Here is a 57,671-nt window from a genome sequence, read left to right as displayed (position 1 = left end):
TCAGTCAACTGGATGTCGCCTTGCGGCATGCAGAGGCCATGGTTCTTGCTGGTGCTACGCTGATCGATATCGGTGGCGAGTCGACGCGGCCGGGTGCTCGTGCGGTATCGCCCCTGGAAGAGTTGGAACGTGTGGCCCCGGTCGTGGAGCGAATTAATCGCGAGCTGGATGTGGTTATTTCTGTTGATACCTCGACGCCGGCCGTCATGCGTGAAACCGCTCGCCTGGGAGCGGGGTTGATCAATGATGTGCGCGCACTGCGTCGTGATGGTGCCCTGGATGCGGCGGCTGCTACTGGTTTGCCTGTATGCCTGATGCATATGCTCGGTGAGCCTGGCGATATGCAAGACAACCCGCATTACCAGGATGTCACTCGGGAAGTGAGTGAGTTTTTGGTTGAGCGGATGGCGGCGTGTGCGTCGGTGGGGATCGAGGCTGAGCGGATTGTTCTTGACCCGGGCTTTGGTTTTGCCAAGACCCTGCAGCACAACTTGAGTCTGTTCAAGCATATGGAGGCCTTGCATGCCCTTGGGCGTCCCCTGCTGGTCGGGGTGTCGCGCAAAAGCATGATTGGCCAGTCCCTGAATCGGCCTGTGGCCGAGCGATTGCACGGTAGCCTGGCACTGGCGGCACTGGCGGTGACCAAGGGCGCGAAGATTATCCGCGTCCATGATGTCGCCGAAACGGTGGATGTGGTGCGAATGATTGCGGCAGTGGAATCCGCTGAATAAGAACGATGGAGTACTTATGACTAAGAAATATTTTGGCACCGACGGCATTCGTGGTCGTGTGGGCGAATACCCTATTACTCCAGACTTCATGCTCAAGCTCGGCTGGGCGGCGGGTATGGCTTTCCGCAGCATGGGGGCTTGCCGTGTGCTGGTAGGTAAGGACACGCGTATCTCTGGGTACATGTTCGAATCGGCTCTCGAGGCAGGGCTATCTGCTGCCGGTGCAGATGTCATGCTGTTGGGGCCGATGCCAACTCCGGCTATCGCCTATCTGACGCGCACCTTCCATGCGGAGGCCGGGATTGTCATCAGTGCTTCGCACAATCCCCATGATGACAACGGCATCAAGTTCTTCTCGGGTGAGGGCACCAAGTTGCCTGACGAGGTGGAGTTGATGATCGAGGAGTTACTGGATGCGCCCATGACCGTGGTGGAGTCGAGCAAGCTCGGCAAGGTGTCGCGGATCAACGATGCATCGGGGCGCTATATCGAATTCTGCAAGAGCAGCGTGCCATCGAGCACCAGTTTTGCAGGCTTGAAGATCGTCCTGGACTGCGCTCATGGCGCCACCTACAAGGTCGCGCCGAGTGTATTCCGCGAGTTGGGTGCGCAAGTCACGGTTCTATCTGCGCAGCCTAATGGCTTGAACATCAACGAGAACTGCGGTTCGACTCATATGTCGCAATTGCAGGCAGCGGTCTTGGCTGAGCACGCGGATCTGGGTATTGCCTTTGATGGCGACGGTGACCGGGTGCTGATGGTCGACCAGACCGGTGCAATTGTTGACGGTGATGAGCTGCTGTTCATCATCGCCCGGGACCTGCATGAGCGTGACAAGTTGCAAGGCGGTGTGGTCGGGACGCTTATGAGCAATCTGGGGCTGGAGCTGGCTCTGGCGGATCTGGGTATTCCTTTTGTCCGGGCCAACGTAGGTGATCGTTATGTGATTGCTGAGCTGCTTGAGCGCAACTGGTTGGTGGGTGGAGAGAATTCCGGCCATATCGTGTGCTTCCGCCACGCGACCACTGGTGATGCGATCATCGCCGCGCTTCAGGTGCTGATGGCGCTCAAGGCGCGCGGTGAAAGTCTGGCGCAATCACGCCAAGGGCTGCGCAAATGCCCTCAAGTGCTGGTCAATGTCCGTTTTGGTGGGGGCGAGAGCCCGGTTGAGCATCCTGCTGTGAAAGAGGCTTGCGAGCGCGTTACGACTGCTATGGCGGGGCGTGGTCGGGTTCTGCTGCGCAAGTCCGGTACTGAGCCGCTGGTGCGTGTCATGGTCGAAGGTGACGATGAAGCTCAGGTTCGAGCCTACGCCGATGAGCTGGCAAAACTGGTTGCTGAAGTTTCTGCCTGATTTCGGCTTGCCAGTGTTGTTTTGGTTGGGTAACATCTGCGCCCACTTTGACCGACGAGGTACAGCATGCGTCGCCCTATGGTAGCTGGTAACTGGAAGATGCACGGTACCCGCGCCAGCGTCGCTGAGCTGATCAACGGCCTTCGTCATCTGGCCTTGCCAAGCGGTGTTGATGTCGCGGTATTCCCGCCTTGCTTGTATATCAATCAAGTGATTGATGGCTTGAAAGGCAAGTCGATTCAGGTCGGCGCGCAGAACTCTGCGGTGGAATCCATGCAAGGTGCGTTGACGGGCGAAATCGCCCCGAGTCAATTGGTGGACGCAGGTTGTTCCCTGGTGCTGGTTGGGCACTCTGAGCGCCGCATGATCATGGGCGAGCGGGACGCGACGCTTAACCGCAAGTTCGCTGCGGCACAGGCTTGTGGCCTTAAGCCGATTCTGTGTGTGGGGGAGACCCTCGAGCAGCGCGAAGCGGGGAAGACTCTGGAAGTTGTCGGGCGTCAGCTGGGCAGCATCATTGAAGAGTTGGGTGTTGGCGCATTCGCCAGTGCTGTTATCGCTTACGAGCCGGTCTGGGCCATTGGTACCGGACTGACTGCAACACCGCAACAGGCGCAGGATGTGCACGCAGCCATTCGCGCGCAGTTGGCGGCAGAGAATTCTGAAGTGGCACGAGGAGTGCGGCTTCTATACGGCGGCAGCGTGAAGGCGGCCAATGCGGTCGAACTGTTCGGCATGCCGGATATCGATGGGGGGCTCATTGGTGGAGCTTCCCTGAATGCAGATGAGTTCGGTGCGATCTGTCGCGCCGCGGGAAACTGAAAAAATGCTGGAAACAGTCGTAGTCGTTTTTCATCTGCTGGGTGCCCTGGGCGTAGTTGCTCTGGTTTTGCTGCAGCAGGGTAAAGGTGCGGATGCTGGCGCGTCTTTCGGTGCAGGTGCTTCAAATACTGTGTTCGGAAGCCAAGGTTCCTCTACCTTTCTTAGTAAGTTTACTGCTATACTTGCCGCCGGTTTCTTCATAACCAGCTTGGGGTTAGGTTACTTTGCTAAAGAGAAAGCTCATCAGCTGACTCAAGTAGGTTTGCCAGATCCAGCAGTGCTTGAAGTACCAAAGCAAAAACCGGCTTCTGATGATGTCCCGGTGCTCCAAGAGCAAAAGTCGGCCAATAGTGCGACTGACGTACCTCCAGCTCCAGAGCAGAAGTAAGAAGAGTTTCACGCAGTAACGTAGTCTATGCCGAGGTGGTGGAATTGGTAGACACGCAACCTTGAGGTGGTTGTGCCCATAGGGTGTAGGGGTTCGAGTCCCCTTCTCGGTACCAATTGTCAGGAGAGCCCGCGGTTGCGGGCTTTCTTGTAGGTGGAAGGTTACATTGACCCAAAAAGGGATCAGTCGTATACTTCCGCCCCAGCTTTGTCGCGGGGTGGAGCAGTCTGGTAGCTCGTCGGGCTCATAACCCGAAGGTCGTCGGTTCAAATCCGGCCCCCGCAACCAGTTTTAGCGGAGCCCCTTTTCAGGGGCTTTTTGTTAGCTGGACACTTTACAGCGCCGCTATTCAACGGCGTTTCCGGGATGGGCGCTTCGCCCATTTTTTATTTGCACAAGCATGCACGAGGGGGTTCAGGTGTCGAGCAAGCTAGAACAGTTGCAGGCCTTGTTGGCCCCGGTGGTCGTGGCCCTTGGCTATGAATGCTGGGGTATTGAGTTTTCGGCTCAGGGTCGCCACTCATTGTTGCGCGTTTATATCGATAAAGAAGGCGGTGTGTTGGTGGACGATTGCGCCATCGTCAGCCGTCAGATCAGTGGTGTTCTCGACGTGGAAGACCCGATCTCCGTTGAATACACCCTTGAAGTTTCCTCTCCTGGCATGGAACGCCCACTGTTCACCCTTGAACAGTTCGCCAAGTATGTCGGTGAGCAAGTGAAGATCAAGCTGCGCTCGCCTTTCGAAGGTCGGCGTAATTTTCAGGGCCTTCTCCGCGGGGTGGAGGAGCAGGACGTCGTGGTGCAGGTGGATGATCACGAGTTTCTGTTGCCGATCGATATGATCGACAAGGCCAACATTATTCCCAGTTTTGACTGAGACGCGGATCCCGCGGATCCAATGGCTTGCGAAAGGCGAGGCGTACGATGAGCAAAGAAGTACTGCTGGTTGTTGAGTCGGTATCCAATGAAAAGGGTGTACCGGCAAGCGTGATTTTTGAAGCGCTGGAGCTGGCCCTGGCCACTGCTACCAAAAAGCGTTTTGAAGACGAAGTGGACCTGCGTGTGGAAATCAATCGCCACACCGGTTCCTATGAAACTTTCCGTCGCTGGACGGTGGTTGAAGAAGCCGATCTGGATGATCCAGCGGTCGAGACCTGGTTGAGCAAGGCGCGTGAAACCCATCCCGACGCTAAAGTCGGTGATGTGATCGAAGAGAAAATCGAATCCATCGAGTTCGGCCGCATCGCTGCCCAGACCGCCAAGCAGGTCATTGTGCAGAAAGTTCGCGAAGCCGAGCGCGCACAGGTGGTTGATGCCTATCGCGAGCGCCTGGGAGAAATCATCTCCGGCACCGTGAAAAAAGTGACACGTGACAACGTGATCGTTGACCTGGGTAACAACGCTGAAGCGTTGCTGGCCCGTGAAGACATCATCTCCCGTGAGACTTTCCGGGTTGGCGTGCGCCTGCGTGCGCTGCTCAAGGAAATCCGCACCGAGAACCGCGGCCCGCAACTGATCCTGTCGCGTACCGCGCCGGAAATGCTGATCGAGCTGTTCCGTATCGAAGTGCCGGAAATTGCCGAAGGCCTGATCGAAGTTATGGCCGCCTCCCGTGATCCGGGTTCGCGCGCCAAGATCGCAGTCCGCTCCAAAGACAAACGCATCGACCCGCAGGGCGCGTGCATTGGTATGCGCGGTTCGCGCGTCCAGGCCGTTTCCGGCGAGTTGGGCGGTGAGCGTGTGGACATCGTCCTGTGGGACGAGAACCCGGCGCAGTTCGTGATCAATGCCATGTCGCCGGCTGAGGTCGCGGCAATTATCGTTGACGAAGATGCCCATGCCATGGACATCGCCGTTGGCGCAGACAATCTGGCTCAGGCCATCGGTCGCGGTGGTCAGAACGTGCGTCTGGCCAGCCAATTGACTGGCTGGACCCTGAACGTGATGACCGAATCGGACATCCAGGCCAAGCAGCAAGCAGAAACCGGCGACATCCTGCGCAATTTCATCGATGAGCTGGAAGTCGATGAAGAACTGGCACAGGTTCTGGTTGATGAAGGCTTCACCAGCCTGGAAGAGATTGCCTACGTACCGCTGGAAGAAATGCTCAACATCGACGGCTTTGACGAAGACATCGTCAACGAGCTTCGCGCTCGGGCCAAGGATCGCTTGTTGACTAAAGCCATCGCTACTGAGGAAAAGCTGGCAGACGCCCATCCGGCCGAAGACCTGCTCTCGCTTGAGGGTATGGACAAGGATTTGGCGATGGAACTGGCGGTGCGCGGCGTAATTACCCGCGAAGACCTGGCCGAGCAGTCTATTGACGACCTGCTCGACATCGACGGCATTGACGATGATCGTGCCGGCAAGTTGATCATGGCCGCCCGAGCCCACTGGTTCGAGTAATTAGGCGCGGCCTGAGGAGAGAAGTGCATGACGCAAGTCACGGTGAAACAACTGGCCGATGAGGTCAAAACACCGGTAGAGCGCCTGCTGCAGCAGATGCGTGAGGCAGGTCTGCCGCACACCGCCGCCGAGGAACATGTGAGCGACAGTGAGAAGCAGTCGTTGCTGACTCATCTGAAAAGCAGCCACAAGGCGAAAGTGGAAGAACCACGCAAGATCACTTTGCAGCGCAAGACCACCAGCACCCTGCGTGTTGCTGGCAGCAAGAGCATCAGCGTTGAAGTGCGCAAGAAGAAAGTCTTCGTGCAGCGCAGCCCGGAAGAAATTGAAGCCGAGCGTCAACGCGAACTGGAAGAACGCCGCGCAGTAGAAAATGCTGCTCGTCAAAAGGCTGAAGAAGAAGCCAAGCGTCGCGCCGAAGAAGAAGCGCGTCGCCAGCCTGCTCCGGTTGCCGAGCCTGTTGCCGCGCAAGCTGCTGCAGCCCCTGCACCTGCGCCTGTGGTCGAAGCTGTGCAAGAAGCACCAGTGGCCGCTCCGGCGCCGGTTGCCGAGCGCAAGAAAGACGAGCAGCGCCGTCCGGACAAGTCCCGCAACGACGACAACCGTCGCAGCGGCGATGGCGAGCGCAAAAACGCTCCGCATCGTGCTTCGGTCAAGGAAAAGGCGCCAGCGCCGCGCGTTGCTCCACGTACCACCGACGAAGAAAGCGATGGCTTCCGTCGTGGCGGTCGCGGCAAGGCTAAGCTGAAGAAGCGCAATGCTCACGGTTTCCAGAGCCCAACCGGGCCAGTGGTACGTGACGTGCAGATCGGCGAGACCATCACTGTGGGCGAACTGGCCCAGCAGATGTCGGTCAAGGCTGCCGAAGTCATCAAGTTCATGTTCAAGCTGGGTACTCCAGCCACCATCAACCAGGTTCTGGATCAGGAAACTGCCCAGCTGGTTGCTGAAGAACTGGGCCACAAAGTGACCCTGGTCAGCGACACCGCCCTGGAAGATTCCCTGGCCGAGTCCCTGAAGTTCGAAGGTGAAGCGGTTGCCCGTGCGCCGGTCGTGACCGTAATGGGCCACGTTGACCACGGTAAGACCTCGTTGCTGGACTACATCCGTCGCGCCAAAGTGGCCGCGGGCGAAGCCGGTGGCATTACCCAGCACATCGGTGCCTACCACGTAGAAACCGAGCGCGGCATGGTCACCTTCCTCGACACCCCTGGTCACGCCGCGTTTACCGCCATGCGTGCCCGTGGTGCCAAGGCCACCGACATCGTGATCCTGGTGGTTGCAGCGGACGACGGCGTGATGCCACAGACCGTTGAAGCTGTTCAGCACGCTCAAGCTGCCGGCGTTCCGCTGGTGGTTGCGGTGAACAAGATCGACAAGCCGGGCGCCGACCTGGACCGTATCCGCAGTGAACTCTCGGTTCACGGCGTGACGTCGGAAGATTGGGGTGGCGATACGCCGTTCGTACCGGTCTCCGCGAAAATGGGTACCGGTGTCGACGACCTGCTCGAAGCAGTTCTGCTGCAAGCCGAAGTACTGGAACTCAAGGCGACTCCTTCGGCTCCTGGCCGTGGTGTCGTGGTTGAATCCCGTCTCGACAAGGGCCGCGGCCCGGTAGCCACCGTACTGGTTCAGGACGGTACGCTGCGTCAAGGCGACATGGTGCTGGTCGGCTCGAACTACGGCCGCGTGCGCGCCATGCTCGACGAGAACGGTAAGCCAATCAAGGAAGCCGGTCCTTCTATCCCGGTCGAGATCCTCGGCCTGGACGGTACCCCGGACGCTGGCGACGAGATGAGCGTAGTGGCCGACGAGAAGAAAGCCCGTGAAGTGGCTCTGTTCCGTCAAGGCAAGTTCCGCGAAGTCAAACTGGCTCGTGCTCACGCCGGCAAGCTGGAAAACATCTTCGAAAGCATGGGCCAGGAAGAGAAGAAGACGCTCAACATCGTCCTCAAATCCGACGTCCGTGGTTCGTTGGAAGCTCTGCAAGGCGCTCTGAACGGCCTGGGCAACGACGAAGTGCAAGTGCGTGTAGTGGGCGGCGGCGTCGGTGGTATCACCGAAAGCGACGCCAACCTGGCACTGGCCTCCAACGCTGTACTGTTCGGCTTCAACGTGCGTGCCGATGCCGGCGCCCGGAAGATCGTCGAGCAGGAAGGTCTGGATATGCGTTACTACAACGTGATCTACGACATCATCGAAGACGTCAAGAAAGCCCTGACCGGTATGTTGGGCAGCGACGTTCGGGAGAACATCCTGGGTGTTGCCGAAGTTCGCGACGTGTTCCGCTCGCCGAAGTTTGGCGCGATCGCCGGTTGCATGGTCATCGAAGGTGTCGTGCACCGTAACCGTCCAATCCGTGTACTGCGTGAAGACATCGTTATCTTCGAAGGCGAGCTGGAATCCCTGCGCCGCTTCAAGGATGACGCCTCCGAAGTGCGTGCCGGCATGGAATGCGGTATCGGCGTGAAGAGCTACAACGACGTCAAAGTCGGTGACAAGATCGAAGTCTTCGAGAAGGTCCAGGTTGCTCGCAGCCTCTAACTCGCGCACTTCAAGAGCCCTGGTGGCCCGCCGCATGCAAGTGCCCGGCGCCTCCAGCGGCCTCTAAACGCAACGCCCGGTCTGGCTCCTGCCAGGCCGGGCGTTTGCCGCTTTCAGACCACACGGGTTTCACCGTGAGGCAGTAACAGGTAACAAGACATGGCAAAAGAATACAGCCGTACCCAACGCATCGGTGATCAGATGCAGCGCGAACTGGCGCAGCTGATCCGTCGCGAAGTCAAGGATCCACGCGTCGGCCTGGTGACTATCACCGCCGTGGAAGTCAGCCGTGATGTCGGTCACGCGAAGATTTTCATCACCGTGATGGGCCAGGAAAACGCCGAAGAGATCGCCCAGAGCATCAAGGTGCTGAACTCGGCGGCAGGTTTCCTGCGCATGCAACTGGCCAAGGAAATGAAGCTGCGCAGCGTGCCGCAACTGCACTTCCATTACGACGAAAGCGTGGCCCGCGGGGCACACCTGTCGGCCCTGATCGAGCGTGCCGTGGCTGAAGACAGCCAGCATGGCGACGCGCCTGCCCCTGAAGACGCCAAGGAGTAAGCGGTGGCTCAGGTCAAGCGTATCCGTCGTAACGTCAGCGGCATCATCCTCCTGGACAAGCCGCTGGGCTTCACCTCCAATGCGGCGCTGCAGAAAGTCCGCTGGTTGCTCAATGCCGAGAAGGCCGGTCACACCGGCAGTCTCGATCCCCTGGCCACCGGTGTGCTGCCGCTGTGCTTCGGTGAGGCCACCAAGTTCTCGCAATACCTGCTCGATTCCGACAAGGGTTACGAAACCCTGGCGCAGTTGGGCAAGACCACCACCACCGCGGATGCTGAAGGCGAAGTTTTGCAGACCCGCGAAGTGACCGTTGGTCGTGCCGATATCGAAGCGGTATTGCCGGAATTTCGCGGCGAAATCAAACAGATACCGCCGATGTACTCCGCCCTCAAGCGTGATGGCCAGCCACTCTACAAACTGGCTCGTGCAGGGGAAGTGGTGGAGCGCGAACCGCGTTCTGTTACTATTGCGCGCTTGGAATTACTCGCCTTTGAAGGCGACACTGCGCGCCTGGCGGTGGACTGCAGCAAAGGCACCTATATCCGCACCCTGGTGGAAGATATTGGTGAAAAGCTCGGCTGCGGTGCTTACGTTGCAGAACTGCGACGGACCCAGGCCGGACCTTTCAGCTTGGCCCAGACGGTCACCCTGGAAGAGCTTGAAGCCGTGCACGCCGAAGGCGGCAATGAAGCGGTAGATCGCTTCCTGATGCCATCGGACAGCGGCCTGCTGGATTGGCCACTGCTGCAGTTCTCGGAGCACAGCGCGTTCTACTGGCTCAATGGCCAGCCGGTACGTGCCCCGGATGCACCGAAGTTCGGCATGGTGCGGGTACAGGATCACAACGGCCGCTTCATCGGTATCGGTGAAGTGAGCGAAGACGGGCGCATCGCGCCGCGTCGACTGATTCGGTCAGAATGACCGGACGAGGGTGGCTGTTAACAGGCACGGTCACTACTCATTTATAGATACAGGGATTTGTCCCTGGCCTGTTGAAACTGTTCTTGAACAGTTTCCTGATATAAGGATTGCCCACATGGCACTCAGCGTTGAAGAAAAAGCTCAGATCGTAACCGACTACCAGCAAGCTGTTGGTGACACTGGTTCGCCAGAAGTGCAAGTTGCACTGCTGACCGCCAACATCAACAAACTGCAAGGTCACTTCAAAGCCAACGGTAAAGACCACCACTCCCGTCGTGGCCTGATCCGCATGGTAAACCAGCGTCGTAAGCTGCTGGACTACCTGAAAGGCAAAGACCTGAGCCGTTACAGCACCCTGATCGGTCGTCTGGGTCTGCGTCGCTAATCAGCGATTGCGCTATGAGGTTGGTTGTTTGCCATGCGTCAGCGGTTTTTCCGCCGGCGTATGGCAGGCTCCCAGCCTCAAGTTTTATCTGCTGCACCGTTTTACCTGGACAATAAAGGCTGGGCCGATTCCCCGCATTGCCCAAGAATTTCGCAAGAATCAAGTTTCCCCAAGAGCCACAAAGAAGGTAGGACACCGTGAACCCGGTAATCAAAAAATTCCAGTTCGGTCAGTCGACCGTAACCCTCGAGACTGGCCGTATCGCCCGTCAAGCTTCCGGCGCAGTATTGGTCACCGTTGACGACGACGTCAGCGTATTGGTGACCGTGGTTGGCGCCAAGCAAGCCGATCCAGGCAAGGGCTTCTTCCCTCTGTCTGTTCACTACCAGGAAAAGACTTACGCTGCCGGTAAGATCCCTGGCGGTTTCTTCAAGCGTGAAGGCCGTCCTTCCGAGAAAGAAACCCTGACCTCGCGTCTGATCGACCGTCCGATCCGCCCTCTGTTCCCAGAAGGCTTCATGAACGAAGTGCAGGTTGTCTGCACCGTGGTTTCCACCAGCAAGAAGACCGATCCGGACATCGCTGCGATGATCGGTACCTCGGCTGCCCTGGCGATTTCCGGCATTCCTTTCGACGGCCCGATCGGCGCCGCTCGCGTGGCTTTCCATGAAAGCACTGGCTACCTGCTGAACCCAACCTACGAACAACTGGCTGCTTCGAGCCTGGACATGGTTGTGGCCGGTACCGAAGAAGCCGTGCTGATGGTTGAGTCGGAAGCCAAAGAGCTGACCGAAGACCAGATGCTGGGCGCTGTACTGTTCGCCCACGACGAATTCCAGTCGGTGATCAAGGCTGTCAAAGAGCTGGCCGCCGAAGCTGCCAAGCCTACCTGGGACTGGGCTGCTGCCCCAGAAGCCACCGAACTGCTGGGCGCTATCCGTGCCGAGTTCGGCGAAGCCATCTCCCAGGCTTACACCATCACCGTCAAGGCCGATCGTTACGCTCGCCTGGGCGAGCTGAAAGACCAGGTGGTCGCCAAGCTCTCCGGTGAAGAAGGCCAGCCTTCGGCTGCCGACGTCAAAGCCGCTTTCGGCGAGATCGAATACCGCACCGTTCGCGAAAACATCGTTAACGGCAAGCCACGTATCGACGGCCGCGACACTCGCACTGTACGTCCGCTGAACATCGAAGTCGGCGTCCTGCCGAAGACTCACGGTTCGGCCCTGTTCACCCGTGGCGAAACCCAGGCCCTGGTGGTTGCGACCCTGGGTACTGCCCGTGACGCACAGCTGCTGGACACCCTGGAAGGCGAGAAGAAAGACCCCTTTATGCTGCACTACAACTTCCCTCCGTTCTCGGTGGGCGAGTGTGGTCGCATGGGCGGCGCTGGTCGTCGTGAAATCGGTCACGGCCGTCTGGCCCGTCGTTCGGTCCAGGCCATGCTGCCAGCCGCTGACGTGTTCCCTTACACCATCCGCGTAGTATCGGAAATCACCGAATCCAACGGTTCCAGCTCCATGGCTTCCGTGTGCGGTGCTTCCCTGGCGCTGATGGACGCTGGTGTACCAATGAAGGCGCCGGTTGCCGGTATCGCCATGGGCCTGGTTAAAGAAGGCGAGAAGTTCGCCGTCCTGACCGACATCCTGGGTGACGAAGACCACCTGGGCGACATGGACTTCAAGGTAGCCGGTACCGCCAAAGGCGTCACCGCGCTGCAGATGGACATCAAGATCAAGGGCATCACCGAAGAAATCATGGAGATCGCCCTGGGCCAGGCCCTGGAAGCTCGCCTGAACATCCTCGGCCAGATGAACCAGATCATCGGTCAGTCCCGTACCGAGCTGTCGGCCAACGCACCGACCATGATCGCGATGAAGATCGACACCGACAAGATCCGTGACGTCATCGGTAAAGGTGGCGCCACCATCCGTGCGATCTGCGAAGAAACCAAGGCGTCGATCGATATCGAAGACGACGGTTCGATCAAGATCTTCGGCGAAACCAAGGAAGCTGCAGAGGCCGCGCGTCAGCGCGTTCTGGGCATCACCGCGGAAGCCGAGATCGGCAAGATCTACGTCGGCAAGGTTGAGCGCATCGTCGACTTCGGCGCTTTCGTCAACATCCTGCCGGGCAAGGATGGTCTGGTGCACATCTCCATGCTGAGCGACGCTCGCGTTGAGAAAGTCACCGACATCCTGAAGGAAGGCCAGGAAGTGGAAGTGCTGGTACTGGACGTGGACAACCGCGGCCGTATCAAGCTGTCCATCAAAGACGTGGCAGCAGCCAAAGCTTCGGGCGTTTAATCGCCTTTTAGCCTTACGCTGAACAAGCAAACGCCCCGACTGGTTCGGGGCGTTTTGCTATGTGCGGCAAGGCTTCTTGGTTGCTGGTCCAGGGTGCGGGTGCTAGGTTTTAGTCCACGCCGGTGTAGCTCAGTCGGTAGAGCAGCGCACTCGTAACGCGAAGGTCGCAGGTTCGATTCCTGTCACCGGCACCAGATATCGAGTTTGGAGCGGTTTGCAAGTGTATGGCCCCTCCAGCAAAGTCCATCATTGTGCTGAATGAGCGCCCTCGAAAGATACGTTTTTAAGAGTGCCGTCGGGTAGGTTTAATCTATGTTGAGTTCACGGGTAGTATCCATAACTCATTATTGATAGTCGTCATGGCTTATTCTGCGGGTTACTGGATGTGCTTTTCTATTTAATTGGCTACCCCCTGTAGTTGATTGTTGAACGGCGTTTTTTAAAGACTCTTACAGCAGGTAGGTAGTAAGCCGAACCGAAACTTCGTTTCTTTGTATTCGCTAGTGCCTATCGTGCTTCTGGCAGTTTTGCCGTTGGCATCTGAGGTCAATGCTTTCGTGGTGGGATGGAAGTCGTACTTAGTTGCTTATGCGGCTACTTGATGCCGCTCATGAATCAGGTGGTGCCAGCGAACGGCATTGCCCATAATGGCGCCCCGGAATCATGGAGTGTTCAGTGTGAAGAAGTGGAAGTTGGCGTTGATCGGCGCGGTGTCGCTGGCCCTTGCAGCCTGCGAGAAGGCGCCTACGTATAAGTTTGAGGGGCAGTATTTTGCAATGGAGGGTGAAGAGTGCACGACTCCGGCGAATGTGAAAGATACTGAACAATATTATCTGGAAATAACCAAAGAGGTACGAGGCACAAATGTGTTGTTCTCGGCTAATTTTCCAACTGCTTCGAAGGCTGGACTGCCTGTTGTCAGTGCGCAAAGCGTCTCACCCGATGGCGATAACCAGCTGACTTTCAATTTTTATGAACCTAAGTCAGCCGGGACCCCTCCTGAGGCTACAAAGTTCAATATCGTGCTCTCCGTTATTCCTAATCAAAGCAAGGAAGGGCACTTGTGGGTGACCAAGGCTGAAATGAATATTGCCCGCGATGGGACAGTTCAGCAGTACGACATCCTGGAAAATCTCAGAAGATTTTTCGAACTGGGCAAGGCAGGCGTTTGCTTGAGAAAAGGAACAGCGACCGGCTGATCAACCTTGTTTCCTGAGGTTTCTGGCGAGTCTGTGTCTGGTGACGGCCCGGAAATCCGCCGATTTCTCGCTCATCGGTGCATCAGGTCATATAAATCGTTGCCCAAAGGTCCTATATTCGGTTGCTGTCTGAGTACCAGCATGCTGTTTTCAGATGATCCCGAATGGTTCTGAAGGCCAGATAAATCGACGGTTGTAACGGTTTTTTGCGGCAGAGAGATCCCAACGATCCAGATCCATCTTCCATTCCCATGATCAGAGAGAACGAGATGATTCCTAAAGAGGCAAGAATCGACGTAGCGCTTGAACGGTACCTGGCTGCCACGCCTTCCTTGCAAGAGGAAATCAGCGCCCTGAGCCCCGAAGAACAGAAGCAGCAAGCGCAATGGGCGTTTGAGGACGAGGCAGAGTCTCGCGGCATCGAGCCGTGGGAACTGGTGCTCGATCTGGTGGCCGAGACACCGGAGGAACTGAAGGCTATGCGCCTGGAGGTGCATCAGGAGGTTGCTGAAGCGCTGGGCATGGACCTTGAGGATTATCTGCAGCTCAACGAGATCGACAGTTGAGCCCGACGCCAGCCTTAATCAGGCTGGCGTTTTTCATGGATCAGATGCTCAGCCGCATGGACAGGTCCAGGGCTTTCACATCCTTGGTCATGGCACCGATGGAAATGTAGTCCACCCCGGTTTCGGCAATCGGGCGCAAGGTGCTTTCGTTGATTCCCCCGCTGGCTTCCAGCTTGGCCTTGCCGGCATTCAGGCGCACGGCTTCGCGCATGTCGTCCAGGCTCAGTTCATCGAGCATGATGATGTCGGCTCCGGCTGCCAGGGCCTCCTTCAACTCCCCAAGACTTTCCACTTCCACTTCCACCGGCTTGCCCGGGGCGATCTTGTGGGCGGCGCTGATGGCCTGGGCGATGCCGCCACAGGCGGCGATGTGGTTCTCCTTGATCAGGAAGGCGTCATACAGACCGATACGGTGGTTGTGGCAGCCACCGCAGGTAACCGCGTATTTCTGTGCCAGGCGCAGGCCGGGAAGGGTCTTGCGGGTATCCAGCAGCTTGACCTGGGTATCGGTGACAAAGTCGGCCAGATAACGGGCGCGGGTGGCCACGCCGGACAGCAGTTGCAGGAAGTTCAGAGCGCTGCGTTCGCCGGTGAGCAATGAGCGGGCCGGGCCTTCCAGGTGGAACAGCGCCTGGTTGGGTACCACCCGCTCGCCGTCAGCCACTTGCCAGTGCACGGCAACCCGCGGGTCCAGTTGGCGGAACACCGCATCCACCCAGGCTGTACCAGCGACGACCGCCGCTTCGCGAGTGATGATGGTGGCTTTGGCCAGGCGTTCGGCCGGGATCAGTTGCGCGGTGATGTCGCCGCTGCCGATGTCCTCCAGCAACGCGCGGCGCACGTTGGCTTCGATTTCGGCGGTCAGGTCGGCGAGGCGTAGATTCGGCATAACGGGCTCCACAAACTAAGTGCGCCGATTATAGGGGCATGGGATCGGCGAACCCAAGGTGGCAAATCTCGGCGAGTCTTTGACGAACCTGTCTTTCGTCGATTTGTCTGATGAGCTGGAGTGATTTTTCTTGTTTGCCTGAGGGTTATTTCCGGATAGGCGGCAGAGTCTGCTGGCGCAAGAGGGGGCTTTTACAAGATAATATGACTTGTAATTGACGTCATAGCTTTGACGTGTCTTTGGCTCCCCCTTAAATAAAGTGCAGTGGAATGCATTTGCCTCCGCTGAGAGCCGACTGTGAGCGCCGTCGGCTTGACTGAACCTTGATTTCGAACCGAAGAAACACCTTTCCAGGAGGCTTGGATGCACAACGACGGGAATGTAGTGCCTTTGCACAAGGCGGCTACAGATCAGGCGACCGCTTCGCCGCTTGCCCGCCTGCCGGTGATCCTGCTTCAGGTTCGAGACAAGGCCGCCCAGCAGCTGCGTCATGGTTTACAGGAACTGTTCGATAACGCCGACGACACGCTGTTCGAAATGGCCGATCGGGCGCAGAACAATGTCGAGCAGAACACTCTGTTTGAGGCCATGCGCGATCTGCGCTTGAAGCGCAAAAGCATCGAACGCGGTTTTCTGGAAAAGTTTTTCGAAGCCTTCGCCGGCCTGGTGCAGTACGACCCGGCCCTGGTCATTCCCCATACGGTGGCTTACGACCCTTCTCTTGACCCTTCCCGGGATGATCTGGAAAAGACCGTGGCCGTGGATGCCATGGTGGCCAAGGTTCTCAACCGGGACGGCTTCGCCCTCGGGCAACTGACGGCGCGCCTGGGCGTACTGCTGGGCCGGCGCTTGGCGGATGCGGAAAACCCTCTGGCTCCGGCGCTGCTCTGTGAGTACTTCCTCCAGTCCGGACGCAGCCTGGGGGTGGAGATCAAGGTCAAGTTGATCATCCTCAAGCTGTTCGAGCGGTACGTGCTCAGCGATGCCGAACTGCTCTATGGCGAAGCCAACCAACTGTTGATCGCCACTGGAATCCTGCCGGAGCTGATGCCGGCCCCGGCGCGCCGGGCCTCGGATCGAGCCCAGGCTGAAGCCCAGACCGCCATTGCCGATGGCGGTGCGCACAAACCGGGTCAGAGCCCGCTCGACGAGAGCGTGCAGGAAGTCTTCGCGGCCTTGCAGACACTGCTTTTGCATGTGCGCGGCAGCGTTGCCCCGACCCTTGAGCCCAGCGCTGAAACCCAACCGATTTCGACCCGTGATCTCATGCGTCTGCTGTCCCATCTGCAGCAATACGTGCCGGCCCCCAGTGCCCAGGAAGATTTCGACCTGCGCAATCAGCTGGAACAACTGCTCACCCGGGTCAGCGTCAAGAGCGGCAAGTCCCGGGTCGTGGATGTTGCCGACGAAGATGTGATCAACCTGATCGCCATGCTCTTCGAGTGCATCCTTGACGACCGTAACCTGCCGGAGTCCCTCAAGGCGCTGATCGGCCGCCTGCAGATTCCCATGCTCAAGGTGGCGGTGCTGGACAAGAGCTTCTTCAGTCGCGGCAACCACCCGGCGCGGCGCCTGCTCAATGAAATCGCTGCCGCAGCGATGGGCTGGGGCGGCTGCGATGACCATCAGCGCGACAGCCTGTATCTGCGAATCGAACAAGTGGTGCAACGCCTGCTGAGCGAATTCACCGACGACCCGGCGATCTTTTCCGAGCTGCTGGCCGATTTTCTCGCCTTTACCGCCGACGAACGACGTCGTGCCGAATTGCTGGAGCAGCGCACCCGAGACGCGGAGGAGGGGCGGGCCAAGGCGGAGCTGGCGAGACGGCGGGTGGAACAGGCGCTCAATGAAGCGCTGCTGGGCAAGGTGCTGCCGCACACAGTGGTGGATTTTGTTCGCGATGCCTGGAGCCAGGTGCTGTTGCTCAGTTGCCTGAAGCACGGTGATGACTCTGCCGAATGGCGCACTGCTGAGGGCGTCATGCGCGAGCTGATCTGGAGTGTGCAACGCCACGAGCAGCCGGACACTGCAATGCGCCTGCTGGCCGTGGTGCCGGGACTGCTCAAGGGCCTGCGAGACGGTTTGAGCAGCGCAGCTTTCGATCCTTTTGCCACTAGCGAATTCTTCAGTCAGCTGGAGCTTCTGCACCTGCAGGCATTCGAGCGTGAAGCCCAGGCACCGCAACAGCGAGTGGTGTCCCTGGGGGCCGAGCGTAGCGATCTGATCGTGGTGGCCCAGGAGATCGTTCTGCCCAGCGCCGAAGAAGGCCCCCTGGAGGCCGCTCCGCTGGCTCTGCCGGCCAATGACCCCGGTGTGTTGCAAGTGGAGCAACTGCGCTTGGGGGCCTGGGTCGAGTTTCAGGAGGACGAGGACAATACCTTGCGCTGCAAACTGGCGGCGATTGTTCCCCATCCCGTGGCCAAGTACGTATTCGTCAACCGCACCGGACTGAAAGTCCTGGAGCGCACGCGCATGGGCCTGGCCCTGGAGTTTCATCGCGGCGCGGTGCGGGCGCTGGACGATACCTTGCTGTTCGATCGGGCCCTGGAATCGGTGATCGGCAATCTGCAGCGACTCAATCACGGCAAGTGATCGCAACCCGAGGGGGTAACGCGGCATACTGGGCCACTCAAGGCTTTAGTTGAAGGAATCGGTATGCGGCTGGACCCTGCCACGGGTTGGTGTCACGGCGTACGGCACTGCCCGTCAGTCAATTTCAATGAACGCCCGGCAGGCGAGATATCCCTGTTGGTGATTCATAACATCAGTCTGCCGCCGGGGCAGTTCGGCACCGGCAAGGTGCAGGAATTCTTCCAGAATCGCCTTGATGTCACAGAGCATCCCTATTTTGCCGGGATCGCCGACTTGCGCGTGTCTGCGCATTTTCTGATCGAACGTGACGGCGCGGTCACTCAGTTTGTCTCTTGTCTGGATCGGGCCTGGCATGCCGGAGTGTCGAGCTTCGAGGGGCGGGACACCTGCAACGATTTTTCCCTGGGCATCGAACTGGAGGGCACTGACGAATTGCCCTTCACCGACGCCCAGTACCGTTCCCTGAGTGCCCTGACCAAACAATTACAGGCGGCTTTCTGCGCCATCACGCCACAACGGATTTGTGGTCATAGCGACATCGCTCCCGGGCGCAAGACCGACCCGGGCCAGGCTTTTGACTGGGCACGTTATCGTGCCGCCTTGGAGAAGGGAGAAGGACAATGAGTTTTCTGGTGTTGCTGCTGGCGGTGTGGATCGAGAAATTCTCGGCCTTGCGCCAGCGGGTGCAGCGCGACGGTTGGTGGCTCAAGGAGTTGGCGCGGCTGGAGGCCCGCCCGCGTCTGGCGGGGCATCCATGGTGCCTGTTGCTGGTGCTGGTATTGCTGCCGGTAGCCTTGCTCGGTCTCTTGCTGCTGGTGCTGGAGCCGGTCACCTATGGACTGTTGGCCCTGCCGGTGCATCTGCTGGTGGTGATCTATGCTCTGGGCCGGGGCGATCTGCTCGGTGGCCTCGGGCCGTTTCGCGATGCCTGGCGCCGTGAAGACTTGCAAGCAGCAGTGCATGTGGCCAAGCGTGACCTGAACATTGACGCCGACAATGGCGAGCAACTGCTCGAACGGGTCCAGGGCTATCTGCTGTGGCAGGCCTTCCAGAGCTTCTTCGTGGTGATCTTCTGGTACTTCCTGCTGGGCCCGGTGGCGGCCTTGAGCTATCGCCTGCTGGCGCTGGCTGCCGAGCACGGCAAGAATCCCGCTCTGGTGGAGCGTGCGGCGCAGTTGCGCCATGCCTTCGACTGGTTGCCGGTGCGCCTGCTGGCGGCAAGCTTCGCCCTGGTGGGCAACTTCGTGGCCGTGAGCCGGGTGATGCTCCACGAGTTGCTCAACTGGCACATCAGCGCCGCGCAACTGGTAGAGAAGGTCGGCCTGGTGGCCGCCGAGATTCCTCCGCCTTTGGCCGGGCCCGAAGGCATCAATAGCCTGGACCGCATCTGGGAGCTGCAGCTGCGGGCGGCCGTGCTCTGGTACGCCGGTTTTGCCCTGTGGACCGTTCTCGCCTGAATCTGTGCCCCTGGCGCAGCGAGCCAGTCTGGCTCGCTGCGCCAGCCGGGGCCAGGGGCTCGATCCACCGCCCCGATCCACCGCCCATGCGCGGTTAACTTTAAGTTACAAAACCTCCCCCGAAATTGAGCTATACAGACGGAGCGCCGAATAGTGGCTTTCTGCTGCCTTCGCCTGCCGGCCCATAACAATAAAAGAAAAGGGAGACTTCCTTGTGAAGAGCTTGCTCTATCCCGCTGTCGCGCTGATGAACCGCCTGAGCTTCGGCATGAAGTTCAGCCTGATCAGCGTGCTGTTCTTTGTGCCCATGCTGGTGACCAACTTCTATCTGGTACGCGACTCCTACCGGGAGTTCCAGGGCACCCGGGTCGAACTGCAAAGTCTCGACCTGTTGGGCAGCAGCCTGGCTCTGCGCCGGGACCTGGAGACCCTCAACAACCTGGTGCAGATCAACGCCAGCCTTGGTCAGTCCGGCAAGGCGGGGGATCTGGAGGGCAAGATAGTCGCCCTGGAAAAGTCCGTGCTCGAGCGCATGCAGGCTCTTGAGGCCGTCACCGTCGATCCCCAGCAGGTCGAGGTGTTCAACGCCAAGCGCGACGAGCTGGTGGCGGCCTTCAAGGCCCAGCAGGTGGAAAGCTCGCTGCTGAACAAAAGCGGGCTGATCGGCAAGCTGCTGGGCAGCGCGCAACTGTTCAGCCAGATCATCGCCAGCCAGTCGGGCCTGAGCCGCGATGCTCAGAGCGATATCCGCCAGCTCAGCGAGCTGATCACCAGCGTCACCCCGCAAGTCACCCAGACCCTGGGAGAAGGTCGGGCCATGGGCGCCTATTCCCTGGGCCAGGGTTTTCTCAACTCTTCATCCAGCACCCGCTTCGACGAGCTGCTGGTGCAAATCGAAAAGCTTCAGGCCGAGTACGGACTCAAGCTGCAGGATGCCCTGGGCTCCAGCCGCGCCGCCCACGACGCCCTGGACAGCCTGGCCAGTGCCAGCAAAGGCAGCCTCAAGCAGGCCAGCGAACTGTTCGAAGAGCAGGTGGTGATGGCCGATACCCTGGACGCGCCCTGGCAGGGGTTCTACGACCAGATCAGCAGCCTGATGGCGCAGACCTATCAACTCAACGAAGGCACCTTGAAGTTCCTTGATGTCGAGCTGCAAAAACGCCTGCAGCAGAACCGCAGCCACATGGTGCTGCTGGTAGCGGCCCTGGCCCTGGTGTTTCTCTCCATCGTTTATCTGTACGGCGGCTTCTATGCCTCCACCCGCACCACCCTGCGCCAACTGGGGGCGATGATGGACAAGGTGGCGGCGGGGGACATGACCGTCACCTTCACCGCCCACAGCCGTGATGAGCTGGGCGAACTGGGCAGTGTGTTCAACGGCACGGTGCGCAAGATCCACGACCTGATCGAACGGGTCGGCCATACCGTCAGCGAAGTGGAGCGCCAGGCTGGGCAGGTGGAAAGCGTCTCGGCTCAGAGCAATCAGGCCGTGGCTGGCCAGCGCAGCCAGATCGAACAAGTGGCCACGGCCATGAACCAGATGTCCGCCACCTCCCAGGAAGTGGCCCGCAGCGCGGCAGCGGCGGTCAGCAGTGCCCACAGCGTCAACGACGAAACCATCAGCGGCCGTGGGCTGGTGGAGTCCCAGCAAGACAGCATTGCTCGCCTGGCCAGCGAGATCGATCAGTCAGTGCGGGTGATCAACCAGTTGGCCAGCGACAGCCAGTCCATCAGTCGGGTGCTGGAAGTGATCAAGAGCATTGCCGAACAGACCAACTTGCTGGCCCTGAATGCCGCCATCGAGGCCGCCCGCGCCGGCGAGCAAGGCAGGGGTTTTGCCGTGGTGGCCGATGAAGTGCGGACCCTGGCCAAGCGCACTCAACAATCCACCGAAGAAATCGAGGAAATGATCGGCAAGCTCCACGGCGGCGTCGGCGCGGCGGTCAAGGCCATGGGCAGCAGTCACGCCATGGCCAATGGCACGGTCGACCAGTCGGAAAAGGTTCAGCAGGCCTTGGAAAACATCCTGGGTGCGGTAGGCATGATCGTCGACCAGAACCAGCAGATCGCCGCCGCCGTAGAGCAGCAGACGGCAGTGGCCCACGACATTGACCAGAACATTGTCGAGATCAATCGCGCCGGTGAACGCACTGCCGAAGGCGCGCACCAGACCGAGGATGCCAGCCGCCAGCTGTCGGCCCAGGTGGTGCAGTTGAAACAGCTGATTGGGGCTTTCCGCGTCTGACCTGGGAGGAGGCGATCGTTACGGCGTGCCTGAGGGCCAGCCGAACAGCTCGCAGGCATTACCGGTGCTGGCCCTGGCCAGTTGCTCGGGAGCGATACCGATGATGTCTGCCAGGGCGCTGCAGATCGCCGGTAAATGCTGCGGACTGTTGCGCTGCCCGGGAAACATGGCGGGCGCCATGTCCGGCGAGTCGGTCTCCAGCACCACAGAGTCCAGGGGCAGGTCGGCAAGGACCTTGCGCAGGCGCAATGCCTGAGGCCAGGTAGCGGCGCCGCCCAGGCCCAGCTTGAACCCCAGCTTGATGTATTCCCGAGCTTCCTCGCGGCTGCCGGCAAAGGCGTGGATGATGCCGCCGCGCTTGAGCTTGAAGCGCTTCAAGGTGGCGATCACCGCGGCGTGACTGCGCCGCACGTGCAGCAGGGCGGGCAAGTGAAAGTCCGCCGTCAGCTGCAACTGGGCCTCGAACAGCGATTGCTGGCGCTCGCGGTCCAATTGCGCAAGAAAGTAATCCAGGCCGATCTCGCCCACCGCGCACAGCTGGGGATGCCCTGCCAATCGCGTCAGCCAGTCCTCCAGTTGCTGGAGGTCGGCGGGTTGATGAGCGTCCAGATAGACCGGGTGCAGGCCAAAGGCCGCGTACAACCTGGCATCGCTCTGCACCAGGTCCCAGACCCGCTGCCAATTGGTCTGATAGACCCCCAGCACCACCATTCGCGAGACGCCCCGGGCGCGGCTGTCGGCCAGCAGCGCCTCACGGTCATCGTCGAAATCCGGAAAATCCAGATGGGTGTGGGTGTCGATCAGTTCCACGGATCAGGCCTGCCGGATGCGCTGTTTGAAGGTCCGGGCGATGGCCTGGACGCCGGGCTGGTATTGCCCTTCTTCGATGGCGGCCAGGGCCAGTTGCAGGGCTTTTTCGGCGATCAGTTGGTGCTGCTGGGCCATGGCGTTGACCGGCAGCGGCAAGAAGTCCAGCAACTGGGTATCACCGAAGGTGCCCAGGCGCAGCGGCCGGGATTTGAGCGGGAAGTCGTGCAAAGCGTCGAACACCCCCTGCAGCAGCACATAGGAGGTGGTCACCAGGGCATCCGGCAGGTGCCCCAGGCGCTGTAGCAACTCTTCCATCAACTGCCGGCCGCAATCACGACTGAAGGCTTCGCCGTGCTCGATCAGCACCTCACCGCCGAAGCCTTGCAGGGCCTGGCGGAAACCGGCGGCGCGTTCCTGGCTGATGCTCAGTTCCGGGCGCGCGCCGATCAGCACGATCTGCTTGGGCTCGGGCTCAAGCAGGCTCTGGGTCAGCTGCAGGCTGGCGTGCAGGTCGTCGCTGATCACCGAGCAGAACAGCTCGGACGGCATCACCCGGTCGATGGCGATGATCGGCAGGCCCTGGGCCTGCAATTGCTCATAGCTGTCGTCTTCCGGCGGCAGGCAGCTGGCGACGAACAGCGCATCGCAACGCCGCGCGCGAAACAGCTGGAGCAATTGCCGCTCGCTGTCCGGTGCGTCGTCGGAGCTGGCGATCAGCAATTGATAGCCCCGGGCCCGGGCGCCTTGCTCCAGCAGCTTGGCGATGCGCGCGTAGCTGGGGTTTTCCAGGTCCGGAAGAATGAACCCCAGGGTCCGGGTGTGCCGGCTGCGCAAGCCGGCGGCCTGGGGGTTGGGGGTGAAGCCGTGTTCCTCCACCACCGCGCGCACCCGTTCCACGGTGGCGTTGCTGATGCGTTGTTGTTCGGCCTTGCCGTTGATGACGTAACTGGCGGTGGTAACGGACACACCGGCCAGGCGAGCGATATCACTGAGTTTCAACCCGGGATTTCCTTGTTTTTGGTGCTTGCCCCGACATTTTCGCCAATCCTACCTGATCTGGGCAGGCGACCAACGTCGGAACCGGCCATCGAGCGGAAGGACTTCAAGGCGCCGAGATTATCGAGTAACTTAGCAAACTTGCTAGATTAAACGTTTCAGCAGGCGTATTTTCTAGGCTAGATCATAAGCGGAAAAACACCTCTGCCCGGTAACAAGTCCCGTTTGTGGCCATAAACACGCCTACGCTGCTTACTTAAAACAATACCTAGCGCCGCCACCTGCCGCGCTAAATAGGAGAAGCCATGCTCGAGCTCACTGTAGAGCAGATATCCATGGGCCAAACGGCTGTGGATAAGTCCGCGGCGCTGCATTTGCTGGCCGACAAACTGGTGGCTGACGGCCTGGTGGCCGAAGGTTATCTGGCCGGCCTCAAGGCCCGCGAAGCCCAGGGCTCGACCTTTCTCGGCCAAGGCATCGCCATCCCCCACGGCACCCCGGAAACCCGCGATCAGGTGTTTGCCACCGGCGTGCGCCTGCTGCAGTTTCCCGACGGTGTGGACTGGGGCGACGGGCAGATCGTCTACCTGGCCATCGGCATCGCGGCCAAATCCGACGAGCATTTGCGCCTGCTGCAACTGCTGACCCGGGCCCTGGGAGAAACCGATCTGGGCCAGGCCCTGCGTCGTGCCAGTTCCCCGGAGGCCCTGCTCAAGCTGTTGCAGGGCGCGCCCCAGGAGCTGGCGCTGGACGCGCAGATGATCGGCCTCGGGGTGGCGGCGGAAGATTTCGAAGAGCTGGTCTGGCGCGGCGCCCGCCTGCTACGCCAGGCCGAGTGCGTGAGCAACGGCTTTGCCGCGGTGCTGCAACAGGTGGATGCGCTGCCCCTGGGCGACGGCCTGTGGTGGCTGCACAGCGAGCAGACCGTGCTGCGCCCGGGGCTGGCGTTCGTCACCCCGGACAAACCCATCCGCTACCTGGGCCAGCCCCTGAGCGGTCTGTTCTGCCTGGCCAGCCTGGGGGAAGCCCATCAAGCCCTGCTGGAGCGCCTGTGTGCGTTGCTGATCGAAGGCCGGGGCCAGGAGCTGGGCCGCGCCACCAGCCGTCGCGCGGTGCTGGAAGTGCTCGGCGGTGAGTTGCCCGCAGACTGGCCCAGCGCCCGCATTGCCCTGGCCAACGCCCACGGTCTGCATGCGCGCCCGGCCAAGGAGCTGGCGCAGTTGGCGAAGAATTTCGAGGGTGAGATCCGCATCCGTATCGCCGATAGCGCGGCTTCGGCTGTCTCGGTGAAAAGCCTGAGCAAGCTGCTGAGCCTGGGTGCCCGACGCGGCCAGGTGCTGGAGCTGATCGCGGAACCGAGCATTGCCGCCGATGCCTTGCCGGCCCTGCTGGCGGCCATCGAAGCCGGCCTGGGCGAAGCCGTCGAGCCCCTGCCGGCGGCCAGCGCCCCCCGGGAAGAGCCACAGGAAGTCGTGGTCCCGCTCAGCGCCCCGGCTTCCGGCAGCCTGATCCAGGCCATCGCCGCCGCTCCCGGCATCGCCATCGGCCCGGCCCACATCCAGGTCCAGCAAGCCATCGACTACCCGCTGCGGGGCGAGTCCACCGCCATCGAGCGCCAGCGCCTGCAGCAGGCCCTGGCCGACGTGCGCCAGGACATCGACGGGCTGGTCCAGCGCAGCAAGGCCAAGGCCATTCGCGAGATCTTCATCACCCACCAGGAAATGCTCGACGACCCCGAGCTGACCGACGAAGTGGACACCCGCCTCAAGCAGGGTGAAAGCGCGGAAGCGGCGTGGATGACCGTGATCGAAACCGCCGCCAAGCAGCAGGAAGCCCTGCAGGATGCCTTGCTCGCCGAACGCGCCGCCGACCTGCGGGACATCGGCCGCCGGGTGCTGGCGCAACTGTGCGGCATCGAAACCCCGGCCGAACCGGACCAGCCCTACATCCTGGTGATGGACGAAGTCGGTCCCTCGGACGTCGCGCGCCTGGATCCGGCTCGCGTCGCCGGCATTCTCACCGCCCGCGGTGGCGCCACCGCCCACAGCGCCATCGTCGCCCGGGCCCTGGGCATTCCGGCCCTGGTGGGCGCGGGCGCCAGCGTGTTGCTGATCAAGCCCGGCACGCCCCTGCTGCTGGACGGCCAGCGCGGCCGCCTGCATGTCGACGCCGACAGCCACACCCTGCAGCGGGCCGCCGAAGAGCGTGACACCCGCGAGCAACGCCTCAAGGCCGCCGCCGAGCAACGCCATCAACAGGCCCGCACCACGGATGGTCATGCGGTGGAGGTGTTCGCCAACATCGGCGAAAGCGCCGGTGTCGCCGCCGCTGTGGAAAACGGCGCCGAAGGCATCGGCCTGCTGCGCACCGAACTGATCTTCATGGCCCATCCCCAGGCCCCGGACGAAGCCACCCAGGAAGCCGAATACCGCCGTGTGCTCGACGGCCTTGCCGGGCGTCCGCTGGTGGTGCGCACCCTGGACGTGGGCGGCGACAAACCGCTGCCTTACTGGCCGATCGCCAAGGAAGAAAACCCCTTCCTCGGCGTGCGCGGCATCCGCCTGACCCTGCAGCGGCCGCTCATCATGGAAGCGCAATTGCGTGCGCTGCTGCGCTCGGCGGACAACCGCCCGCTGCGGATCATGTTCCCCATGGTCGGCAGCGTCGAAGAATGGCGTCAGGCCCGCGACATGACCGAGCGCCTGCGCCGGGAAATCCCGGTGGCCGACCTGCAACTGGGGATCATGATCGAAGTGCCGTCCGCCGCCCTGCTGGCGCCGGTGCTGGCCAAGGAAGTGGACTTCTTCAGCGTCGGCACCAACGACCTGACCCAATACACCCTGGCCATCGACCGTGGCCACCCGACGCTGTCAGCCCAGGCCGACGGCCTGCACCCGGCGGTGCTGCAACTGATCGACATCACCGTGCGCGCTGCCCATGCCCACGGCAAGTGGGTCGGGGTCTGCGGCGAGCTGGCGGCCGACCCGCTGGCGGTGCCGGTGCTGGTGGGCCTGGGGGTGGATGAACTGAGCGTCTCTGGACGCAGCATCGCCGAGGTCAAGGCGCGGATTCGCGAGCTCAGCCTGACCCAGACGCAAACCCTTGCTCAACAGGCTTTGGCCGTCGGCAGCGCCCATGAGGTGCGTGCCCTAGTGGAGGCCATGTAATGGCAAAGATTCTCACCCTGACCCTCAACCCGGCGCTGGACCTGACGGTGCAGCTGGCCCGCCTGGAGGTCGGGGAAGTCAACCGCAGCAACGCCCTGCACAGCCACGCGGCAGGCAAGGGCCTGAACGTGGCCCAAGTGCTGGCCGACCTCGGCCACCAACTGACCGTCAGCGGCTTTCTCGGGGAAAACAATCCACAGGCGTTTGACGCGTTGTTCGCCCAGCGCGGCTTTGTCGATGCCTTTATCCGCGTGCCTGGCGATACCCGCAGCAACATCAAGCTGGCCGAAGACGACGGGCGCATCACCGATATCAATGGCCTCGGGCCCGAGGTCAGCGAGGCGGCGCAACAGGCCTTGCTGGAGCGCCTGGACCAGATCGCCCCCGGGCATGACGCGGTGGTGGTGGCCGGCAGCCTGCCGCGAGGGATCAGCCCCGAATGGTTCCAGGCGCTGTTGCTGCGCCTGAAAAGCCTGGGCCTGAAGGTCGCCCTCGACACCAGCGGCGCCGCCTTGCGCGCCGGTCTGGCGGCGGGGCCCTGGCTGATCAAGCCCAACACTGAGGAACTGGCGGACGTCCTCGGCAGCCCGGTGCTTGGCGTGGCGGTGCAGGCCGAGGCGGCGCGCCTTCTGCTGGCCCAAGGCGTCGAGCACGTGGTGATCTCCCACGGTGCCGAGGGCGTCAACTGGTTCAGCGCCGCGCCGTCCCTGCAGGCCCTGCCACCCAAGGTCAGCGTGGTCAGCACCGTGGGCGCCGGCGACTCGCTGCTGGCGGGCATGCTCCACGGCCTGCTCGGCGCCCAGCCGTTCGAACAGACCCTGCGCACCGCCACGGCGATTGCCGCCATGGCCGTGACCCAGATCGGTTTCGGCATCAGCGACAGGGCCCAACTGGCCCGGCTGGAGCAGGGGGTGCGCGTGCACCCCCTCCTAGAACAATAAGAGGGTTGCGTATGAAGTTAGCCATTATTACCGCCTGCCCCAACGGCATGGTCACCAGCGTACTCTGCGCCCGCCTGCTGGACGCCGCGGCCCAGCGCCAGGGCTGGAGCACCAGCGTGGAAGTGCACGATGACGCACACCCCGAACGCCAACTGTCAGCGGCCACCATTGAGGCTGCCGAGTGGGTGCTGGTGGTCAGCACCGGGCCTGTGGACCTGTCGCGTTTTGTCGGCAAGCGGGTCTACCGCAGCACCCCGTCCCAGGCCCTGCAGGACGTCGATGCGGTGCTGCGTCGCGGCGCCGAAGAGGCTCAGATCCATGTCGCCAGCCAAGCCAGTGCCGAGCCGCTGGTCGAGGCCGGCCAGCGCGCGCCGCGCCTGGTGGCGATCACCGCCTGCCCGACCGGCGTGGCCCACACCTTCATGGCCGCCGAGGCCTTGCAGCAGACTGCCAAACGCCTGGGCTACGACCTGCAAGTGGAAACCCAGGGCTCGGTGGGCGCCCGTAACCCGCTGAGCGCCGAAGCCATCGCTGCCGCCGACGTGGTGCTGCTGGCGGCGGACATCGAAGTGGCCACCGAGCGTTTTGCCGGCAAGCGCATCTACCGCTGCGGCACCGGCGTGGCCCTCAAACAGTCTGAGGCCACCCTGAACAAGGCCCTGGCCGAGGGCCAGCTGGAGTCCACGGCTGCCGGCGCCCAGGCACCGGCCAAGCAGGAAAAGACCGGGGTCTACAAACACCTGCTGACCGGCGTGTCGTTCATGCTGCCGATGGTGGTGGCGGGCGGCCTGATGATTGCCCTGTCCTTCGTCTTCGGCATTACCGCCTTCAAAGAAGAGGACACCCTGGCCGCGGCCCTGATGCAGATCGGCGGCGAGACCGCCTTCAAGTTGATGGTGCCGCTGCTGGCCGGTTACATCGCCTACTCCATCGCCGACCGCCCGGGTCTGGCGCCGGGAATGATTGGCGGCCTGCTCGCCAGCACCCTGGGCGCGGGTTTTATCGGCGGCATCGTCGCCGGCTTTCTGGCCGGTTATGCGGCCAAGGCGATCAGCCAATATGTGCGACTGCCGCAAAGCCTGGAGGCGTTGAAGCCGATCCTGATCATCCCGCTGCTGGCCAGCCTGTTCACCGGGCTGGTGATGATCTACGTGGTGGGCAAACCGGTGGCGGGCATGCTCGCGGCGCTGACCCACTTCCTCGACAGCATGGGCACCACCAACGCCATTCTGCTGGGGGTACTGCTGGGCGGGATGATGTGCGTCGACCTGGGCGGGCCGATCAACAAGGCGGCCTATGCGTTCTCGGTGGGGCTGCTGGCGTCCCAGAGTTATGCACCGATGGCTGCGACCATGGCCGCGGGCATGGTGCCGCCGATTGGCTTAGGGATTGCCACCCTCATTGCCCGCCGCAAATTTGCCCAGACCGAACGCGAAGCTGGCAAGGCCGCCCTGGTATTGGGCCTGTGCTTTATCTCCGAAGGCGCAATCCCGTTTGCCGCCAAGGACCCGCTGCGAGTGATCCCGGCGAGCATTGCGGGCGGCGCCCTGACCGGGGCCTTGTCGATGTACTTCGGCTGCAAACTGATGGCGCCCCATGGCGGCCTGTTCGTCATGTTGATCCCGAATGCCATCAACCATGCGCTGCTGTACCTGCTGGCGATTGTTGCAGGGAGTCTGCTGACGGCGGTTGTCTATGCCCTAGTGAAACGACCAGAGACCGTCGAACTGGCCCTGGAACCGGCCAAGGCGGCCTGACCTCCACGGCACTTCCGTTGCGGCGCAATCCCGCAACGGCACCCGCTGTAGCCGCTGCCGCAGGCTGCGAACGCTCTGGGCGGCACTCCGTCGTAGGAGACGCAGTGATCTTGAAGACGCCCGAGGTTTGTCGTGAGATCGCCAAGCAAGGCCCTGCGGTCCTTTTCGCAGCTTCGCAGGCTCAGCAGCGGCTACAGGCGGCTTGGTGTAGCCGCTGCCGTAGGCTGCGAACGCTCTGGGCGGCACTCCGTCGTAGGAGACGCTGCGATCTTGAAGACGCCCGAGGTTCGTCGGGACATCGCCAAGCAAGGCCCTGCGGTCCTTTTCGCAGCTTCGCCGGCTCAGCAGCGGCTACAGGCGGCTTTGTGTAGCCGCTGCCGCAGGCTGCGAACGCTCTGGGCGGCACTCCGTCGTAGGAGACGCAGTGATCTTGAAGACGCCCGAGGCTCGTCGGGACATCGCCAAGCAAGGCCCTGCGGTCCTTTTCGCAGCTTCGCGGGCTCAGCAGCGGCTACAGGCGGCTTTGTGTAGCCGCTGCCGCAGGCTGCGAACGCTCTGGGTGGCACCCCGTCGCAGGAGACGCGGCGATCTGAAGGAGGCTAGACATTTTGTGTCCATTTCGAGAGCAAACTCAGTCACAGGCATAGGCTGCTGTCGGCCAAGTCTCTTTCTTTTGTAAGGCGTTTCCGAGACACTCCCTGGCGCTTGCGGCTGGGTACTCGGCTCTCTAGGCTCGGTTCGTCACTGAATGTTCAGTGATCGGGTTTAGCAGCCTGATTCCAAGACACGCAAGTATGGCCCCTGTCCCGGTTGGCTTTTGGCCTGCCGAGTTCTGTTATGGCGGCTGTGCGTGGGGCGCCCTCGGGTGCGCCGGATTCCTTGGACCGGTCTGCTAACCCGCGTACAGCTGCCACCTTACGTTTAGCAGCGTCAGGTGGTGGCTCCACCCCAAGGAGCTACACCATGAAAAAGATCGTCCCCGATCCGCCTGTTTTCCATTCTGTTTCCCGTCGTAATCCCGACCACGATCTGGCCAACGAAGTCATTCGCCATGCGCTGGCCAACACCCGCGTAAACGGCTCGTTGATTGCGGCTCTGCACCCCACCGCCGCGGGTCCGGCGGGCACCGACTCGCCCTTCAGCGTTCGTCCCGGTATCAGCGCCGAGGAAGCCTTGCTCCACGTGTCCATGTTGCTCAAGGCGGCCGAGGAGGTGTCCGACGAGATCACCGAGCGGGCCAGCGGCATCGAGCGCGGCCTGATCTGGTCCCTGGTGCATTCGGTGGAAATGGCCCGTGGCGTGGTCGATGCCTTGCTTGATGGCAATCGCCACGCTTCCTCTTGAGCGCTTAGCTAGCCGCTTTTTTGTGGCGAGGGAGCAAGCAGCCTCGCCACCGTCCTGTCACACCCCCTTCATCCCCACTGACTAAGGTTGCCTTTTGACCATTGTCAGGGAGTCACCATGAGCGAGTTCAACCTCGGCCGTCGTCGGATCATGCAAATCGCCGGGGCGGGGCTGTTGCTGCCGAGTCTGGCGCCGGCGGTGATTGCGTCGGTCAAGGATCGGCCGCAGCTCACCGATGGGGTGCAGTCCGGGGATCTGCTGGGGGATAAGGCGATGATCTGGAGCCGCAGCGATCGACCGGCGCGGATGGTGGTGGAGTGGGACACGCGAAGCATGTTCAGCAACCCTCGGCGTTTCATCTCGCCCCTGGCCGATGCGCGGACCGACTTCACGGCGCGGGTGGAGTTGACCGGGTTGCCGGCCGATCAGGCGATCTTCTATCGGGTGACCTTCGAGGATGCGCAATCCGGTGTGGCCAGTGAGCCGTGGTTCGGCCATTTGCGCAGTGCGCCGACGCAACGCCGGGACATCCGTTTTGTCTGGAGCGGCGACACGGTGGGCCAGGGTTTCGGCATCAACCCGGACATCGGCGGCATGCGTATCTATGAAGCCATGCGCCTGCGTTTGCCGGACTTCTTTATCCACAGCGGCGACACCATTTACGCCGACGGCCCGGTGCCGGCGCAGTTGACCGTGGAGGACGGGCGCGTCTGGCGCAATATCACCACCGAGGCCAAGAGCAAGGTGGCCGAGACCCTCGACGAATACCGGGGCAATTACCGCTACAACCTGATGGACGAGAACCTGCGTCGCTTCAACGCCGAGGTGCCGCAGATCTGGCAGTGGGACGACCACGAGGTGGTTAACAACTGGTCGCCCGGCAAGCAGTTGGACGAGCGCTACGCGGTCAAGGACATCCAGACCCTGGTGGGCCGCGCGCGGCAGGCGTGGCTGGAATATGCGCCGATGCGCCGGCAGAGCGCCGATGGCGGCGGGCGGATTTACCGCAAGCTCAGCTATGGGCCGCTGCTGGATGTGTTCGTGCTGGATATGCGCAGTTATCGCGGCGCCAACGATGACAACCTCGGTGGGGCGAAACCCTTCCTGGGCCGTGAGCAGCTGGATTGGTTGAAGCGTGAACTCAAGGACTCTTCGGCCCAGTGGAAAGTGGTGGCGGCGGACATGCCGATTGGCCTCGGCGTGCCCGATGGTGAAGTCAGCCCCGGGGTGGCGCGTTGGGAGGCCGTTGCCAACGGCGACCCGGGACCGGCCCAGGGCCGGGAGTTGGAGATTGCCGAATTGCTGGCGCATCTGCGCAAGCATCAGGTTCGCAACCATGTGTGGCTGACGGCGGACGTGCATTACTGCGCGGCTCACCATTACCATCCGGATCGCGCGGCGTTCCAGGATTTCGAGCCGTTCTGGGAGTTTGTCGCCGGCCCGCTGAATGCCGGGAGTTTCGGGCCCAATGTGCTGGACAAGACCTTCGGCCCGGAAGTGGTGTTTCAGAAGGCGCCGCCGGCGCAGAACACTTCGCCCTTTGCCGGTTTCCAGTTCTTTGGCGAAGTGCAGATCGACGGGCAGACGGCAGAGCTGAAGGTGATCCTGCGGGACCTGGATGGCGTGGCGGTGTACGAACACAACCTGCAACCGGTGTAACTCTCCTCGCCAGCACCCTGTTCCGTAGGAGCCGGCTTGCCGGCGAAGAGGGCCTTAAGCCTTGCGCTGTTCTGACGGGCGCCTTCGCTGGCAAGCCAGCTCCTACGGAGGGGGCAGCAGGATCGATGTAGGAGCCGGCTTGCCGGCGAAGTGTCTGACGCCTCAGTAAACGTCGCGGCGGTAGCGCCCCTGTTCGATCAGGCGTTCGACCTGGTCTGCGCCCAGTACCTCGTTGAGCACCTGATCCACCCCTGAAGCCATGCCCTGCAAGCTGCCGCAGATGTAGATCGCGGCGCCGTCGGCCAGCCATTTTTTCAGTTCGTCGGCCGCTTGGCGCAGGCGGTCCTGGACGTAGACCTTCTCGGCCTGGTCCCGGGAGAACGCCAGGTCCAGGCGGCTCAGGTCGCCCCGGGTGCGCCATTCCTGCAGTTCATCCTTGCAGTAGAAATCATGTTCGGCGTTGCGCTCGCCAAAGATCAGCCAGTTGCGTTGCTGGCCCTCGGCGATCCGTGCCTTGAGCAAACTGCGCAGGCCCGCCAACCCGGTGCCGTTGCCCAGCAGAATCAGCGGGCAAGGTTCGGCCGGCAGGTGGAAGCCGCTGTTGCGGCGCACCCGCAGGCTGATGCTGGAACCTACCGCGGCATGCTCGGTGAGCCAGCCGGAACCAATCCCCAGGCTTCCATCGGGGTGGCATTCCTGACGCACCAGAAGTTCCAGGCAGCCGTCGGCGGCAATCGAGGCGATGGAGTATTCGCGCATGCTCAGGGGCACCAGTGCGTCCACCAGGGCCTGGGCATGCAGCCCCACCAGATGGCTGCGGTTGTCTGGTAGCTGGCGGCTGCCCAGGGCCTGTTCCAGGCTCTCTTGCAGGCCATCCAGTTGCACCGGGGTGTTGCCGGAGAGGCCCAGGCCGGCGAGGAAGTCCGCCACCGCGCCGCGGCTGTTGCGCGGCATGACTTCCACCAGATCCCCGGCCAGCCAGCTACTGGTACTGGGGGCCAGCAACTGCAGCAGGTAGACCCCGGAACCGCTGCTTTCAGGGTTGAGCAGGGTACGGGTGTTCAAGGTCCAGTTGTCGAAGGCCGGGGCTTGCCACAGGTCCACGGGAGCCTGTCCGGTCAGTTGGCCCAGTTGCTGTTGCCAGTGGCGCAGGGCGTAGCTGTCGCCGCTGTCCACTTCGATGGGAGCGAACAGAGTGCTGGCGCCCTGGTTCGCCAGCCAGTCGTGCAGGCGCCGGGCAAAGCCGCAGAAGTGCTGATATTGGCGGTCGCCGAGGCCGAGCACGGCGTATTGCAAGCCCGCAAGCGGTAGCTCGCGGCCCAGCAGTTTGCGTTCGAAGCCGCGGGCGCTGTCTGGGGCTTCGCCGTCGCCGAAGGTGCTGACTATGAACAGCGCGCGTTGGGCGCTGCGCAGGTCCTGTTCGCTGAGGCTGGCCAGCGACTGGACCTTGGCGCTGACCCCAGCGGCTTGCAATTGCCCGGCAGTCTGCCAGGCCAATTGTTCGGCAAAGCCGCTCTGGCTGGCGAAACCGATCAGCCACGCGGAGCCATCGTCGGCGCTGCTTTCCAGGCCTTGGCGTGCGTTCTTGATCTGGCGCTTCTTGCGCCGGCGATCCAGGTACAGCAGCCAGCCGGTGACGAAGAACAGCGGCATGCTCAATGAAGCCAGGGTCAGCACGATGCGTCCGATCAGGCCGAAGTAGCTGCCCACGTGCAGGGCGTAGACGCTGGTGAGCAACTGCGCCTTGAGGCTCTTGTCGGCGTAGCGCTCATGACGGCTGATGACCCCGGTGGTGGGGTCCAGGGTCAGCTGGTTCAGCGCTCGATCGTGGGGCGAGTCCTTGAGCAGGTAGAACACTGTCGCCGGCTGGCCGGCCACCGCGGGCATGCGGATGTTGTAGGCGCTGAGGTCCTTGCCGGCAGCGCTGTAGAGGCTGCTCCACAGGGCGTTGTAGTCCGCCACGGGAGCGGGGCCCTTGGGCGGTGGGCCACCGCGACCGCCGCGCTGGCGTTCACTGTGTGGCGCGTCAGAGAGCAGTTTGGTCAGGCCCTCCCGGTACCAGTCGTAGGACCAGTACAGGCCGGTGAGGGCGAACAGCAGGTAGAACAGCAGGCACCAGGTGCCGAACACCGCGTGCAGGTCCCAGTTGAAGCCGCGGCCTTTCTTGGCCCAGTCCAGGGTCAGCCATACGCGCCAGTTGCCGACCTGGCGCGGCCAGCGCAGGTACAGGCCGGACAGGCAGAAGAAGATCAGGATCAGGGTGCAGGCGCCGGTGATCTGCCGGCCGGTGTCGCCGATGGCCAGGAAACGGTGCAGCTGCAGCATCAAGCCGAAGAAGTCCTGGCCGACCGCGTCGCCCAGGAACTCGCCGGTGTAGGGATCGAAGTAGCGCATCTGGCCACGGCGTTCCCCCGGCGGCGGGGTGAAGAACACCCGCGCGGCGTTGCCGCTGTCGGTTTCCACCCAGAGCATGGACACGGTCTGGCCTTCGGCGGCCTGGATTTTGTCCACCAGTTCGGCGGGTGGCAGCACCCCGGCGGGGAGCTTGTCGACTTGCAGCACCGATGGGTTGAGGGCGCGCAGGATCTCGTCCTGGAACGACACCGTCGCCCCGGTGATGCCCATCAGGGCCAGGATCAGCCCCGCGCTGATGCCGAAGAACCAGTGCAGCTGGAACAGGGTTTTCTTCAACACGTCACTCGCCTTGTTCGTCCAGAGAGAGAAAACACGGCGCGCAGTATGCCGTGGGTTGTCGAGAAGCATTCTTTTTTACACGCAAAAGCCCCAGGCATTGCAATGCGTGGGGCTTGGCGGCCTGTGGCGGGGGCCACAGGCGGTCGGGTGCTGGGTCAGAAGTGGAAGTTGGCGCTCATCAGGGCGGTACGGCCGGCGGCCTGGTTGGCGAAGTGCGCCGCGAAGGCCTTGTCGTAGTAGGTCTTGTCGGTGAGGTTCTGCACGTTCAACTGCAGGTCGACGTTCTTGGTCAGCTTATAGCTGGCCATGGCGTCGTAGCGGGTGTAGGACGGTACGTACACGGTGTTGCCGGTGTCGCCGTACACCTCGTCGACGTAGAACGCACCGCCACCGACGGTGAGTTTCGGGGTGATGGCGTAGGTGCTCCAGAGGCTGAAGCTGTTTTTCGGCGTGTTGGGCATTTCATTGCCTTTGGCCGATGCTGCACCGGCGGTGATCACGCCGTTACGACCGGTCAAGCCGGGGTCGACCAGCTCGCTCTTGAGGTAGCTGTAGCCAGCGAAGACTTGCCATTTGTCGGTGATCTTGCCGCTGGCGCCCAACTCCAGGCCATCGACACGGGACTCACCAGCGTTCTGGTAGGTCAGTGCGTCCACCAGGACCCGGGTGTTTTTCTTCTCGGTGCGAAATACCGCAGCGGTGAGGGACAGGCGGTCGTTGAGCACGTTCCACTTGGTACCCAGTTCGTAGTTGACCGTTTCTTCAGGTTGCAGGTCGCTGGTGCTGGCGCCGGCAGCCAGGGGGTTGCCCTCTGCGCCTTCACCCACCAGGGCACCGGCCGGGGTGGCCGAGGTCGCGTAGGAGGCGTAGATGCTGCCGTTGTCGGTCGGCTTCCAGACCAGGCCAGCCTGCCAGTTCCAGAACTGGCTGTCGTCCTTGAGCTTGCTTCTGGCCTTGACCGTGGCAGTGGGTACCGCGTTGGTGTTGGCCACGGTGTCGAAGGTGTCGTAGCGCAGGCCGACGTTCAACAGCCATTGCGGGTCCAGTTCGATGGTGTCGAAGACGTAGGCGGCACGGCTGGTGGCCTTGGTGTTGGTGCCGTTGTAGTTACGGGTGATGCTGCCGGTCCAAGGGTCGTTGGGGTTCGGGTTGCCCAACGAGGTGCAGCTGGGCGTGTTGCCCGGATTACATACCTGGGCAGTATTGCCTGCGATGTTGTAGCTGCTGACCCGGGTTTCTTCGCCCGTGAACTCAAGCCCGGTGGAGTAATTGTGCTTGAAGCCCAATGCGTGGAATTCACCAAACAGATCGGTCTGGTTGGTGGTGGTTTCCGTGGTCGAGACGCGGCTGTTGGCGCGACGCCATACGGTGCCGTAGCGGTTGACGTTGAACTTGCTGTCGTCCGGCTGGGTGAGGATGTAGTCCTGCCCGGTGTTGCCGTGACGCAGAGTGTTTTTCAGCGTCATGCTGTCGCTCAGGTCATGTTCGATGGAGATGGTGCTGATGTCCGCGCGGGTCTTGCGGAAATCACGGCCCTTCAAGCCGTAGAAGTTGCTGCTGTCGCCACCGTCGTTGGGTTTGTCGTGAACGTGGGCCGTGGCGCTTGCGGAGCCGTAGCCATACGGAATGCCCGAATCTGGCAGGTCGTCGCTTTCCATGTGGTAGTAGCTGACATTGACTCGGGTCGGGGTGCCCAGGCCGAAGGTCAGCGATGGCGCCACGCCCCAGCGGTCGTAATTGACGGCGTCGCGGCCAGCCACATTCTGTTCGTGGCTCATCAGGTTCAGACGGAACGCGGCACCCTCGAGGAACTGACGGTTGACGTCCAGGGTGTAGCGACGGGTCTGGTCGGAACCGTAGGTGAAGCCGCCATTGAGGAAGTCTTGTTGCTTGGGCATCTTGCTCGTCAGGTTCAGGCTGCCGCCTGCCGAGCCACGCCCACCAAAGGCGGAGTTCGGGCCTTTGCTCACTTCAATGGTTTCGATGTCGAAGATCTCGCGGCTCTGGCCGCCGGTGTCACGCACACCGTCGAGATAGGTGTCGCCCTGGGCGTCGAAACCACGAATGAACGGGCGGTCACCTTGAGGGTTGCCACCTTCACCGGCACCGAAGGTGATGCCCGGTACGGTGCGCAAGGCGTCTTGCAGGGAGGTGGCAGCGGTGTCCTTGAGGACTTGCTGTGGAACCACAGTGACCGAGCGCGGCGTATCCACCAGCGGGGCGGTGTACTTCTGCGACGAAGCCTTTTCCACTTGGTAGGAGGTGTTGTCCTGGGCCTCACCAGTAATGCTGGTGGCTTCCAGGGCAATGGCCTTGCCCGCCGTCTTTTGCTGGGTGTCTTGCGCGGCCTGGACCATATGGCCCGCGGAGCCGGCGGTAATCGCCACGCCAATGGCGGAGGCCAGCAGGCGCGGTGAACTGACAGCGGATGGTGGTTGTTGGCGTGACATGGTGGTTCCCCTCCCCAAGGATTTGAGGTCGCGGAATATAGGGGAAAGAAACAATCGTTATCAATTGCGAAACGTTACTATTCGCGCTGAATTTACAATCTTTACAATTTATCCTTACGGTTTTTGCGCGCTCATTCGTCACCGTGTTTTACACAGTCAATAAGAATTAATACCATTGACGACCTTTCGCTGCTCAGGTACCTGGCCATGTTGCTGCACATCCCCGGCGTGTTCACCCGTGATGAAGTGGGGCGCATCCGCGAAGCCCTGGAGCAGGCGGACTGGGCGGATGGCAAGATCACCGCCGGTTACCAGTCGGCCAAGGCCAAGCACAACCTGCAGTTGCCCGAAGGGCACCCGCTGGCCCAGGAGATCGGCGCGGCGATGCTCGATCGCCTGTGGCAGAACCCGCTGTTCATGTCCGCCGCCTTGCCGCACAAGGTGTTCCCGCCGCTGATCAACTGCTACACCGCCGGCGGCAGTTTCGACTTCCATATCGACAACGCCGTGCGCCAGCCCAAGGGCAGCGCGGAGCGGGTGCGCACCGACCTGTCGTCGACCCTGTTCTTCAGTGATCCCGAGGATTACGACGGCGGCGAGCTGGAGATCCAGGACACCTACGGCCTGCAGCGGGTCAAGCTGCCGGCGGGGGACATGGTGCTGTACCCCGGCACCAGCCTGCACAAGGTCAACCCGGTGACCCGTGGCGCTCGCTATGCCTCCTTCTTCTGGACCCAGAGCCTGGTGCGCGAGGACAGCCAGCGCGCCTTGCTGTTCGAGATGGACGGGGCGATCCAGGAACTGACCCGGGACGTGCCCGAGCATCCTTCGCTGATCCGCCTGACCGGCACCTATCACAACCTGCTGCGGCGCTGGGTCGAGGTGTAGGCGGTGACTGTTCAACTTCGCCGCAAGGAAGTCCTCGACGGCGCGCAACTGAGCGCCATGCTCCAGCAAAGCCCGTCCCGCGCGGCCCAGGCGATCCTGGTGGCTGCTGGCGAGGGCCTGGTGGAGGCACAGGCGCTGCTGGGGCAGATCCTCCTCGACGGCCACGGCATCCAGCAGGACCAGGCCCTGGCCTTGCGCTGGTTCGACATCGCCGCCCAAGGCGGGCACCTGATGGCCCGCAACATGCTCGGGCGCTGCCATGAACATGGCTGGGGCTGCCCGGCCGATGCCGCCCGCGCTGCCGGACACTATCGATTGGCCGCCGAAGCGGGGCTGGATTGGGGCCTGTACAACTACGCCAACCTGCTGGCCACTGGCCGTGGCGTGGCGCAGAACCATGCCCTGGCCCTGGCCTGCTACCGCCGCGCGGCGGACCTTGGCCATGCCAAATCGATGAACCTGCTGGGGCGTTACCTGGAGGAAGGGCTGGTCTGCCCGGCTGACCCCGAGGCGGCCCGTGACTGGTACCGACGCTCGGCCGAAGGCGGGGATTTCCGTGGACAGTTCAGCTACGCGGCGGTGCTGGCCGATGCCGGTCGTATCGACGAAGCCGTGGATTGGCTGCAGCAGGCGCTAGCTGGCGGCAATCTGAATTTCCTGCGGGTGGCTTGCGCTGCGTTGCTCAATGCCACGCATCCAAAGATTCGCGAACTGGCCCAGGCCTATCAGCGGCGCGCAGCGCAATTGGGTGATGAACGGGACGTAGAGCGGCTTGCTGTGTTGGCTTAAATCACTATGATTCAAAGCTAATCGCTTTTAATCATTCTGATGCAGGTCTGTCTCATGCCCGCGACAAAAGTACTGACCGCCCACATTCCCTTGGATCTGGCGGATAAGGTCGATCAACTGGCTTCTCGCCTGGAGCGCTCCCGTGCCTGGATCGTGAAGCAAGCATTGGTGGCCTGGGTTGACCAGGAAGAAGAGCGCCGCCGACTGACGCTTGAGGCCTTGGCAGATGTCGATGCTGGAAGGGTTGTCGATCATCAGTCAGTGCTGGCTTGGGCAGAGAGTCTGTCTGGCGACAACCCCCTGCCTTTACCAAAATGAGACAGTTGAAATGGACGAGCAAGGCGCTATTCAATCTGGCTCGGCTGTTTGAATTTCTCGCTCAGGTTAATCGCTCGGCTGCTGCTCGGACCGTGCAATCCCTCGTGCGGGCTCCAGATGCGCTTCTATCTAACCCTCGATTGGGAGAGCAGTTGGAGGAATTCAAGCCGAGGGATGTTCGACGGTTGCTGGTGGGGCATTACGAGGTGTGTTATGAGATTCAAGGCATGGCCTTGTCCATCCTGCGTATTTGGCATGTCCGGGAAGATCGTTGAGCCACTGAATCGCACGCATAAAAAAGCCCATGACACGTCATGGGCTTTTTCTTGCAGCTTGCCGCTAGCCACTGTCCTTACAGGTAAAACGCCTTCAGCGGCGGAAAACCGTTGAATTCCACCGCGCTGTAGCTGGTGGTGTAGGCGCCGGTGGACAGCCAGTACAGGCGGTCGCCGATGGCCAGGTTCAGCGGCAGGCCGTACTTGTAGTTCTCGTACATGATGTCGGCGCTGTCGCAGGTTGGGCCGGCGATCACCACTTCTTCCACTTCGCCTTTCTTCTCGGTCCAGATCGGGAACTTGATCGACTCGTCCATGGTTTCGATCAGGCCGGAGAACTTGCCCACGTCGGTGTAGACCCAGCGCTCGACGGCGGTGCGGGATTTACGCGCCACCAGCACCACTTCGCTGACCAGGATGCCAGCGTTGGCAATCAGCGAACGGCCCGGCTCGAGGATGATTTCCGGCAGCTCGTCGCCGAAGTCTTCCTTGAGGAAACGGATGATTTCCTCGGCGTAGGTTTCCAGGCTGTTGGTACGGGTGATGTAGTTGGCCGGGAAGCCACCGCCCATGTTGATCAGTTTGAGCTCGATGCCGTCTTCTTCCTTCAGGCGTTCGAAGATCACTTTGACCTTGGCGATCGCCGCGTCCCAGACGCTGATGTCGCGCTGTTGCGAACCCACGTGGAACGACACGCCGTAAGGCACCAGGCCCAGGTCGCGGGCGAGGATCAGCAGGTCCATGGCCATGTCGGTCTGGCAGCCGAACTTGCGTGACAGTGGCCAGTCGGCGGTGGTGGAGCCTTCGGTGAGGATGCGCACATAGACTTTCGAACCCGGGGCGGCCTTGGCGATGTTGCGCAGGTCGGCTTCGGAGTCGGTGGCATACAGACGCACGCCCTTCTCATAGAAGTAGCGGATGTCCTTGGATTTCTTGATGGTGTTGCCGTAGCTGATGTTGGCCGGGTTGACGCCGCGGCCCAGCACTTTGTCCAGCTCGTAGATCGAGGCGATGTCGAAGCTGGAGCCTTTTTCGTGCAGCAGGTCGATGATCTCGGCGGCCGGGTTGGCCTTGACCGCGTAGTAGACCTTGGCGAATTCGAAACCGGCGCGCAGGTCGTCATAGGCCTGGGCGATCATCTGGGTGTCGATGACCACGAACGGGGTTTCTTGCTGGTCGGCGAACGCCTTCATTTTCTGAAAGGTTTCGCGCGCAAAATAGTCTTCGACGTTAATCGACATGCGTTGGGAGCTCCTACTGGCAAACGTTAGAAATCAATGGGTGCAAATGAACGTCCTCCGTATCCCCACTTTGGTTCGCCTACTTCCCAAGGCATGTCGCCGAAAGCAAAAAGGCCATGGGAAAGTTTCCCTTGGCCTTGCTGTCTCGTCGTCAGTACTTGAGCCGGATGGATCGTTTCCAGCATGGACGTTCGGCGCGAACTTTAGGTGGTGAGGGGCCTGAGATCAACAAAAAATGTCGCGTTTTTGCACTTGTCTGACGTGCGTAAACGACACCTCTCTTTGTAGCCGACACAGATGACGGACAGATGTTCCCGAAGATTTTCCAGGTGTTAAAAATACCTGCACGTTCGACGCTGTTGCGCGCCAAGTGTCTGGAAAGTATGAAGGCGTCAACATCGGCGACGTTAGCGACGACAGGCTGGTCAGAGGGGGATCTTGGCTGCTTCGGAAGGTGTCACCGGACGGCGTTCGCGGGGGCGGCTGTTGATATTTTTTTCCGCCATGTAAGTGGGCCGAAAAACCAGTGGCGAGGGCGCTTGCTCCCGGTGAACTGCGCAGCAGTTCCACTCTTTTTGGCAAAGAGGGGCCGCTGCACGGCCCCGGGGCAGCAAGCGCCCTCGCCATAGGTTCGTTATTGGCTATTTATTGATCAGGCGACCACTGCCTCAGCCGGCGAGACGATGTTGGTCGTCATCCCCCGCGAACGCCCGGAGCTCAGGTAGGCCGCAATGGATTCCTGGGTCACCTCACCGAGAAATACCCGCTCGGCATCCAGCACCGGCAGCCATGAACGGTTGAACTCGTACATGCGCGACAGAAGAATCCGCAGGTGTTCGTCGTAGGCGGCGGTGGCGTTGAACTCCCGCAGGAACTGGGCGCAGGTGCCGGTCTGACGATGCAGGTCGCGACGGCGTACATAACCCAGGGCCTTGTTCTCGGCGCAGGTCACCACCACATAGCGGCGGTCATGTTCGTCCATCAGGTCCAGGGCCTCGGCTACCGGCGTTTCCGGGCTGACCGATGGGGCGTTGTCTGCCGCGTCTTCGGCCTTGACCAGCAACAGGCGCTTGAGGGTGCTGTCCTGGCCGACGAAGTTGCTGACGAAGTCGTCCGCCGGGTGGGCGAGCAAGGTGTCCGGGTGATCAATCTGCAGCAGCTTGCCAGCGCGGAAGATGGCGATTTTGTCACCCAGCTTGATGGCTTCGTCGATGTCGTGGCTGACCATGATCACGGTCTTGTTCAGCGCGCGCTGCATCTCGAAGAACTCGTTCTGGATCATCTCGCGGTTGATCGGGTCCACCGCGCCGAAGGGCTCGTCCATCAGCAGCAGCGGTGCGTCCGCCGCCAGGGCGCGAATCACCCCGATGCGCTGCTGCTGGCCGCCGGACAGTTCCCGCGGATAGCGGTGCAGGTACTGCTTGGGCTCCAGCTTGATCATGCTCATCAGCTCGCGGGCACGGTCGTGGCATTTCTGCTTGTCCCAGCCCAGCAGCTTGGGCACCACCACGATGTTTTCCTCGATGGTCATGTTGGGGAACAGGCCGATCTGCTGGATCACGTAGCCGATGTTGCGGCGCAGGGTGACTTCGTCGAGGTCGGTGGTGTCCTCGCCGTTGATCAGGATCTTGCCCGAGGTGGGCTTGATCAGGCGGTTGATCATTTTCAGCGTGGTGCTTTTGCCGCAGCCCGAAGGGCCGAGGAATACGCAAATTTCGCCTTCATTGACGGTCAGGCTTACGGAGTCAACGGCGGTGATGGTCTTGCCGTTGCTTTGGAAGGTCTTGGTCAGCTTTTGAAGTTCGATCATTTGAGCAGTCCTTTTGGTGTCAGCGAGCGTTGCAGCCATTGCAGAAGCAGGTCGGCGAAGATGGCCAGGAGACTGACCAGTAGCGCGCCGACGATCAGCATCGACATGTCGCTGCGGCTGATGGAAGCAAGAATGAGTACGCCCAGGCCGCCGGCGCCAATGGTGGCGGCGATGGTCATGACGCCGATGTTCATCACCACGGCGGTGCGCACCCCGGCGAGGATCACCGGCACCGCGATCGGCAGTTCGACCATGCGCAGGCGCTGGCCGAAGGTCATGCCGATGCCGCGGGCGGCTTCGCGGATGCCCGGCTCGACGCCGGTCAGCGCCAGGTAGGTGTTGCGCATGATCGGCAGCAGGGAATAGAGGAACACCGCCGTGATGGCCGGCAGCGGCCCCAGGCCCTGGCCGAACTTGGAGTAGAACGGCAGCAGCAGGCCGAACAGGGCGATGGAAGGAATGGTCAGCAACACCGTGGCGCTGGCCTGCAACGGGCCGGCCAGGGTCGGGAAGCGGGTCATCAGGATGCCCAGGGGCACACCGAAGACAATCGCCAGGGTCACGGCGATGCCCACCAGGGTGATGTGCTGCCAGGTCAGGTGCAGGACCTGGGCCCAATCGAGATGGGAAAAGGCGTTCAAGAATTCCATGTCTTCTCCTCTCTATCAGTGGTTGATCGGATGCTGGCGCAGGAAGTCGGCGGCCACGGCGGAAGGGCTTTCATGGTCGACGTCGACCCGCGCGTTCAGCTGGCGCATGGTTTCGTCATCGAACAGCGCCGCCAGCGGCTTGAGGTCCGCCGCCAGTTGCGGATGGGCGTCGAGGTACACCTGACGCACCACGGGGGCGGCGGTGTAGTCCGGGAAGTAGTGCTTGTCGTCCTCCAGCAGCTTGAGCTTGAAGGCGTTGAGCCGACCGTCGGTGGTGTAGACCAGGCCGGCGAACACCTGGCCGTTGCGCAGGGCGGTGTAGACCAGGCCGGCATCCATCTGCCGGGTGTTCTTGCGGGTCAGGTTCATGTCGTACAGCTTGACCATGCCGGCCAGGCCGTCGGAGCGGTTGGCGAACTCGGTGTCCAGGGCCACCAGGCGGTTTTCCTTGGAGTTTTCGGCCAGGGCTCGGGTCAGGTCGCTGATGCTGTTGATCTGCGGATGTTCCTTGGCCACGTTCTCCGGCAGGGCCAGGGCGTAGGTATTGCTGAACTTGGACGGCGCCAACCAGACCAGGCCTTTTTTCGCGTCGAGTTCTTTGACTCGGGCGTAGGACTGCTGGCTGTCGAGTTTCTCGTCGATGTGGTTGTAGGCCACCAGCGAGACCCCGGTGTATTCCCAGATCAGGTCCAGCTGGCCGCTTTCCTGGGCGCTGCGCGCCAGGTTGCTGCCCAGGCCGCCGGTGACGCGGGTGTCGTAACCCTTGCTGCGCAGGTACTGGGAGGTGATTTCCGCCAGCAGAGTCTGTTCGGTGAAGACCCGGGCACCAATGCGGATCAGTGGTTTTTCCGCGGCTTGCACCCATCCAGCGAAAAGCAGGATGCAGCCGAGTATCAGGCTTGTTTTTTTCATGTTCATTCCTTGGCGCTTACGGACTTAGGACGGGCGCAGACCACGTTCCAGCCAGAGGCGGCTGGCCAGGGTGACCAGGCCGTCGAGGAGCAAGGCCAGCAGCGCAGTGCAGGCGGCGCCGAGCAGCAATTGCGGCTGATTGTTCAGGGCGATGCCGGGGAAGATCAGGCTGCCCAGGCTGTTGGCGCCGATCAGGAAGGCCAGGGGCGCGGTGCCGACGTTGATCGCCAGGGCCACCCGCACGCCACCGATGATGATCGGCACGGCATTGGGCAATTCGACTTTCCACAGCACCTGGCGCGGCGTCATGCCGATGCCGACCGCGGCTTCTTTGAGGGAACCCTGGACGTTTTTCAGGCCTTCGTAGGTGTTACGCACGATGGGCAGCAAGGAGGCGAGGAACAACGCGAAGATTGCCGGGCCACTGCCGATGCCGAGAATCCCCAGGGCGATGGCCAGGACGGCCAGAGGGGGGACGGTGTTACCGATGTTGAACACTTGCATGAAACGTTCGGCGCGTCCGACCATGCTCGGGCGGCTGAGGAAGATGCCGGCGGGGATGCCCACCAGCAGTGCGGCGAGCATGGACGCCAGGACCAGGAACAGATGAGCTTGCAGGTAGAACAACAGATCGTCGCGGTAGTGTTCGATCGTCGTGATGCCGATCCAGTGGACCAGCAGGGCCAGGAGGGCGATGACCGCAACCCCTCCTATCAGCCCTTTGCCATAGCGAATAGCCACAGGCGGACTCCTTTTTTCAGTCGGCGGGCACTTTCCCGTGTGGCAAGGCCATTCCTGGCTGCCGCGAAAGTACGCGCGAAAAGCAGCTCGTCGAGTGCCGGCAAAGCGGCGGGTGAACGAGCCATGAGCGCAGCTTCGTCAAGCTAACGTGCTGATATTTCAGCCCCTGACGACAGCGCGTGACAGGGGAGTGGACGTCTCCACGTTTTAAAAGGTTCCATACTTGGCAGCATTTAGCCACCGTTTATCTGCCGCGCGGTGGCCTGGGCGACGGGGGCAGCGGTGGCCCGCGCGGCTTTGTCTGGGCTATAATCTGCGCCCTTTTTTGATCACCGCCAGGCGATTTCCCATGACCAACCAGGCCGCCGAAGTCGCGAAACGCCGCACTTTCGCCATTATTTCCCACCCGGATGCGGGTAAGACCACCATCACCGAAAAGCTCTTGCTGATGGGCAAGGCGATTGCAGTGGCGGGTACGGTCAAATCGCGTAAGTCCGATCGCCATGCCACTTCCGACTGGATGGAGATGGAGAAGCAGCGCGGTATTTCCATTACCACGTCGGTCATGCAGTTCCCCTATCGCGAACACATGATCAACCTGCTGGACACCCCGGGCCACGAAGACTTCTCGGAAGATACCTATCGCACTCTGACTGCCGTGGACTCGGCGCTGATGGTGCTCGATGGCGGTAAGGGCGTTGAGCCCCGGACCATCGCCCTGATGGACGTCTGCCGCCTGCGGGATACGCCCATCGTCAGCTTCATCAACAAACTCGACCGCGATATTCGCGACCCGATCGAGCTGCTGGACGAAATCGAAGCGGTGCTGAAGATCAAGGCCGCGCCTATCACCTGGCCGATCGGTTGCTACCGCGACTTCAAGGGTGTGTACCACCTGGCGGGCGACTACATCATCGTCTACACCCCGGGCCACGGCCACGAACGTACCGAAACCAAGATCATCGAGAAACTCGACTCCGACGAAGCCCGCGCCCACCTGGGTGACGAGTACGAGCGTTTCATCGAGCAGTTGGAACTGGTGCAGGGTGCCTGCCACGAGTTCAACCAGCAGGAGTTCCTCGACGGCCAGTTGACCCCGGTGTTCTTCGGTACCGCCCTGGGCAACTTCGGTGTCGATCACGTGCTCGATGCCGTGGTGGACTGGGCGCCACTGCCGCTGGCTCGTGTTGCCAACGAGCGCAGCGTCGCGCCCCAGGAAGAAAAATTCAGCGGTTTCGTGTTCAAGATCCAGGCGAACATGGACCCCAAGCACCGCGACCGTATCGCCTTCATGCGCATCTGCTCGGGCAAGTACGAGAAGGGCATGAAGATGCGTCACGTGCGCACCGGCAAGGACGTGCGCATCGGCGACGCCCTGACCTTTTTCTCCTCCGAGCGTGAACAGCTGGAAGAAGCCTACGCTGGCGACATCATCGGCCTGCACAACCACGGCACCATCCAGATCGGCGACACCTTCACCGAAGGCGAGGCCCTGGGCTTCACCGGTATCCCGCACTTCGCCCCGGAACTCTTCCGCCGCGTGCGCCTGAAGGACCCGCTCAAGTCCAAGCAACTGCGCCAGGGCCTGCAACAGCTGGCCGAAGAAGGCGCGACCCAGGTGTTCTTCCCGGAGCGCAGCAACGATATCATCCTCGGCGCCGTCGGTGTGCTGCAGTTCGATGTGGTGGCCAGCCGCCTGAAGGAGGAATACAAGGTGGAGTGTTCCTATGAGCCGATCACCGTGTGGTCCGCCCGTTGGATCGACTGCAGCGACAAGAAGAAGCTCGAAGAGTTTTCCAACAAGGCGGTGGAAAACCTGGCTTTGGACGGCGGTGGTCACCTGACTTACCTGGCACCGACCCGGGTCAACCTGGCGCTGATGGAAGAGCGCTGGCCGGACGTGAAATTCCGCGCCACCCGCGAACACCACTAAGTTCGCCTGTAACACCCCAAGCCCCGCTGTGCAGACAGCGGGGCTTTTTATTGCGCGCAGGATAGGCCCGCCGCCCCGTAGGAGCTGGCTTGCCAGCGAAGGCGGCGGACGCGGCGGTGCATGGCTTGCGGGCCTCTTCGCCGGCAAGCCGGCTCCTACGGGTTGTGGTGTATTTCAGGGAGCGCCGTTAGTCGGAAGGGCCCGGCAGGTTTGGCTGTCGATAGCCTGCTATCTGGAAAAGCCGGGATATCGGGACTAGGTTTCAGACAGTGCTGTGACCTTCGCAAGGTTGGGCGCAGCCTTTGATGATTCACCTGTGAAGGATGGAATCGGCTATGAATATTTTTCAACGCGCGCTGTTGCTGATCAAAGTGCTGGTGATGCTGTCGCTCGGAACCTCGGCGGCCTGGGCTCACAATCTGCTGGAGGTCAAGGAGCCGGGCTTTTCGTCGACCATAGGCGAACCGGAACAGATGCTCGCCAAGTCCGAGTCGGAGCCGGGGGATGAAGGGCAGGGAGGCAGTTCGGGCGATGACGATCAGACTACCGACGACGACGAGGGTGACAGCCAGAGCTAAAAGAAAACCCCTGGCCACGGACTGATGCGCAATCCATTGCCAGGGGCGAGTGGAACACTGTACAGGCGCTCCCAGAGTGTTTCGGGAGCGCCTTTTTCATGTCCGCTTAAACCACAAACTGCTCGGCGTAGTGGCAAGCCACCTGGCGGCTGTCGAGCTGACGCAGGGCCGGCTCTTGCGTGCTGCAACGCTCGGTGGCGTAGGGGCAGCGCTTGTGGAAGGCACAGCCGGGTGGCGGGTTCAGCGGGTTGGGCAATTCACCGACGATCTTGATCTTCGGCTTGTCCGGGTCCGGATGAATGGTCGGGGTCGCCGACAGCAGCGCCTGGGTGTAGGGGTGCAGCGGGCGGGTGTAGATGTCCTCCTTGGGACCCATTTCCACCGGCCGGCCGAGGTACATCACCAGCACCTGGTCGGCGACGTGACGCACCACTGCCAGGTTGTGGGAGATGAACACGTAGGCGGTGTTGAATTCCTGCTGCAGGTCCATGAACAGGTTCAGCACCTGGGCCTGGATCGACACGTCCAGGGCCGAGGTTGGCTCATCCGCCACCAGCACCTTGGGTTGCAGCATCATCGCCCGGGCCAGGGCAATGCGCTGGCGCTGGCCGCCGGAGAACATGTGCGGGTAGCGCTGGTAATGCTCGGGGCGCAGGCCCACCTGCTTCATCATCGCCTGGACTTTTTCCCGGCGTTCGGCGGCGGACAGCTTGGTGTTGATCAAGAGCGGCTCGGCCAGTTGATCGCCAATCTTCTGCCGTGGGTTGAGCGAGGCATAAGGGCTCTGGAACACCATCTGTACGTCTTTGCGCAGTTGCTTGCGCTGCGCCTTGTCGGCGCCGGCCACTTCCTGGCCGGCGATTTTCAGCGAGCCGGAAGAGGGTTCCTCGATCAGGGTCAGGGCCCGGGCCAGGGTGGACTTGCCACAGCCGGACTCGCCGACCACGGCCAGGGTCTTGCCGGCTTCCAGTTCAAAGGACACGCCGTTGAGGGCGCGCACGGTGGCGTGGCCCTTGAACAGGCCTCGGGACACTTCGTAGTGACGGGTCAGGTCGCGGGCGGTAAGAACGACGGCCATTACGCCACCTCCTGATTGAGCGGGTAGAAGCAGCGCACCAGGCTGGCGGCTTTCGGGTCGAGGCTGGGGCGTTGCTGACGGCAGTTGTCCTGAGCGTAGGGGCAGCGCGGCGACAGCAGGCAGCCTTGTGGGCGGTCATAACGCCCGGGGACGATACCCGGCAGAGTCGAGAGGCGGGTGGCGCCCAGGCTGTGCTCGGGAATTGCCGCCAGCAGCGCTTCGCTGTAAGGGTGCGCGGGGATGTCGAACAGCTGCGGTACCTGGCCGACTTCCACGGCTTGTCCGGCGTACATCACGCAGACGCGCTGGGCGGTTTCGGCCACCACGGCCAGGTCGTGGGTGATCAGCACCAGGCCCATGTTCTGCTCTTTCTGCAGGTTGAGCAGCAGGTCCATGATCTGCGCCTGGATGGTCACGTCCAGAGCGGTGGTGGGTTCGTCGGCGATCAGCAGCTTGGGTTCGCCGGCAATCGCCATGGCGATCGCCACCCGCTGGCTCATGCCACCGGAGAGCTGGTGCGGGTAGGCGTCCATGCGGCTGGCAGCGCCGGGAATCTCGACCTTTTCCAGCAGCTCGATGGCGCGCTTGCGCGCGGCCTTGGCGGACATCTTCAGGTGCAGGCGCAGCACTTCCTCGATCTGGAAGCCCACGGTGTAGCTGGGGTTGAGCGCGGTCATCGGGTCCTGGAAGACCATGGCCAGGTCCTTGCCGACGATCTGCCGGCGCTGGCGGGCGCTGAGCTTGAGCATGTCTCGGCCGTCGAAGCTCAAGGCATCGGCGGTGACGATACCGGGGTGCTCGATCAGCCCCATCAGCGCCATCATGGTCACCGATTTGCCGGAGCCGGACTCGCCGACGATGGCCAGCACTTCGCCCTTGTCGACCTTGAGGTCGAGGCCGTCCACCACCGGCACCGCCGTGGCATCGCCGAAGCGTACGTTGAGATTCTTGATTTCTAGCAATGACATGGGAATCTCCTCAGGCGGCGTTCTTGAGTTTCGGGTCCAGCGCATCGCGCAGGCCGTCGCCCATCAGGTTGATTGCCAGCACGCTGAGCAAAATGGTCAGACCCGGCAGGCTCACGACCCACCAGGCGCGTTCGATGTAGTCCCGGGCCGAGGCCAGCATGGTGCCCCACTCTGGAGTCGGCGGTTGCACGCCCAGGCCGAGGAAGCCCAGGGCGGCGGCGTCGAGGATCGCTGAGGAGAAGCTCAAGGTGGCCTGGACGATCAGTGGCGCCATGCAATTGGGCAGCACGGTGATGAACATCAGGCGCGGCAGGCCGGCACCGGCCAGGCGCGCGGCGGTCACGTAGTCGCGGTTCAGTTCGCCCATCACCGCGGCACGGGTCAGGCGCACATAGGACGGCAGGGACACCACGGCAATGGCGATCACGGTGTTGATCAGGCCTGGGCCGAGGATGGCGACGATGGCCACGGCCAGCAGCAGCGAAGGCAGGGCCAGCATGATGTCCATCAGGCGCATGATGGTCGGGCCCAGCAAGCGCGGGAAGAAACCGGCGAACAGCCCCAGGAGGATGCCCGGGATCAGCGACATCACCACCGACGACAAACCGATCAGCAACGACAGGCGCGAACCCTGGATCAGGCGCGACAGCAGGTCGCGGCCCAGTTCGTCGGTGCCCAGCAGGAACTGCATCTGCCCGCCTTCGAGCCAGGCCGGCGGCGTCAGCAGGAAGTCGCGGTACTGCTCGCTGGGGTTGTGCGGCGCCACCCAAGGGGCGAACAGTGCGCAGAACACGATCAGCAGCATGAACAGCAGGCCGGCCACCGCCCCCTTGTTGCGGGAAAAGTGCTGCCAGAATTCTTTGTAGACCGACGGATAGAGCAGGCTTTGATCGACTGCTACTGAGGAAGTTGGAGTGCTCATTAGTCTTGATCTCAGCGCTGGTGACGGATGCGTGGATTGGCAAAGCCGTAGAGGATGTCCACCACGAAGTTGACCATGATCACCAGGCAGGCGATCAGCAGGATGCCGTTCTGCACCACGGGATAGTCCCGGGCGCCGATGGCTTCGATCAGCCACTTGCCGATTCCCGGCCAGGAGAAGATGGTTTCGGTTAGCACGGCGCCGGCCAGCAGGGTGCCGACTTGCAGGCCGACCACGGTCAGTACCGGAATCAGTGCGTTGCGCAGGCCGTGGACGAATACCACCCGGGCCGGCGACAGGCCCTTGGCCTTGGCGGTGCGGATGTAGTCTTCACGCAGTACTTCGAGCATCGAGGAGCGAGTCATCCGCGCGATCACCGCCAGGGGAATGGTGCCCAGCACGATGGCCGGCAGGATCAGGTGATGCAGGGCGTCGAAGAAGGCGTCGGTGTCTTTGGCCAGCAGGGTGTCGATGAGCATGAAGCCGGTTTTCGGCTCGATGTCGTAGAGCAGGTCGATGCGTCCGGACACCGGGGTCCAGCCCAGGCTCACCGAGAAGAACATGATCAGGATCAGGCCCCACCAGAAGATCGGCATCGAGTAACCCGCCAGCGAGATGCCCATGACCCCATGGTCGAACAGGGAGCCCCGCTTGAGGGCGGCGATTACCCCGGCCAGCAGCCCGAGGATGCCGGCGAACAGCAGGGCGGCCATGGACAGTTCCAGGGTCGCGGGGAACAGCGAAGTGAATTCGCTCCACACACTGGTGCGGGTGCGCAGGGATTCGCCCAGGTCACCGTGGGCGAGCTTGCCGATGTAGTCCAGGTATTGGGCATACAGCGGTTTGTTCAATCCAAGGCGTTCCATTGCCTGGGCATGCATCTCGGGGTCGACCCGACGTTCGCCCATCATGACTTCCACGGGGTCGCCGGGAATCATGCGTATCAAGGCGAAGGTCAGCAAGGTGATGCCGAAGAATGTGGGGATCAACAACCCCACACGGCGGGCAATAAAACTAAACATCTTCTGAAGTACCTCAATCAGCCGGTTAGGCGTTCCCGCCGCCCTTGGGGTCAAGGGCGGCGGGCGTTTCTTATCACTTCACTTGGGTGGTCGCGAAGTTGTTGGTGGTCAGGGGGCTCTGGTGGTAACCCTCGACGTTCTTGCGCATGGCGGTGAACATTTTCGGATAGGCCATGGGAATCCACGGTTGATCCTGTTGGAAAATCAGCAACGCCTTTTCGTAGAGCTCTGCGCGTTTGGCAGGTTCAGCGTCGGAACGGGCCTGGTCGATCAGGTCCTGGAACTCCTTGTTGCACCAGCGGGCGTAGTTTTCGCCGTTCTTGGCGGCGTCACAACTCAGGTTCGGGGTCAGGAAGTTGTCCGGATCGCCGTTGTCACCTGCCCAGCCGGCCGACACCATATCGTGTTCGCCGTTTTTCGCACGCTTGAGCATCTCGCCCCACTCCATGACGCGGATCTCGAGCTTGAGGCCGATCTTGGCCAGGTCAGCCTGCATCATCTGGGCCCCCAGCAAAGGGTTGGGGTTGGTTGGGCCACCGCCATTGCGGGTGAACAGGGTGATGACCGTGCCCTCCGGCACGCCGGCTTCCTTGAGCAGGGCACGGGCCTTGTCCAGGTCCCGGGCCGGGTTCTGCAAGCTGGTATTGAAGCCCAGCAAGGTCGGAGGATAAGGGCCGGTACCCACCAGGGCGTTGCCTTTGCCGTAGAGGCTGTTGACGTAGGCTTCTTTGTCGAAGGCGATGTCGATGGCTTTGCGTACCCGCACGTCGCTCATGTATTTGCGCGTGGTGTTCATGGCGATGTAGCCGGTGGTCATGGCGGCCAGCTCGTCGACCTTGAGGTTGGCGTCGGCCTTGATGCTGGGGATGTCATCGGGCTTGGGGTACAGGGCGATCTGGCATTCGTTGGCCTTGAGCTTCTGCAGGCGCACGTTGTTGTCGATGGTGATCGCCAGCACCAGTGGGTCCGCCGGTGGCTTGCCGCGGAAGTAGTCCGGGTTGGCCTTGAAACGGACCTGAGCGTCCTTGGCGTAACGCGTGAAAGTGAACGGGCCGGTGCCGATGGGCTTGCTGTTGAGGTCGCCGGTCTTGCCTTCCTTGAGCAGCTTGTCGGCGTATTCCGCCGGGAAAATGGAAGAGAAGGCCATGGCGATGTCGGCCAGGAACGGTGCCTCACGGCGGGTCAGGGTGAAGACCACGGTGTGATCGTCGATCTTCTCGACGCTTTTGAGCAGTTCCTTGAACCCCATGCTCTCGAAGTAGGGGAAGCCGACGCTGGACTTGTCATGCCAGGGATGCTTCGGGTCCAGTTGACGCTGGAAGCTCCAGAGCACGTCGTCGGCGTTCATGTCGCGGGTTGGGGTGAAGTAGTCGGTGGTGTGGAACTTGACGCCTTTGCGCAGGTGGAAAGTGTATTGCAGGCCGTCTGGGCTGATCTCCCAGGACTCCGCCAGGGCGGGCTGGATGTCCGTGGTGCCGGGCTTGAAGTCCACCAGGCGGTTGAAGATGGTTTCCGCCACCGCATCGGCAGTGACTGCAGTCGTGTACTGGACCATATCGAAGCCTTCCGGGCTGGCTTCGGTACAGACCACCAAGGGTTTGGCTGCGACGCCCATGGCGACGCTCAGCAGTGCGGCGCCCATGGCCGCTCTCAGGGGAAGCATTTTCATCAAGAACCCTCTGCAATCAATTGAACCAGATTAGCTTGAATGGCGGATTCGTCATGAGTCCGCCATTCAACTGGTGGGTTAGAGAATATTGAACGGGATGGTGGTGACCAGACGGAATTCATTGATGTTGCCGTCGGCCTGGTTCTCGCTCGCGCGGTGAGTGGTGTAGGTGGCGCGGATCGCCGTGGCTTTCAGCGGGCCGCTCTGCACGGCGTAGGAAGCACCGATGCCGTATTCGTAGTGGTGTTCGCCGTCCATGGTGCGTACGCCATAGAGCTTGCCTTCCGAGTTGATACCGCCGTAGGCACTGCCGTTGTAGTGGGTGCCGTCGATGCCCCAGCCACGGGCCTGGTAGATGTTGAACTTCAGGCCGGGCACGCCGTATTCGGCCATGTTCAGACCGTAGGCGATCTGGAAGGACTTCTCGTTCGGGCCGTTGAAGTCCGAGAGCAGGGAGTTGGCCAGGTAGATGCCGTTGGTTTCGTGCAGGTAGTCGAAGTATTCGTTGCCGCTGACTTCCTGGTACGAGAAGGTCAGGCTATGGGCCTGGTGGGTCAGGCCGAGAGACAGGGAGTAGGTATCGTTGTCGATATTGCCCATCTCTTTCTTGCCGGTGTCGACGGTCTTGTAGTAGTTCAGGCCGGTGGTCAGGCTCAGCACCGAGCTGTCGCCCAGCTCGTGGGTGGAGCCGAAGTAGTACTGGTTCCAGAAGTCTTCCACCTTGGAGGCGTAGAGGCTGGTCTTCAGGCTTTTCAGCGGCTGGTAGTTGAGGCCGACGATGCTCACGCGGTCGGTCTCGGCGGTGTTGCTGGTGTACTCGGAGCGGAATTTCGACAGGCTCTGTTCGGTCCGTGGCGATACCCGGTCGAAGGTGCCGGCATCGAACGACAGGTTGTTGAACTCTTCGCTGTGGATGCTCACCCCTTCAAAGCTCGAAGGCAGTGCACGGTTGCCGATGACATCGACGATTGGCGTGCTGAAGTTCTGCCGGCCGGCGGTCAGGGTGGTGTTGGACACGCGGAACTTGACGTTGGCCAGGCCCAGCTTGCTCCACTGGCCCACGGCATCGCCGTCGGAATGGGTCAGGGTGCGGTTGTTCTTGCCGGCGATGTGCTTGCGGTCACGATCCAGGGCAATGGCGTTGTAGGCCGCGACTTCGGTGCTGACGCCCACGGTGCCTTCGGTGAAGCCGGAGCTGTAGTTGAGGATGGTGCCCTGGACCCAGTTGATGCGGCGTGGGGTCGAGGTATCTACACCATTGTGTTGGTACGAAAAACGGTCATTGCGCCGTTTCAGCTCGTTGGCGTACCAGTTGCGGGTGGTACCCGACAGGCTTTGCCCTTCGATGAAGCCTTTGGCCTCCGCCTGGGCATTGGTGCTGTTCTGTACAGTCGGGACGAAGTCCTGGCTGACGTTCTCCGCATAGGCCGTGGCGGTGATGCTACTGATAGCCAAGGCTAACAATGCGCTGCTGCTCAGTTTCATGGGTGAAGCTCCTTTGTTTTCTTTTTTAGATGCCGGTTTTTTTGGGCCGGCTGGTTTTTGGAACTCATTCATGGCATCGCAAACGTTTGCACGCGGCTCAATCGCCGAATTCAGGCAAAGCGCCTGCGTGAGGGCGAGAGTCGCCCTCAGGGTTCTGGCTCATCGGTTATGGGGTCAGGCTGACACCTGAGAAGGAGTTGCGGCCGAAGGGACTGACCTTGAAACCCTCGACTTTCGCACTCAACGGCTGGTTGATCGTCGAGTGGGCAACAGGCGTGATCGGCACTTGCTGCTTGAGCAACTGCTGGGCCTGCTTATAGAGCTCGGTGCGCTGTTCACGGTCGGTGACGACCTTGGCTTGCTTGATCAACTGGTCGTATTGCGGGTCGCACCACATGGAGTAGTTGTTGCCGCCGATGGCGTCACAGCTGTACAGGGTGCCGAGCCAGTTGTCCGGGTCACCGTTGTCTCCGGTCCAGCCGATCAGGCTGATGTCGTGTTCGCCGTTTTTGGTGCGCTTGATGTATTCGCCCCATTCGTAGCTGACGATCTTCACCTTGAGGCCGATCTTCGCCCAGTCGGACTGGAGCATTTCGGCCATCAGCTTGGCGTTGGGGTTGTAGGGGCGTTGCACGGGCATGGCCCAGAGGGTGATTTCCGTGCCTTCCTTGACCCCGGCAGCCTTGAGCAACTCGCGGGCCTTTTCCGGGTTGTAGGCAGCGTCCTTGATCGTCTCGTCGTAGGACCACTGGGTGGGCGGCATGGCGTTCACCGCCAACTGGCCGGCGCCCTGGTACACGGCATTGAGGATGCTCTGCTTGTTCACCGCCATGTCCAGTGCCTGGCGCACTTCGAGGCGGTCGAAGGGTTTGTGTTGCACGTTGTAGGCGATGTAGCCGAGGTTGAAGCCGGGCTTCTCGATGACTTGCAGTTTCGGGTCGTTTTTCAGGGCATCGATGTCGGCGGGACGCGGGTGCAGGGTCACCTGGCATTCGCCGGCGCGCAGCTTCTGCACGCGTACCGAGGCATCGGTGTTGATGGCGAAGATCAGCCTGTCGAGCTTGACCCGGCTCGGGTCCCAGTAATGCGGGTTGGCGGCGTAGCGAATCTGCGAGTCTTTCTGGTAGCGTTGGAACACGAACGGTCCGGTGCCGATGGGGTGCTGGTTGATCTGGCTGGGCGTGCCGGCCTTGAGCAGTTGCTCGGCGTATTCGGCGGAGAGGATCGCGGCAAAGCTCATGGCCAGGTTCTGGATGAACGCCGCGTCCACGGTGTTGAGGGTCATGACCACGGTCATGGGGTCGGTTTTTTCGACCTTGGCGATGTTCTTGTTCAGGCTCATGCCGTTGAAGTAGGGAAACTCCGTCGGATAGGCCTTACGGAACGGATGTTCGGCGTCGAGCATGCGATTGAAGGTGAACAGCACGTCGTCGGCGTTGAGGTCACGGCTGGGCTTGAAGTAGGGAGTGCTGTGGAATTTCACCCCTTCACGCAGGTGAAAGCTGTACTTGAGGCCGTCCTCGGAAATATCCCAGCTCTTGGCCAGGGCCGGCAGTACGTTGGTTGCGCCTTTTTCGAACTCCACGAGGCGGTTGTACAACGGCTCGGCGGCATCGTTGTCGGTGGCGGTGGTGTACTGCGCGGTGTCAAAGCCTGCGGGGCTGCCTTCGGAACAGAACACCAGGCTGCGGTCGGCAGCGCTGCAGATCGAACTGGTGGCCAGCAGGGCCGAGAAAATCAACGAATGACGCATGACGGTCCATCTCCATTTTTTGTTGTGATGATCAATGGACCCTGGCTCCTTCCTGGAGCCTGTACAGGCCATTGATGCCCAACCATGGCTGCAGCAAATGCCCACCGATAGACGCAGTTTTGCCATGCCTCGACGTTAGGAGCCGAAGGCTGGGTCGTATATGCGCTGTACCTGAAAGGCTTGTAGGAATCGGCTCTAAATTCGAAAGATCACGTCCAAAAGGACGCAATCTCGACCCCAGGGCCGGACGCTTTCAGGGGGGGCGGTAAAACAACGGCGACGCCAGGGACGTCGCCGTTGCAGAACCTTATTTGCCGATGCCTACGCCGTAGAAGGAGTTCAAGCCAAAGGGGCTGATCTTGAAATCCTGCACGTTGGCGCGCATGGGTTGGAACACCGTCGAGTGAGCGATAGGTGTCATCGGAACGGCATCTTTGAGAATGTGTTGCGCCTGCTTGTACAGCTCGGTGCGTTTGGCCACATCCGACGTGGCCTTGGCTTGCTTGATCAGGGCGTCATAAGGCTTGTCGCACCATTTCGAGAAGTTGTTGCCGTTCATTGCATCGCAGCCGAACAGGGTGCCGAGCCAGTTGTCGGGGTCACCATTGTCGCCGCTCCAGCCGATGATCATCGCCTGGTTCTCGCCGCCTTTGGAGCGCTTGATGTACTCGCCCCACTCGTAGCTGACGATGTTGACCTTGAGACCGATCTTGGCCCAGTCGGACTGCAGCATCTCGGCCATCAGTTTGGCGTTCGGGTTGTACGGACGCTGTACCGGCATGGCCCAGAGGGTGATCTGGGTGCCTTCCTTGATGCCCGCTTCCTTGAGCAACTGCTTGGCTTTCTCGGGATCGTACTGGGCGTCCTTGATGCTGGTGTCGTAGGACCATTGGGTCGGCGGCATGGCGTTGACCGCCAGTTGGCCGGCGCCCTGGTAGACCGAGTCGATGATCTGCGGCTTGTTGACGGCCATGTCCAGTGCCTGGCGAACCTTGAGGTCAGCCAGCGGGTTGGCGTCGGTGCGGCCCTTGAGCACCGGCATCACGTTGTAGGCGATGTAGCCCAGGTTGAAGCCTGCCTGTTCAGGCATCTTCAGGGTCTTGTCTTCCTTGAGCGCCTTGAGGTCGGCCGGGCGCGGGAAGAGGGTGATCTGGCATTCGTTTTTCTTCAGCTTCTGGATGCGCACCGATGGGTCGGTGGTGATGGCGAAGATCAGGTTGTCGATCTTCACGTCTTCAGGTTTCCAGTAGTCCTTGTTGCCGGTGTAGCGGATGTTGGAGTCTTTCTGGTAGCTCTTGAAAACGAAGGGACCTGTGCCGATCGGCTTCTGGTTGATATCGCTGGTCTTGCCTTCCTTGAGCAGCTTGTCGGCGTACTCGGCGGACTGGATGGAGGCAAAGCTCATGGCCAGGTTCTGGATGAATGCGGCATCAACGGTTTTCAGGGTGAACTTGACGG

General features: G+C 61.6%; 46 protein-coding genes, 3 tRNA genes and 1 pseudogene (2 of these 50 cut by a window edge). 32 read left to right on the top strand and 18 right to left on the bottom strand.

Annotated features, from left to right (window positions below; genetic code table 11):
* The 16 genes from folP to Q8O96_RS14235 all read left to right on the top strand — a co-directional run.
* Nucleotides 1-731: the 3' portion of a dihydropteroate synthase gene (gene folP / locus Q8O96_RS14310; protein ID WP_207167051.1), read on the top strand. It extends 121 nt beyond the left edge of the window; only the last 731 of its 852 coding nucleotides appear in the window; its start codon lies beyond the left edge, outside the window; it ends in the stop codon at nt 729-731.
* Between the two features lie 16 nt (nt 732-747).
* Nucleotides 748-2,085, top strand: coding sequence for a phosphoglucosamine mutase (gene glmM, locus Q8O96_RS14305; RefSeq protein WP_102861085.1), 1,338 nt, complete (start codon nt 748-750; stop codon nt 2,083-2,085).
* A gap of 66 nt (nt 2,086-2,151) precedes the next feature.
* A complete protein-coding gene (gene tpiA, locus Q8O96_RS14300; protein WP_102861086.1) occupies nt 2,152-2,907 on the top strand; it encodes a triose-phosphate isomerase in 756 nt (251 codons plus the stop codon).
* Between the two features lie 4 nt (nt 2,908-2,911).
* Nucleotides 2,912-3,295, top strand: a complete 384-nt coding sequence (secG, locus tag Q8O96_RS14295; protein ID WP_015634120.1) for a preprotein translocase subunit SecG — start codon at nt 2,912-2,914, stop codon at nt 3,293-3,295.
* A 29-nt stretch (nt 3,296-3,324) separates the two neighbouring features.
* Nucleotides 3,325-3,410 (top strand) — tRNA-Leu (locus tag Q8O96_RS14290).
* 96 nt (nt 3,411-3,506) lie between these two features.
* A tRNA-Met gene (locus Q8O96_RS14285) sits at nt 3,507-3,583 on the top strand.
* Between the two features lie 130 nt (nt 3,584-3,713).
* Complete coding sequence (rimP, locus tag Q8O96_RS14280) at nt 3,714-4,172, top strand: ribosome maturation factor RimP (protein WP_041120545.1); 459 nt, start codon at nt 3,714-3,716, stop codon at nt 4,170-4,172.
* Between the two features lie 47 nt (nt 4,173-4,219).
* Nucleotides 4,220-5,701, top strand: a complete 1,482-nt coding sequence (nusA, locus tag Q8O96_RS14275; RefSeq protein ID WP_011059201.1) for a transcription termination factor NusA — start codon at nt 4,220-4,222, stop codon at nt 5,699-5,701.
* Between the two features lie 27 nt (nt 5,702-5,728).
* Nucleotides 5,729-8,245: a translation initiation factor IF-2 gene (gene infB, locus Q8O96_RS14270; RefSeq protein WP_102861087.1), complete on the top strand. Its 2,517-nt coding sequence runs from the start codon at nt 5,729-5,731 to the stop codon at nt 8,243-8,245.
* A gap of 159 nt (nt 8,246-8,404) precedes the next feature.
* Complete coding sequence (gene rbfA / locus Q8O96_RS14265; protein WP_016967778.1) at nt 8,405-8,806, top strand: 30S ribosome-binding factor RbfA; 402 nt, start codon at nt 8,405-8,407, stop codon at nt 8,804-8,806.
* A 3-nt stretch (nt 8,807-8,809) separates the two neighbouring features.
* Nucleotides 8,810-9,727 carry a tRNA pseudouridine(55) synthase TruB gene (gene truB / locus Q8O96_RS14260; protein WP_011059204.1) on the top strand — a complete coding sequence of 306 codons (918 nt, stop codon included), beginning with the start codon at nt 8,810-8,812 and terminating at the stop codon, nt 9,725-9,727.
* A gap of 115 nt (nt 9,728-9,842) precedes the next feature.
* Nucleotides 9,843-10,112 carry a 30S ribosomal protein S15 gene (gene rpsO, locus Q8O96_RS14255; RefSeq protein WP_011059205.1) on the top strand — a complete coding sequence of 90 codons (270 nt, stop codon included), beginning with the start codon at nt 9,843-9,845 and terminating at the stop codon, nt 10,110-10,112.
* A gap of 197 nt (nt 10,113-10,309) precedes the next feature.
* Nucleotides 10,310-12,415: a polyribonucleotide nucleotidyltransferase gene (pnp, locus tag Q8O96_RS14250; RefSeq protein WP_041115943.1), complete on the top strand. Its 2,106-nt coding sequence runs from the start codon at nt 10,310-10,312 to the stop codon at nt 12,413-12,415.
* 118 nt (nt 12,416-12,533) lie between these two features.
* Nucleotides 12,534-12,609: transfer RNA gene (locus Q8O96_RS14245), tRNA-Thr, on the top strand.
* A gap of 483 nt (nt 12,610-13,092) precedes the next feature.
* Nucleotides 13,093-13,614, top strand: coding sequence for a hypothetical protein (locus Q8O96_RS14240; RefSeq protein WP_102861089.1), 522 nt, complete (start codon nt 13,093-13,095; stop codon nt 13,612-13,614).
* A 269-nt stretch (nt 13,615-13,883) separates the two neighbouring features.
* Nucleotides 13,884-14,180 carry a DUF6388 family protein gene (locus tag Q8O96_RS14235; protein WP_047283892.1) on the top strand — a complete coding sequence of 99 codons (297 nt, stop codon included), beginning with the start codon at nt 13,884-13,886 and terminating at the stop codon, nt 14,178-14,180.
* Nucleotides 14,181-14,220: 40 nt separating this feature from the next.
* On the opposite strand, the gene nadC is transcribed toward Q8O96_RS14235, so the two are convergent.
* On the bottom strand, nt 14,221-15,069 hold the full coding sequence (gene nadC / locus Q8O96_RS14230; RefSeq protein WP_102861091.1) for a carboxylating nicotinate-nucleotide diphosphorylase: 849 nt from the start codon (nt 15,067-15,069) through the stop codon (nt 14,221-14,223).
* Between the two features lie 363 nt (nt 15,070-15,432).
* Here nadC and Q8O96_RS14225 point away from each other — a divergent pair, with 363 nt between their 5' ends.
* The 5 genes and pseudogenes from Q8O96_RS14225 (at nt 15,433) to Q8O96_RS31260 (ending at nt 21,363) form a co-directional block, all read left to right on the top strand.
* Nucleotides 15,433-17,661, top strand: coding sequence for a DUF1631 domain-containing protein (locus tag Q8O96_RS14225; RefSeq protein ID WP_305948981.1), 2,229 nt, complete (start codon nt 15,433-15,435; stop codon nt 17,659-17,661).
* Between the two features lie 63 nt (nt 17,662-17,724).
* On the top strand, nt 17,725-18,285 hold the full coding sequence (gene ampD, locus Q8O96_RS14220; RefSeq protein WP_102861093.1) for a 1,6-anhydro-N-acetylmuramyl-L-alanine amidase AmpD: 561 nt from the start codon (nt 17,725-17,727) through the stop codon (nt 18,283-18,285).
* Nucleotides 18,282-19,118, top strand: a complete 837-nt coding sequence (gene ampE, locus Q8O96_RS14215) for a regulatory signaling modulator protein AmpE (RefSeq protein WP_102861094.1) — start codon at nt 18,282-18,284, stop codon at nt 19,116-19,118. Before ampD ends, ampE begins: the two co-directional genes overlap by 4 nt.
* Nucleotides 19,119-19,365: 247 nt before the next feature.
* Nucleotides 19,366-20,505, top strand: a pseudogene (locus Q8O96_RS31265) (HAMP domain-containing protein); the annotation flags it as partial.
* A gap of 144 nt (nt 20,506-20,649) precedes the next feature.
* On the top strand, nt 20,650-21,363 hold the full coding sequence (locus Q8O96_RS31260) for a methyl-accepting chemotaxis protein (protein WP_371826181.1): 714 nt from the start codon (nt 20,650-20,652) through the stop codon (nt 21,361-21,363).
* An 18-nt stretch (nt 21,364-21,381) separates the two neighbouring features.
* On the opposite strand, the gene Q8O96_RS14205 is transcribed toward Q8O96_RS31260, so the two are convergent.
* Nucleotides 21,382-22,173: a TatD family hydrolase gene (locus Q8O96_RS14205; protein ID WP_305948980.1), complete on the bottom strand. Its 792-nt coding sequence runs from the start codon at nt 22,171-22,173 to the stop codon at nt 21,382-21,384.
* Nucleotides 22,174-22,176: 3 nt separating this feature from the next.
* On the bottom strand, nt 22,177-23,172 hold the full coding sequence (gene cra / locus Q8O96_RS14200) for a catabolite repressor/activator (RefSeq protein WP_102861097.1): 996 nt from the start codon (nt 23,170-23,172) through the stop codon (nt 22,177-22,179).
* Nucleotides 23,173-23,474: 302 nt separating this feature from the next.
* Here cra and ptsP point away from each other — a divergent pair, with 302 nt between their 5' ends.
* The 5 genes from ptsP to Q8O96_RS14175 all read left to right on the top strand — a co-directional run bounded on the left by ptsP (nt 23,475) and on the right by Q8O96_RS14175 (nt 32,037).
* Nucleotides 23,475-26,336: a phosphoenolpyruvate--protein phosphotransferase gene (gene ptsP / locus Q8O96_RS14195; protein ID WP_305948979.1), complete on the top strand. Its 2,862-nt coding sequence runs from the start codon at nt 23,475-23,477 to the stop codon at nt 26,334-26,336.
* The gene (pfkB, locus tag Q8O96_RS14190) at nt 26,336-27,277 is read left to right on the top strand and encodes a 1-phosphofructokinase (protein ID WP_305948978.1); all 942 of its coding nucleotides are present in this window, start codon (nt 26,336-26,338) and stop codon (nt 27,275-27,277) included. The genes ptsP and pfkB overlap by 1 nt, the downstream gene beginning before the upstream one ends.
* Before the next feature lie 11 nt (nt 27,278-27,288).
* Nucleotides 27,289-29,034 (top strand): PTS fructose-like transporter subunit IIB, encoded by a 1,746-nt coding sequence (locus Q8O96_RS14185; RefSeq protein WP_305948977.1) that lies wholly within the window; start codon nt 27,289-27,291, stop codon nt 29,032-29,034.
* A 963-nt stretch (nt 29,035-29,997) separates the two neighbouring features.
* Nucleotides 29,998-30,378 (top strand): hypothetical protein, encoded by a 381-nt coding sequence (locus tag Q8O96_RS14180; protein WP_305948976.1) that lies wholly within the window; start codon nt 29,998-30,000, stop codon nt 30,376-30,378.
* A gap of 117 nt (nt 30,379-30,495) precedes the next feature.
* The gene (locus Q8O96_RS14175) at nt 30,496-32,037 is read left to right on the top strand and encodes an alkaline phosphatase (RefSeq protein ID WP_305948975.1); all 1,542 of its coding nucleotides are present in this window, start codon (nt 30,496-30,498) and stop codon (nt 32,035-32,037) included.
* A 162-nt stretch (nt 32,038-32,199) separates the two neighbouring features.
* On the opposite strand, the gene Q8O96_RS14170 is transcribed toward Q8O96_RS14175, so the two are convergent.
* Both Q8O96_RS14170 and Q8O96_RS14165 read right to left on the bottom strand, forming a co-directional pair.
* Nucleotides 32,200-34,731: a sulfite reductase flavoprotein subunit alpha gene (locus Q8O96_RS14170; protein WP_305948974.1), complete on the bottom strand. Its 2,532-nt coding sequence runs from the start codon at nt 34,729-34,731 to the stop codon at nt 32,200-32,202.
* 155 nt (nt 34,732-34,886) lie between these two features.
* Nucleotides 34,887-37,181, bottom strand: a complete 2,295-nt coding sequence (locus Q8O96_RS14165) for a TonB-dependent siderophore receptor (protein ID WP_102861106.1) — start codon at nt 37,179-37,181, stop codon at nt 34,887-34,889.
* A gap of 207 nt (nt 37,182-37,388) precedes the next feature.
* Between Q8O96_RS14165 and Q8O96_RS14160 the strand changes: the two genes are divergently transcribed.
* The 4 genes from Q8O96_RS14160 to Q8O96_RS14145 are packed head-to-tail and all read left to right on the top strand — an operon-like array spanning nt 37,389 to nt 39,451.
* Nucleotides 37,389-38,069 carry a Fe2+-dependent dioxygenase gene (locus Q8O96_RS14160; protein ID WP_060842472.1) on the top strand — a complete coding sequence of 227 codons (681 nt, stop codon included), beginning with the start codon at nt 37,389-37,391 and terminating at the stop codon, nt 38,067-38,069.
* Nucleotides 38,070-38,072: 3 nt separating this feature from the next.
* The gene (locus tag Q8O96_RS14155; protein WP_305948973.1) at nt 38,073-38,858 is read left to right on the top strand and encodes a tetratricopeptide repeat protein; all 786 of its coding nucleotides are present in this window, start codon (nt 38,073-38,075) and stop codon (nt 38,856-38,858) included.
* Nucleotides 38,859-38,912: 54 nt separating this feature from the next.
* Nucleotides 38,913-39,176, top strand: coding sequence for a CopG family ribbon-helix-helix protein (locus tag Q8O96_RS14150; protein ID WP_083236103.1), 264 nt, complete (start codon nt 38,913-38,915; stop codon nt 39,174-39,176).
* Entirely contained in the window at nt 39,173-39,451 is a 279-nt protein-coding gene (locus tag Q8O96_RS14145; protein ID WP_305948972.1) for a type II toxin-antitoxin system RelE/ParE family toxin, read from the top strand. Before Q8O96_RS14150 ends, Q8O96_RS14145 begins: the two co-directional genes overlap by 4 nt.
* Nucleotides 39,452-39,528: 77 nt before the next feature.
* On the opposite strand, the gene Q8O96_RS14140 is transcribed toward Q8O96_RS14145, so the two are convergent.
* The 5 genes from Q8O96_RS14140 to Q8O96_RS14120 form a co-directional block, all read right to left on the bottom strand.
* Nucleotides 39,529-40,692 carry a type III PLP-dependent enzyme gene (locus tag Q8O96_RS14140; protein WP_102861110.1) on the bottom strand — a complete coding sequence of 388 codons (1,164 nt, stop codon included), beginning with the start codon at nt 40,690-40,692 and terminating at the stop codon, nt 39,529-39,531.
* Between the two features lie 652 nt (nt 40,693-41,344).
* Entirely contained in the window at nt 41,345-42,502 is a 1,158-nt protein-coding gene (locus Q8O96_RS14135) for a betaine/proline/choline family ABC transporter ATP-binding protein (protein ID WP_305948971.1), read from the bottom strand.
* Complete coding sequence (locus tag Q8O96_RS14130; protein ID WP_102861112.1) at nt 42,499-43,152, bottom strand: ABC transporter permease; 654 nt, start codon at nt 43,150-43,152, stop codon at nt 42,499-42,501. Before Q8O96_RS14130 ends, Q8O96_RS14135 begins: the two co-directional genes overlap by 4 nt.
* Nucleotides 43,153-43,167: 15 nt before the next feature.
* Nucleotides 43,168-44,064, bottom strand: coding sequence for a glycine betaine ABC transporter substrate-binding protein (locus Q8O96_RS14125; protein ID WP_305948970.1), 897 nt, complete (start codon nt 44,062-44,064; stop codon nt 43,168-43,170).
* Between the two features lie 24 nt (nt 44,065-44,088).
* Nucleotides 44,089-44,805 (bottom strand): ABC transporter permease, encoded by a 717-nt coding sequence (locus Q8O96_RS14120; RefSeq protein WP_102861114.1) that lies wholly within the window; start codon nt 44,803-44,805, stop codon nt 44,089-44,091.
* 349 nt (nt 44,806-45,154) lie between these two features.
* Between Q8O96_RS14120 and Q8O96_RS14115 the strand changes: the two genes are divergently transcribed.
* Together Q8O96_RS14115 and Q8O96_RS14110 are read left to right on the top strand one after the other, a co-directional pair.
* A complete protein-coding gene (locus Q8O96_RS14115; protein ID WP_102861115.1) occupies nt 45,155-46,738 on the top strand; it encodes a peptide chain release factor 3 in 1,584 nt (527 codons plus the stop codon).
* Nucleotides 46,739-47,073: 335 nt separating this feature from the next.
* Nucleotides 47,074-47,316: a hypothetical protein gene (locus Q8O96_RS14110; RefSeq protein ID WP_305948969.1), complete on the top strand. Its 243-nt coding sequence runs from the start codon at nt 47,074-47,076 to the stop codon at nt 47,314-47,316.
* Between the two features lie 106 nt (nt 47,317-47,422).
* Here Q8O96_RS14110 and Q8O96_RS14105 read toward each other — a convergent pair whose 3' ends face one another.
* From Q8O96_RS14105 to Q8O96_RS14070, 8 genes are all read right to left on the bottom strand, one after another.
* Nucleotides 47,423-48,394, bottom strand: coding sequence for a peptide ABC transporter ATP-binding protein (locus tag Q8O96_RS14105; protein ID WP_102861117.1), 972 nt, complete (start codon nt 48,392-48,394; stop codon nt 47,423-47,425).
* Nucleotides 48,394-49,362 carry an ABC transporter ATP-binding protein gene (locus Q8O96_RS14100; RefSeq protein ID WP_102861118.1) on the bottom strand — a complete coding sequence of 323 codons (969 nt, stop codon included), beginning with the start codon at nt 49,360-49,362 and terminating at the stop codon, nt 48,394-48,396. The genes Q8O96_RS14105 and Q8O96_RS14100 overlap by 1 nt, the downstream gene beginning before the upstream one ends.
* Nucleotides 49,363-49,372: 10 nt before the next feature.
* A complete protein-coding gene (locus tag Q8O96_RS14095; protein WP_011059232.1) occupies nt 49,373-50,284 on the bottom strand; it encodes an ABC transporter permease subunit in 912 nt (303 codons plus the stop codon).
* 11 nt (nt 50,285-50,295) lie between these two features.
* Nucleotides 50,296-51,306, bottom strand: a complete 1,011-nt coding sequence (locus Q8O96_RS14090; protein ID WP_102861119.1) for an ABC transporter permease subunit — start codon at nt 51,304-51,306, stop codon at nt 50,296-50,298.
* A 73-nt stretch (nt 51,307-51,379) separates the two neighbouring features.
* Nucleotides 51,380-52,975, bottom strand: coding sequence for an ABC transporter substrate-binding protein (locus tag Q8O96_RS14085; protein WP_305948968.1), 1,596 nt, complete (start codon nt 52,973-52,975; stop codon nt 51,380-51,382).
* 78 nt (nt 52,976-53,053) lie between these two features.
* Nucleotides 53,054-54,460 (bottom strand): OprD family porin, encoded by a 1,407-nt coding sequence (locus tag Q8O96_RS14080; RefSeq protein ID WP_305948967.1) that lies wholly within the window; start codon nt 54,458-54,460, stop codon nt 53,054-53,056.
* A gap of 166 nt (nt 54,461-54,626) precedes the next feature.
* Nucleotides 54,627-56,213, bottom strand: a complete 1,587-nt coding sequence (locus tag Q8O96_RS14075; RefSeq protein WP_305948966.1) for an ABC transporter substrate-binding protein — start codon at nt 56,211-56,213, stop codon at nt 54,627-54,629.
* 307 nt (nt 56,214-56,520) lie between these two features.
* Nucleotides 56,521-57,671, bottom strand: partial view of an ABC transporter substrate-binding protein gene (locus tag Q8O96_RS14070; RefSeq protein ID WP_102861123.1) — the 3' portion only. It continues 475 nt past the right edge of the window; only the last 1,151 of its 1,626 coding nucleotides appear in the window; its start codon lies off the right edge, out of view — the gene reads right to left on this strand; it ends in the stop codon at nt 56,521-56,523.

Origin of the sequence: Pseudomonas sp. LPH60 (assembly GCF_030718165.1) — a bacterium.
Lineage (GTDB): Bacteria > Pseudomonadota > Gammaproteobacteria > Pseudomonadales > Pseudomonadaceae > Aquipseudomonas > Aquipseudomonas danubii.
Note: the sequence above shows the minus strand (reverse complement) of the source record. Positions and strands in the feature narration are given on the sequence as shown.

What these genes read in the sequence shown, in the direction of transcription:
- glmM (WP_102861085.1), top strand. Translation starts at nt 748, where the DNA reads ATGACTAAGAAATATTTTGGCACCGACGGCATTCGTGGTCGTGTGGGC.
- rbfA (WP_016967778.1), top strand. Translation starts at nt 8,405, where the DNA reads ATGGCAAAAGAATACAGCCGTACCCAACGCATCGGTGATCAGATGCAG.
- Q8O96_RS14140 (WP_102861110.1), bottom strand. Translation starts at nt 40,692, where the DNA reads ATGTCGATTAACGTCGAAGACTATTTTGCGCGCGAAACCTTTCAGAAA.
- Q8O96_RS14175 (WP_305948975.1), top strand. Translation starts at nt 30,496, where the DNA reads ATGAGCGAGTTCAACCTCGGCCGTCGTCGGATCATGCAAATCGCCGGG.
- Q8O96_RS14105 (WP_102861117.1), bottom strand. Translation starts at nt 48,394, where the DNA reads ATGGCCGTCGTTCTTACCGCCCGCGACCTGACCCGTCACTACGAAGTG.
- Q8O96_RS14125 (WP_305948970.1), bottom strand. Translation starts at nt 44,064, where the DNA reads ATGAAAAAAACAAGCCTGATACTCGGCTGCATCCTGCTTTTCGCTGGA.
- ampD (WP_102861093.1), top strand. Translation starts at nt 17,725, where the DNA reads ATGCGGCTGGACCCTGCCACGGGTTGGTGTCACGGCGTACGGCACTGC.
- ptsP (WP_305948979.1), top strand. Translation starts at nt 23,475, where the DNA reads ATGCTCGAGCTCACTGTAGAGCAGATATCCATGGGCCAAACGGCTGTG.
- Q8O96_RS14090 (WP_102861119.1), bottom strand. Translation starts at nt 51,306, where the DNA reads ATGTTTAGTTTTATTGCCCGCCGTGTGGGGTTGTTGATCCCCACATTC.
- pfkB (WP_305948978.1), top strand. Translation starts at nt 26,336, where the DNA reads ATGGCAAAGATTCTCACCCTGACCCTCAACCCGGCGCTGGACCTGACG.
- Q8O96_RS14150 (WP_083236103.1), top strand. Translation starts at nt 38,913, where the DNA reads ATGCCCGCGACAAAAGTACTGACCGCCCACATTCCCTTGGATCTGGCG.
- Q8O96_RS14160 (WP_060842472.1), top strand. Translation starts at nt 37,389, where the DNA reads ATGTTGCTGCACATCCCCGGCGTGTTCACCCGTGATGAAGTGGGGCGC.
- Q8O96_RS14180 (WP_305948976.1), top strand. Translation starts at nt 29,998, where the DNA reads ATGAAAAAGATCGTCCCCGATCCGCCTGTTTTCCATTCTGTTTCCCGT.
- Q8O96_RS14085 (WP_305948968.1), bottom strand. Translation starts at nt 52,975, where the DNA reads ATGAAAATGCTTCCCCTGAGAGCGGCCATGGGCGCCGCACTGCTGAGC.
- Q8O96_RS14100 (WP_102861118.1), bottom strand. Translation starts at nt 49,362, where the DNA reads ATGTCATTGCTAGAAATCAAGAATCTCAACGTACGCTTCGGCGATGCC.
- Q8O96_RS14130 (WP_102861112.1), bottom strand. Translation starts at nt 43,152, where the DNA reads ATGGAATTCTTGAACGCCTTTTCCCATCTCGATTGGGCCCAGGTCCTG.
- Q8O96_RS14135 (WP_305948971.1), bottom strand. Translation starts at nt 42,502, where the DNA reads ATGATCGAACTTCAAAAGCTGACCAAGACCTTCCAAAGCAACGGCAAG.
- Q8O96_RS31260 (WP_371826181.1), top strand. Translation starts at nt 20,650, where the DNA reads ATGAACCAGATGTCCGCCACCTCCCAGGAAGTGGCCCGCAGCGCGGCA.
- Q8O96_RS14225 (WP_305948981.1), top strand. Translation starts at nt 15,433, where the DNA reads ATGCACAACGACGGGAATGTAGTGCCTTTGCACAAGGCGGCTACAGAT.
- Q8O96_RS14095 (WP_011059232.1), bottom strand. Translation starts at nt 50,284, where the DNA reads ATGAGCACTCCAACTTCCTCAGTAGCAGTCGATCAAAGCCTGCTCTAT.
- Q8O96_RS14165 (WP_102861106.1), bottom strand. Translation starts at nt 37,181, where the DNA reads ATGTCACGCCAACAACCACCATCCGCTGTCAGTTCACCGCGCCTGCTG.
- Q8O96_RS14185 (WP_305948977.1), top strand. Translation starts at nt 27,289, where the DNA reads ATGAAGTTAGCCATTATTACCGCCTGCCCCAACGGCATGGTCACCAGC.
- ampE (WP_102861094.1), top strand. Translation starts at nt 18,282, where the DNA reads ATGAGTTTTCTGGTGTTGCTGCTGGCGGTGTGGATCGAGAAATTCTCG.
- tpiA (WP_102861086.1), top strand. Translation starts at nt 2,152, where the DNA reads ATGCGTCGCCCTATGGTAGCTGGTAACTGGAAGATGCACGGTACCCGC.
- secG (WP_015634120.1), top strand. Translation starts at nt 2,912, where the DNA reads ATGCTGGAAACAGTCGTAGTCGTTTTTCATCTGCTGGGTGCCCTGGGC.
- Q8O96_RS14080 (WP_305948967.1), bottom strand. Translation starts at nt 54,460, where the DNA reads ATGAAACTGAGCAGCAGCGCATTGTTAGCCTTGGCTATCAGTAGCATC.
- infB (WP_102861087.1), top strand. Translation starts at nt 5,729, where the DNA reads ATGACGCAAGTCACGGTGAAACAACTGGCCGATGAGGTCAAAACACCG.
- Q8O96_RS14115 (WP_102861115.1), top strand. Translation starts at nt 45,155, where the DNA reads ATGACCAACCAGGCCGCCGAAGTCGCGAAACGCCGCACTTTCGCCATT.
- Q8O96_RS14145 (WP_305948972.1), top strand. Translation starts at nt 39,173, where the DNA reads ATGAGACAGTTGAAATGGACGAGCAAGGCGCTATTCAATCTGGCTCGG.
- nadC (WP_102861091.1), bottom strand. Translation starts at nt 15,069, where the DNA reads ATGCCGAATCTACGCCTCGCCGACCTGACCGCCGAAATCGAAGCCAAC.
- Q8O96_RS14075 (WP_305948966.1), bottom strand. Translation starts at nt 56,213, where the DNA reads ATGCGTCATTCGTTGATTTTCTCGGCCCTGCTGGCCACCAGTTCGATC.
- Q8O96_RS14110 (WP_305948969.1), top strand. Translation starts at nt 47,074, where the DNA reads ATGAATATTTTTCAACGCGCGCTGTTGCTGATCAAAGTGCTGGTGATG.
- nusA (WP_011059201.1), top strand. Translation starts at nt 4,220, where the DNA reads ATGAGCAAAGAAGTACTGCTGGTTGTTGAGTCGGTATCCAATGAAAAG.
- rpsO (WP_011059205.1), top strand. Translation starts at nt 9,843, where the DNA reads ATGGCACTCAGCGTTGAAGAAAAAGCTCAGATCGTAACCGACTACCAG.
- Q8O96_RS14235 (WP_047283892.1), top strand. Translation starts at nt 13,884, where the DNA reads ATGATTCCTAAAGAGGCAAGAATCGACGTAGCGCTTGAACGGTACCTG.